Annotated in this window: 56 protein-coding genes and 3 other annotated features (1 of these 59 only partly in view); of the genes, 46 read left to right on the forward strand and 10 right to left on the reverse strand. The window is 41.5% G+C overall.

Features of this window, described 5'->3' with window-relative positions:
- The 5 genes from thiD to VEB00_11730 form a co-directional block, all read left to right on the forward strand.
- Positions 1 to 679 carry the 3' portion of a bifunctional hydroxymethylpyrimidine kinase/phosphomethylpyrimidine kinase gene (gene thiD / locus VEB00_11710; protein HYF83680.1) on the forward strand. The gene continues 128 nt to the left of window position 1, outside the view, so the window shows 679 of its 807 coding nt (coding positions 129-807); its start codon lies off the left edge, out of view; the stop codon is at positions 677 to 679.
- The gene (gene cytX / locus VEB00_11715) at positions 672 to 1898 is read left to right on the forward strand and encodes a putative hydroxymethylpyrimidine transporter CytX (GenBank protein ID HYF83681.1); all 1227 of its coding nucleotides are present in this window, start codon (positions 672 to 674) and stop codon (positions 1896 to 1898) included. Before thiD ends, cytX begins: the two co-directional genes overlap by 8 nt.
- Complete coding sequence (gene thiM / locus VEB00_11720; protein ID HYF83682.1) at positions 1865 to 2677, forward strand: hydroxyethylthiazole kinase; 813 nt, start codon at positions 1865 to 1867, stop codon at positions 2675 to 2677. The genes cytX and thiM overlap by 34 nt, the downstream gene beginning before the upstream one ends.
- A complete protein-coding gene (gene thiE / locus VEB00_11725; GenBank protein HYF83683.1) occupies positions 2667 to 3284 on the forward strand; it encodes a thiamine phosphate synthase in 618 nt (205 codons plus the stop codon). The genes thiM and thiE overlap by 11 nt, the downstream gene beginning before the upstream one ends.
- Positions 3285 to 3551: 267 nt before the next feature.
- Positions 3552 to 3794: an AbrB/MazE/SpoVT family DNA-binding domain-containing protein gene (locus VEB00_11730; protein ID HYF83684.1), complete on the forward strand. Its 243-nt coding sequence runs from the start codon at positions 3552 to 3554 to the stop codon at positions 3792 to 3794.
- Positions 3795 to 3941: 147 nt separating this feature from the next.
- Here the strand turns inward: VEB00_11730 and VEB00_11735 are convergent, their stop codons facing one another.
- The gene (locus VEB00_11735; GenBank protein HYF83685.1) at positions 3942 to 5354 is read right to left on the reverse strand and encodes a LysM peptidoglycan-binding domain-containing protein; all 1413 of its coding nucleotides are present in this window, start codon (positions 5352 to 5354) and stop codon (positions 3942 to 3944) included.
- Positions 5355 to 5515: 161 nt separating this feature from the next.
- Here VEB00_11735 and VEB00_11740 point away from each other — a divergent pair, with 161 nt between their 5' ends.
- The 15 genes from VEB00_11740 (at position 5516) to VEB00_11810 (ending at position 19128) form a co-directional block, all read left to right on the forward strand.
- The gene (locus tag VEB00_11740; GenBank protein HYF83686.1) at positions 5516 to 6787 is read left to right on the forward strand and encodes a M14 family metallopeptidase; all 1272 of its coding nucleotides are present in this window, start codon (positions 5516 to 5518) and stop codon (positions 6785 to 6787) included.
- 141 nt (positions 6788 to 6928) lie between these two features.
- Positions 6929 to 7219 carry a LysO family transporter gene (locus VEB00_11745; GenBank protein HYF83687.1) on the forward strand — a complete coding sequence of 97 codons (291 nt, stop codon included), beginning with the start codon at positions 6929 to 6931 and terminating at the stop codon, positions 7217 to 7219.
- A gap of 1 nt (position 7220) precedes the next feature.
- Positions 7221 to 7814, forward strand: coding sequence for a lysine exporter LysO family protein (locus VEB00_11750; protein ID HYF83688.1), 594 nt, complete (start codon positions 7221 to 7223; stop codon positions 7812 to 7814).
- A 16-nt stretch (positions 7815 to 7830) separates the two neighbouring features.
- The gene (locus VEB00_11755) at positions 7831 to 8574 is read left to right on the forward strand and encodes a DUF2161 family putative PD-(D/E)XK-type phosphodiesterase (protein HYF83689.1); all 744 of its coding nucleotides are present in this window, start codon (positions 7831 to 7833) and stop codon (positions 8572 to 8574) included.
- Between the two features lie 128 nt (positions 8575 to 8702).
- Positions 8703 to 9227, forward strand: a complete 525-nt coding sequence (locus tag VEB00_11760; protein HYF83690.1) for a dUTP diphosphatase — start codon at positions 8703 to 8705, stop codon at positions 9225 to 9227.
- A 171-nt stretch (positions 9228 to 9398) separates the two neighbouring features.
- Entirely contained in the window at positions 9399 to 10130 is a 732-nt protein-coding gene (locus VEB00_11765) for a GntR family transcriptional regulator (protein ID HYF83691.1), read from the forward strand.
- 50 nt (positions 10131 to 10180) lie between these two features.
- Entirely contained in the window at positions 10181 to 11563 is a 1383-nt protein-coding gene (gene nagE / locus VEB00_11770) for an N-acetylglucosamine-specific PTS transporter subunit IIBC (GenBank protein HYF83692.1), read from the forward strand.
- A gap of 59 nt (positions 11564 to 11622) precedes the next feature.
- Entirely contained in the window at positions 11623 to 12435 is an 813-nt protein-coding gene (gene murQ / locus VEB00_11775) for an N-acetylmuramic acid 6-phosphate etherase (GenBank protein HYF83693.1), read from the forward strand.
- Positions 12436 to 12491: 56 nt separating this feature from the next.
- Positions 12492 to 13637, forward strand: coding sequence for an N-acetylglucosamine-6-phosphate deacetylase (nagA, locus tag VEB00_11780; protein HYF83694.1), 1146 nt, complete (start codon positions 12492 to 12494; stop codon positions 13635 to 13637).
- Entirely contained in the window at positions 13634 to 14386 is a 753-nt protein-coding gene (gene nagB, locus VEB00_11785; protein ID HYF83695.1) for a glucosamine-6-phosphate deaminase, read from the forward strand. The genes nagA and nagB overlap by 4 nt, the downstream gene beginning before the upstream one ends.
- 55 nt (positions 14387 to 14441) lie before the next feature.
- Positions 14442 to 15293: a haloacid dehalogenase-like hydrolase gene (locus VEB00_11790; GenBank protein HYF83696.1), complete on the forward strand. Its 852-nt coding sequence runs from the start codon at positions 14442 to 14444 to the stop codon at positions 15291 to 15293.
- 11 nt (positions 15294 to 15304) lie between these two features.
- Complete coding sequence (locus VEB00_11795; protein HYF83697.1) at positions 15305 to 15559, forward strand: HPr family phosphocarrier protein; 255 nt, start codon at positions 15305 to 15307, stop codon at positions 15557 to 15559.
- 4 nt (positions 15560 to 15563) lie between these two features.
- Positions 15564 to 16046 carry a PTS glucose transporter subunit IIA gene (locus tag VEB00_11800; GenBank protein HYF83698.1) on the forward strand — a complete coding sequence of 161 codons (483 nt, stop codon included), beginning with the start codon at positions 15564 to 15566 and terminating at the stop codon, positions 16044 to 16046.
- Positions 16047 to 16065: 19 nt separating this feature from the next.
- Positions 16066 to 17808 carry a phosphoenolpyruvate--protein phosphotransferase gene (ptsP, locus tag VEB00_11805; protein HYF83699.1) on the forward strand — a complete coding sequence of 581 codons (1743 nt, stop codon included), beginning with the start codon at positions 16066 to 16068 and terminating at the stop codon, positions 17806 to 17808.
- Positions 17809 to 17904: 96 nt separating this feature from the next.
- On the forward strand, positions 17905 to 19128 hold the full coding sequence (locus VEB00_11810) for a GGDEF domain-containing protein (GenBank protein ID HYF83700.1): 1224 nt from the start codon (positions 17905 to 17907) through the stop codon (positions 19126 to 19128).
- A 28-nt stretch (positions 19129 to 19156) separates the two neighbouring features.
- On the opposite strand, the gene safA is transcribed toward VEB00_11810, so the two are convergent.
- Complete coding sequence (safA, locus tag VEB00_11815; protein ID HYF83701.1) at positions 19157 to 19774, reverse strand: SafA/ExsA family spore coat assembly protein; 618 nt, start codon at positions 19772 to 19774, stop codon at positions 19157 to 19159.
- A gap of 459 nt (positions 19775 to 20233) precedes the next feature.
- Between safA and VEB00_11820 the strand changes: the two genes are divergently transcribed.
- From VEB00_11820 to VEB00_11850, 7 genes are all read left to right on the forward strand, one after another.
- Entirely contained in the window at positions 20234 to 21610 is a 1377-nt protein-coding gene (locus VEB00_11820; GenBank protein HYF83702.1) for an alanine/glycine:cation symporter family protein, read from the forward strand.
- Between the two features lie 188 nt (positions 21611 to 21798).
- Positions 21799 to 22707: an N-acetylmuramic acid 6-phosphate etherase gene (murQ, locus tag VEB00_11825; GenBank protein HYF83703.1), complete on the forward strand. Its 909-nt coding sequence runs from the start codon at positions 21799 to 21801 to the stop codon at positions 22705 to 22707.
- A gap of 34 nt (positions 22708 to 22741) precedes the next feature.
- Positions 22742 to 24118 carry a PTS transporter subunit EIIC gene (locus VEB00_11830; GenBank protein HYF83704.1) on the forward strand — a complete coding sequence of 459 codons (1377 nt, stop codon included), beginning with the start codon at positions 22742 to 22744 and terminating at the stop codon, positions 24116 to 24118.
- A 15-nt stretch (positions 24119 to 24133) separates the two neighbouring features.
- On the forward strand, positions 24134 to 25171 hold the full coding sequence (locus VEB00_11835) for a MupG family TIM beta-alpha barrel fold protein (protein HYF83705.1): 1038 nt from the start codon (positions 24134 to 24136) through the stop codon (positions 25169 to 25171).
- A 37-nt stretch (positions 25172 to 25208) separates the two neighbouring features.
- The gene (locus VEB00_11840; protein ID HYF83706.1) at positions 25209 to 26057 is read left to right on the forward strand and encodes a MurR/RpiR family transcriptional regulator; all 849 of its coding nucleotides are present in this window, start codon (positions 25209 to 25211) and stop codon (positions 26055 to 26057) included.
- Between the two features lie 210 nt (positions 26058 to 26267).
- Positions 26268 to 27317 carry a hypothetical protein gene (locus VEB00_11845; protein HYF83707.1) on the forward strand — a complete coding sequence of 350 codons (1050 nt, stop codon included), beginning with the start codon at positions 26268 to 26270 and terminating at the stop codon, positions 27315 to 27317.
- 3 nt (positions 27318 to 27320) lie between these two features.
- Positions 27321 to 28223, forward strand: a complete 903-nt coding sequence (locus VEB00_11850) for an OmpA family protein (GenBank protein HYF83708.1) — start codon at positions 27321 to 27323, stop codon at positions 28221 to 28223.
- Between the two features lie 93 nt (positions 28224 to 28316).
- On the opposite strand, the gene aroB is transcribed toward VEB00_11850, so the two are convergent.
- The 4 genes from aroB to VEB00_11870 all read right to left on the reverse strand — a co-directional run bounded on the left by aroB (position 28317) and on the right by VEB00_11870 (position 31930).
- The gene (aroB, locus tag VEB00_11855) at positions 28317 to 29912 is read right to left on the reverse strand and encodes a 3-dehydroquinate synthase (protein ID HYF83709.1); all 1596 of its coding nucleotides are present in this window, start codon (positions 29910 to 29912) and stop codon (positions 28317 to 28319) included.
- A 107-nt stretch (positions 29913 to 30019) separates the two neighbouring features.
- Positions 30020 to 30550 carry a peptidylprolyl isomerase gene (locus tag VEB00_11860; protein ID HYF83710.1) on the reverse strand — a complete coding sequence of 177 codons (531 nt, stop codon included), beginning with the start codon at positions 30548 to 30550 and terminating at the stop codon, positions 30020 to 30022.
- 46 nt (positions 30551 to 30596) lie between these two features.
- Positions 30597 to 31193 (reverse strand): TlpA disulfide reductase family protein, encoded by a 597-nt coding sequence (locus tag VEB00_11865; GenBank protein HYF83711.1) that lies wholly within the window; start codon positions 31191 to 31193, stop codon positions 30597 to 30599.
- A gap of 32 nt (positions 31194 to 31225) precedes the next feature.
- A complete protein-coding gene (locus tag VEB00_11870) occupies positions 31226 to 31930 on the reverse strand; it encodes a cytochrome c biogenesis protein CcdA (GenBank protein ID HYF83712.1) in 705 nt (234 codons plus the stop codon).
- Positions 31931 to 32139: 209 nt separating this feature from the next.
- Positions 32140 to 32374, forward strand: a binding site (T-box leader).
- Between the two features lie 37 nt (positions 32375 to 32411).
- Positions 32412 to 32646 (forward strand) — a binding site (T-box leader).
- Positions 32647 to 32686: 40 nt separating this feature from the next.
- Between VEB00_11870 and thrC the strand changes: the two genes are divergently transcribed.
- The 12 genes from thrC (at position 32687) to VEB00_11930 (ending at position 46899) form a co-directional block, all read left to right on the forward strand.
- The gene (thrC, locus tag VEB00_11875; protein HYF83713.1) at positions 32687 to 34168 is read left to right on the forward strand and encodes a threonine synthase; all 1482 of its coding nucleotides are present in this window, start codon (positions 32687 to 32689) and stop codon (positions 34166 to 34168) included.
- 9 nt (positions 34169 to 34177) lie between these two features.
- On the forward strand, positions 34178 to 35068 hold the full coding sequence (thrB, locus tag VEB00_11880; GenBank protein ID HYF83714.1) for a homoserine kinase: 891 nt from the start codon (positions 34178 to 34180) through the stop codon (positions 35066 to 35068).
- A 46-nt stretch (positions 35069 to 35114) separates the two neighbouring features.
- The gene (locus VEB00_11885) at positions 35115 to 36404 is read left to right on the forward strand and encodes a homoserine dehydrogenase (GenBank protein HYF83715.1); all 1290 of its coding nucleotides are present in this window, start codon (positions 35115 to 35117) and stop codon (positions 36402 to 36404) included.
- Between the two features lie 55 nt (positions 36405 to 36459).
- Positions 36460 to 36696, forward strand: a binding site (T-box leader).
- Between the two features lie 95 nt (positions 36697 to 36791).
- Positions 36792 to 37811 carry a tryptophan--tRNA ligase gene (gene trpS, locus VEB00_11890; protein HYF83716.1) on the forward strand — a complete coding sequence of 340 codons (1020 nt, stop codon included), beginning with the start codon at positions 36792 to 36794 and terminating at the stop codon, positions 37809 to 37811.
- An 82-nt stretch (positions 37812 to 37893) separates the two neighbouring features.
- The gene (locus VEB00_11895; protein HYF83717.1) at positions 37894 to 39573 is read left to right on the forward strand and encodes an FAD-dependent oxidoreductase; all 1680 of its coding nucleotides are present in this window, start codon (positions 37894 to 37896) and stop codon (positions 39571 to 39573) included.
- A gap of 143 nt (positions 39574 to 39716) precedes the next feature.
- A complete protein-coding gene (locus VEB00_11900) occupies positions 39717 to 40310 on the forward strand; it encodes a hypothetical protein (GenBank protein ID HYF83718.1) in 594 nt (197 codons plus the stop codon).
- A 149-nt stretch (positions 40311 to 40459) separates the two neighbouring features.
- Positions 40460 to 40903, forward strand: coding sequence for a holo-ACP synthase (acpS, locus tag VEB00_11905; protein HYF83719.1), 444 nt, complete (start codon positions 40460 to 40462; stop codon positions 40901 to 40903).
- Between the two features lie 220 nt (positions 40904 to 41123).
- Positions 41124 to 41900 carry a germination lipoprotein GerS-related protein gene (locus VEB00_11910; GenBank protein HYF83720.1) on the forward strand — a complete coding sequence of 259 codons (777 nt, stop codon included), beginning with the start codon at positions 41124 to 41126 and terminating at the stop codon, positions 41898 to 41900.
- Positions 41845 to 42954, forward strand: a complete 1110-nt coding sequence (gene alr / locus VEB00_11915) for an alanine racemase (protein HYF83721.1) — start codon at positions 41845 to 41847, stop codon at positions 42952 to 42954. Before VEB00_11910 ends, alr begins: the two co-directional genes overlap by 56 nt.
- A 293-nt stretch (positions 42955 to 43247) precedes the next feature.
- Positions 43248 to 43523, forward strand: a complete 276-nt coding sequence (locus VEB00_11920; GenBank protein ID HYF83722.1) for a CopG family transcriptional regulator — start codon at positions 43248 to 43250, stop codon at positions 43521 to 43523.
- Between the two features lies 1 nt (position 43524).
- Positions 43525 to 43887 carry a type II toxin-antitoxin system PemK/MazF family toxin gene (locus VEB00_11925; GenBank protein HYF83723.1) on the forward strand — a complete coding sequence of 121 codons (363 nt, stop codon included), beginning with the start codon at positions 43525 to 43527 and terminating at the stop codon, positions 43885 to 43887.
- A 411-nt stretch (positions 43888 to 44298) separates the two neighbouring features.
- On the forward strand, positions 44299 to 46899 hold the full coding sequence (locus VEB00_11930) for a stalk domain-containing protein (GenBank protein ID HYF83724.1): 2601 nt from the start codon (positions 44299 to 44301) through the stop codon (positions 46897 to 46899).
- Between the two features lie 57 nt (positions 46900 to 46956).
- Here the strand turns inward: VEB00_11930 and VEB00_11935 are convergent, their stop codons facing one another.
- Positions 46957 to 47508 carry a cob(I)yrinic acid a,c-diamide adenosyltransferase gene (locus tag VEB00_11935; protein HYF83725.1) on the reverse strand — a complete coding sequence of 184 codons (552 nt, stop codon included), beginning with the start codon at positions 47506 to 47508 and terminating at the stop codon, positions 46957 to 46959.
- Positions 47509 to 47788: 280 nt separating this feature from the next.
- Here VEB00_11935 and VEB00_11940 point away from each other — a divergent pair, with 280 nt between their 5' ends.
- The 6 genes from VEB00_11940 (at position 47789) to VEB00_11965 (ending at position 52655) form a co-directional block, all read left to right on the forward strand.
- Positions 47789 to 48370: a hypothetical protein gene (locus VEB00_11940; GenBank protein ID HYF83726.1), complete on the forward strand. Its 582-nt coding sequence runs from the start codon at positions 47789 to 47791 to the stop codon at positions 48368 to 48370.
- Positions 48371 to 48628: 258 nt separating this feature from the next.
- Positions 48629 to 49213: a hypothetical protein gene (locus tag VEB00_11945; protein HYF83727.1), complete on the forward strand. Its 585-nt coding sequence runs from the start codon at positions 48629 to 48631 to the stop codon at positions 49211 to 49213.
- Positions 49191 to 50531, forward strand: coding sequence for an O-antigen ligase family protein (locus VEB00_11950; protein ID HYF83728.1), 1341 nt, complete (start codon positions 49191 to 49193; stop codon positions 50529 to 50531). The genes VEB00_11945 and VEB00_11950 overlap by 23 nt, the downstream gene beginning before the upstream one ends.
- On the forward strand, positions 50528 to 51637 hold the full coding sequence (locus tag VEB00_11955) for a glycosyltransferase (protein ID HYF83729.1): 1110 nt from the start codon (positions 50528 to 50530) through the stop codon (positions 51635 to 51637). The genes VEB00_11950 and VEB00_11955 overlap by 4 nt, the downstream gene beginning before the upstream one ends.
- A 10-nt stretch (positions 51638 to 51647) precedes the next feature.
- A complete protein-coding gene (locus VEB00_11960; protein HYF83730.1) occupies positions 51648 to 52145 on the forward strand; it encodes a DUF4330 domain-containing protein in 498 nt (165 codons plus the stop codon).
- A 12-nt stretch (positions 52146 to 52157) separates the two neighbouring features.
- Positions 52158 to 52655 (forward strand): DUF4330 domain-containing protein, encoded by a 498-nt coding sequence (locus tag VEB00_11965; protein ID HYF83731.1) that lies wholly within the window; start codon positions 52158 to 52160, stop codon positions 52653 to 52655.
- 319 nt (positions 52656 to 52974) lie between these two features.
- Here VEB00_11965 and csaB read toward each other — a convergent pair whose 3' ends face one another.
- The 3 genes from csaB to VEB00_11980 form a co-directional block, all read right to left on the reverse strand.
- Positions 52975 to 54066, reverse strand: a complete 1092-nt coding sequence (csaB, locus tag VEB00_11970) for a polysaccharide pyruvyl transferase CsaB (protein HYF83732.1) — start codon at positions 54064 to 54066, stop codon at positions 52975 to 52977.
- A gap of 28 nt (positions 54067 to 54094) precedes the next feature.
- Complete coding sequence (locus tag VEB00_11975; GenBank protein HYF83733.1) at positions 54095 to 55225, reverse strand: glycosyltransferase; 1131 nt, start codon at positions 55223 to 55225, stop codon at positions 54095 to 54097.
- Positions 55226 to 55336: 111 nt separating this feature from the next.
- Positions 55337 to 56596 carry a UDP-N-acetylglucosamine 1-carboxyvinyltransferase gene (locus VEB00_11980; protein HYF83734.1) on the reverse strand — a complete coding sequence of 420 codons (1260 nt, stop codon included), beginning with the start codon at positions 56594 to 56596 and terminating at the stop codon, positions 55337 to 55339.
- A gap of 298 nt (positions 56597 to 56894) precedes the next feature.
- Between VEB00_11980 and VEB00_11985 the strand changes: the two genes are divergently transcribed.
- Positions 56895 to 57626, forward strand: a complete 732-nt coding sequence (locus VEB00_11985) for a WecB/TagA/CpsF family glycosyltransferase (protein ID HYF83735.1) — start codon at positions 56895 to 56897, stop codon at positions 57624 to 57626.
- Positions 57627 to 57671 lie beyond the last annotated feature (45 nt).

A 57671-nucleotide genomic window follows, 5' to 3' on the forward strand; every position in this document is an offset into this window, starting at 1 on the left:
TACACAAGGTGTTCTTGCAGTGCAGGATATTTCAGTTGAATTGATTAGCAAACAGATAGAAGCAATATTTGAGGACATAAGGGTAGATGGTTTGAAAATAGGTATGGCATCCCAAATAAGTACCATAAATACAATCGGTGAAGGCCTTCGCTTCTATAAGCCTTCAAATATTGTTTTAGATCCGGTTATGGTATCCAAAAGCGGATATCATCTCTTACAGCCAGAAGCAATGAAAGCGTTAGTTGACATATTGCTGCCTTTAGCAACAGTAGTTACCCCAAACATTCCTGAGGCTGAAGTGATTACAGGCATAAAGATCAATAGCATTGCAGAAATGGAAAAAGCTGCAAGGGCGATTCACAAAATGGGGTCCAGGAATGTATTGGTTAAGGGCGGCCACCTGGAGAATGAAGCAACAGATATATTGTTCGATGGTATCAATTTCACTTATTTGAAAAACAGGAGAATCGATACAAAAAATACACATGGAACAGGGTGCACTCTGTCAGCTGCAATTGCCTCCAACCTGGCAATAGGTTATTCAATTGAAGAAGCTATAACGAAAGCAAAGGAATATATTACAGTTGCGATAGAAAATTCTTTGTCCATAGGCAAAGGGGTGGGGCCTACAAATCATTTCTACACATTGTATAAGAAGGCAGGTATTTCATATGAGTAAAGATAACAATAATATTTCAATGCTTAGTTTTTTTACACTATGGTTTGGGGCAGCAATTTCAATAGCTGAGATACTCACAGGGGGGCTGCTTGCACCCCTTGGCTTCAGGCTGGGCTTAACCGCAATAATAATCGGGCATCTTATCGGAACAACAATTTTAGTGCTCGGAGGGATAATAGGTACGGAAGAAAGACTTCCTTCAATAATGTCAACCGGAATATCCTTTGGAACATACGGAGCATACCTGTTTTCGGTACTGAATGTACTCCAACTGATTGGCTGGACTGCAGTTATGATAATATCCGGTGCAAGGTCAGTGAATGAAATATCGAAAGCACTATGGTCCTATGACGGTATAAATTTATGGAGCCTTATAATAGGGGGACTTATATGCTTATGGATTTTGTTCGGCAAAACAGGATGGAAGAAACTGAATCTGGCTGCTGTAACCCTTCTCTTCCTGCTTACAATCCTGCTGAGTGCTGTTGTTTTCAAGAACAGCGAGTTGTTTACTAAAGCTTCAGAGGGTGCGATATCTTTCGGTGCGGCTATAGAGCTTAATGTAATAATGCCTCTCTCATGGCTGCCGCTAATAGCTGACTATACGAGGTTTGCAAAAAGAAAAAGAGATGGCGTTATAGGCAGCTTCCTGGGATATTTTATAGGCAGCTCATGGATGTATATGATCGGACTAGGTACGGCAATTGTTGCAGGTAATGCTGATCCGGGTGCAATGATGCTGGCTGCTAATTTAGGGCTCACTGCTCTGGGAATAGTTATTCTATCTACTGTAACGACAACATTTCTTGATGCATACTCAGCAGGGGTGTCAGTTTTGAATCTATTTCCGAGGTTGAACGAGAGGAAAGCCGCAGTAGCAATGGGAATAATAGGAACGCTAATTGCGATAGCTGCACCAATAGAGCAATATCAAAACTTCTTATATGCAATCGGTTCGGTTTTTGCACCTCTTTTTGCAATACTGCTTACTGATTATTTCGTAATCAGAAAAAATAGAAAGCTCCAGGCAGGACTGCTTGTGAACTGGGGTGCTGTTCTTGTCTGGGTTTTTGGGGTTGTTATATATTATCAATTCATAAAGATTGACTTTGTACTAGGTGCAACGGTTCCTGTAATGGCAATAACAGGTACGATTTATACTCTTACTTGGAGGTTGACTGAAAAATGGAAGCTATTCAAAAAGCATCAGAACTCTTAAAGACAATAAAAGAAAGCAGACCTATAATACATCATATAACTAATTATGTTACTATGAATGATTGTGCAAATATTGTGCTGGCTATTGGAGGATCGCCGATAATGGCCAATGACGCCGCTGAGGTTTCCGAAGTTGTAGCAATATCAAAAGCATTAGTGCTCAATATAGGGACACCTAACCATAATAATTTCCGGTCAATGCTTCTGGCGGGAGAAAAAGCCAACGAGCTGGGTATTCCAATAGTATTTGATCCGGTTGGTGCAGGTGCTACGAACTTTCGAAAGGAAATATGCAGCAAACTGCTGGCAGATATCAAGCCGGCTGTTATTAAAGGAAACCTCTCTGAAATTGTGCACCTGGCTAGCTTTGATGGCTGTAATTATGGAATAGACTCTTATTTGGATGTTGATAATGGGAAAGAGATTGTTCAAGAGCTTGCCGGGAGATTGAATTGTATTGTTGCTGCCACAGGTCGGATGGATATAGTGTCTGATGGGAAAATCACCTATACCATAAATAATGGTCATGAAATGCTATCAAGAATCACAGGCACAGGGTGCATGATATCATCACTGGTTGGTGTGTTCTGCAGTGTGACACAGGATTATCTGATAGGTACTGCTGGTGGTATCATGGCAATGGGGATTTCAGGCCGGCTCGCATTTGACAGCTTGCTGCCAAATGAAGGGGTAGGAATGTTTAAAACAAGGCTTTTCGATAATATCTATAACCTGGATGAAAGCACATTTTTAAGGGAAGGTGAGATTAATGCTGTATAAAGAACTTGTGGATTATTCCTTATACCTGATAACTGATAGAAAAGCATTGGGTGGGAAGGAGCTGCTTGTTAGCATCGAGGCTGCGATACAGGGTGGAGTAACTTTAGTCCAACTGAGAGAAAAAGATATAACAGGGTATGATTATTATAATCTGGCTATAAGAGTAAAGGAGTTAGTAGGGAAATATAATATACCTCTTATTATTAATGATAGAGTTGATATCGCTTTGGCTGTCAATGCTGATGGGGTGCATCTCGGACCGGAGGATTTACCCGTACCAATTGCAAGAAAATTAATGGGTCCTGATAAAATTATAGGTGCTTCTGCTAATTGTGTTGAAGAGGCCCTTGCTTACCAAAAGCAAGGAGCTGACTATCTGGGAATAGGGGCCCTTTTTCCGACGATTACAAAAGGAAACACCGAGCATGTAAACCTTGAACAATTGAAGATTATTAAAGAAGCTGTTTGCATACCAGTGGTAGGAATTGGCGGGGTAAATGTCAAAAATGCTTCTGCGGTCAGAGCTGCAGGAGTTGACGGTATAGCAGCTGCTTCGGCTATTCTGGGAAGTGAGAATGTCTCAAAAGCTGCAAATAGTTTAAGGTAAAACTTACTATAATCATGCTGAATATTGATCGAAGCATATCAGTTATAAGTTAATTATCCAGCACAATATTCTAAAGGGTGCTATATTAAGTGGAATTGTAAAAATTCCACTTTTTTTGCTATATATATGCAAAATAATGCTCTTTATATGCTGAAAATTGACAAGCACTTTTCGTAATAATAGTATATTTACATAGGTAAAATAATTAGCTGCTTATAGAAAAGAATATGTTTATTTCTTAAATTTACCTGTGGGGGGGACGCTATCATGAAATCCTTCGGAATAATAAGCGAATTGGATAATGCTGGTGGAGTAAAACTACCCGATATGTTGTTAGGACTATATGATTTGGGAGCAGGGGATGCCATGGAGATGCACTTGGAGGGAAATAAAATAATAATGAGGAAATACCCACCTGCTTGTGTATTCTGTGGATCTACGAAGGACTTAAGGGAGTACAGGGACAAGAGTTTCTGCTGTTGCTGTGCCGACGAGTTGAAGAATTATTAAAAAAGATAAGAATAAAGGCAGCTTTTCAAGCTGCCTTTATTTTTATAACGAATAGGAAAGTATAAATTTCCTTAGTGTACCACTTTCCGTAAATGAGTTTCATAAAAGGCTTCCTTAATTATTAAAGTGCTTTATTAGAAGCCTTTTTTACCTTTTTTTGATAGTAAAATTATCCTCGAGCAGAGCCCAGTTTTGTGGGAATGGATAGCCCAGAGCCCAATAGCTCACACCTCTCAGCTTATAACTTTTTACTACATTGAATTTTGCCTGTGCGCTTCGTGCATCTTCAAACCACACTTCATGCATCCTTCCCTGCTCATCTGTATAGCGGAAGTATGGAGATTCTGTTGTGGTATCATACTGGATGGTAGCGTAATACCGCCTTGCCCTTGCCATAGCTTCCTCCATGCTGAAGGTTTCAGCCTCCTGCCCCTTAACATGGGGAAGGAGCCAATCTCTTGCATATATTTGGAATCCGAAGAATATCTTATCTCTTGGCATAACAGAAACTGCATAGTCAAGGACACGCTTTATCTGATTTAGTGGCGAGATAGCTTGAGGCGGTCCGAAGCGCCAGCCCCATTCATAGGTCATCAATACAACAAAATCAGCAATTCTGCCATGAGCAGGATAATCATGAGCAGTATACAGCAAGCCATGCTGTTCTGCACTCAGCTTGGGTGCCAGAGCACTTGAAATTAAATATCCGGCAGTATGCATACTGTCAGATGCGCGCTGCATGAATTGGTTATAAAGCTCGCGGTCTTCAGGAAGTACGTTTTCGAAATCAACGTTTAGGGCTTTATAACCCTTATTCCTCATTATATTAATTACGTTTTGTAACAGTAGATTTTGTATATCAACGCTTGACAGAATAATATGTGCAAGGTTCTCACCCAATTCAGTACTGGTGAAATTTGTAATACACATTATTGGAGTGACATTTTCTGCAATTGCTGTATTCACTGCTTCTGTATCCTTTATCGCCTGAAGATTGCCATCTTCTCGGATTCTGTAAGCGAAAGGACTTAAATAGGTGAGGTGCTCCGCATCCTCTGCTACAATAGGAATTGCGGCTTCAGACAGTATATAAATGTATCCATTTACTTCAATCACCGGCCTCCGTTTCCTTGGTATAACCAGTACGGCACCTGGATATACGAGGTTGGGATTATCTATGTTGTTCACTTTCAATATGTCTTGTACGGTAGTGCCATATATTTGGGCAATCCTCCACAATGCCTCTCCTCGCTTAACAATATGGCGAAGTGCCGGTATATAAATTGTAAGACCAGGATAAATACTTGCCGGGTTGGCTATCTGGTTGGCCTGTACAATCGCCTGTATTGACGTACCGTAGGTTTGTGCGATTTTCCATAGGGTTTCACCTGATTTCACAGTGTGGAATGTATCTTCTGTTGGAATGACCAATGCCTCACCAATTAACAAGAGATTCGCATTTGGCAGCTCATTAATATCTATTATCTTAGAGGCAGGGACTCGGTAGAAGGAAGAAATCTGCCAAAGTGCTTCCCCTGGTTTAACCACATGAATAAGCATGAAATGACCTCCCTATTTCTTTATTAATATAATCTATGCAAAACATGGTTTCCTCAGAATAACAAGCGACGCTCCAATAAGTTGTATATATATGCTGCTGTAACAATTGCCTCTTCCTATGAATAATATGATATATGCGATTAAATTTACGGGGTGGTAGTTTGGAAACATTGACGTTAGGCTCCCGAGGTCCGAATGTGAAGCTCATTCAAAGCCTTTTAGCAAGGATTGGTTATAATCCCGGAGTTGTAGACGGGGTTTTTGGACAGCAAACAAGGGAAGCCGTAAGGGAATTCCAGCTGGATAATGGACTTTTGACTGATGGGATTGTTGGGCCATCGACTTGGAGCAGGCTTGAGAAGTTTCTGTTAGGGTATGCCACATATACCGTCAAACCGGGCGATACTTTTTACAATATATCCAGAAAGTTTTACACCACACTTAATGCTGTATTAACAGCAAATCCGGGAATCGACCCGAAAATGCTTAGGGTGGGGCAGATAATCACCGTACCCTATGGCATTGATGTGGTTTTTACCGATATTGACTATACTTATGAAATGATGGAGAGGAATATAAGAGGGCTTAAGGCAAGGTATCCCTTTATAGAGGTGGGCATTGCAGGGAAAAGCGTGCTAGGGAAAAACCTATATTATATAAAACTGGGTAATGGGCCTGTCGAGGTATTTTACAACGGTTCACACCACGCTCTTGAGTGGATAACGACTCCGCTTCTTATGAAGTTCATAGAAAATTTCGCCCGAGGATATTCAAATAACTCTCCAATTAGGGGCTACAATACTCGAGATATTTGGAGCAGAAGCAGTATATACATCATGCCTATGGTTAATCCTGATGGAGTTGACCTGGTACTGGAGGGACTAAAAAGGAACAATCCATATTATAATCAGCTGCTTGTCTGGAATGATACAGGATTGCCCTTCTCTCAAGTATGGAAGGCCAATATAAGAGGCGTCGATTTGAATCGTAATTATCCGGCATCATGGGAAGAGGCTAAAGCACAAGAACCAGCCCTTGGAATAGATGGACCGGGGCCTACCAGATACGGTGGACCAAGACCACTTTCAGAGCCTGAGACCCAGGCGGTTGTTAATTTCACACGGCAGCATAATTTCAAGCTGGTTATTGCCTACCACACTCAAGGAAGGGTGATATACTGGCTATATAGAGATATAAGACCGCCCCGGGCTTTGGAGATAGCAAGACTTTTTTCCAGTATAAGCGGATATGCTATATCTGATGTACCTTATGCGGCAGCTTATGCCGGTTACAAGGATTGGTTTGTGGAGCAGTATAGGAGACCTGGATATACCTTTGAGGTAGGAATTGGACGGAATCCGGTGCCTATTACTCAATTCAACGATATATATCGGGAGAATGAGGGAGTAATGCTGCTGGCACCAATAGTATAGTTTATAATGAATAATGAGACAAAACGCCTGTCAAACCTTTGACAGGCGTTTTTACAGCCGTTGCTTCATTGACTAACCTTACTGAATTCCTGTATAATGTTAACGTAATATTATTAAGGAACACCTAATGGGAGGACTTAAGTGAGGATATTTCTATATATAGCTATAATTTTTATTGGCGCATGGCTGGGTGCGGGAGGGAAGCTTTCGGAAAGCTTTACGGTCAATCTGTCCAAGCTTCAGTTTATCAGCTTGCTGCTTTTGCTTTTCATAATGGGAGTCAATATCGGTGTCAATGATGATGTGATAAATGGGTTCTACAAGCTAGGTTTCCAGGCAGTTGTACTTGCTGTTTTCGCAATAGCCTTCAGTGTGTTTTTTGTTAAGCTGGTATCGGGTTTTGTACAGCGAGGACGAAAGGATAGTGAATGATATGAATGCAGGGATAATTGCAGCTGTTGCATCGGGTATCATTGCCGGACTATTTTTGTTTCCTCCTCAGCTTGTTCAATACATAGGCATAACAATTGACTTTGGACTCTGTGCGTTACTGTTTTTTGTCGGAATAGACATTGGCCGGAATAAGGATATTATAAATCAAATCAAAGCGTGCGGTCTCAGAATACTGCTTATTCCCATAATGATAGCTCTGGGCAGCATAATAGGGAGTGCTGCAGGAGGCTTCATCATAGGACTTCCTTTCAATGAGGCGGGGGCAATAGGAGCAGGTTTTGGTTGGTATAGTCTCTCAGCAATAATACTGTCTGACTACAGCCCGGAAATAGGAGCATTGGCGTTTGTGACTAATGTCTGCAGAGAGATTTTTGCATTGATGGCAATACCTTTTATAGCCAAGTACATAGGAAAGCTTGAGAGCATTGCACCTGCCGGAGCTACAGCAATGGATACCTCTCTTGCCGTTGTATCCAGGGCTACTGATAGCAGAACTGCGGTGGTTTCCTTTATCGCGGGGGTTGTTCTGTCACTGTTGGTGCCTATACTGGTACCGCTTTTGATATCTTTGTAGGGTGTGTGATGAGTGCATGAACAGTAAAAAGAAAAAGGACTTCCGTGAGGAGGATCTATACAAACCAATATATGAATACCTAAGCGGCTTGGGGTATAAAGTCCGCAGCGAGGTCAGCCACTGCGACATAGCTGCAGTAAAAGGTGAAGAGCTTCTTGTAGTTGAGATGAAAAAAAGCCTGAATCTCGATGTGATCCTGCAGGCTACTTTAAGGCAAAAGCTCGCGGACATGGTGTATGTGGCTGTGCCAAAACCGGGCAGGGAGCTTTTCTCTAAAAGATGGAATAACCTCAGCTATTTGCTTAAGAGGCTGCAGCTTGGTCTCATGGTTGTGTCCCTCAAAGAAGATTATTCCTGTGTCGAGGTTGTGTTTGAGCCTGCGGTATTTGATGTGATCAAGAACAAGAAGCAGAGCAAGAAGAAAAGGCAGAATCTCATAAAGGAATTTGATGCCAGGTATGGGGATTTCAACACCGGAGGCAGTACGGGAAAAAAGCTTATGACCGCTTATAAGGAAATGGCTATACATACAGCCTGCTGTCTGATGAAATACGGCCCCTTAAGTCCAAAGACCTTGAGGAAGCTTGGCACTGATGAAAAGAAGACCACAGCTATTCTTAGAGATAATCATTATGGATGGTTTGAACATAAAGCCAGAGGTCTGTATGACATTAATGAAAACGGATGTCTGACAGTCGAGGGATATACAGAATTATATAAATATTATATGGGTTTGATAGAAGAGAAAAAGCCGGAGTGAGGAGTTGAGAACATAGATCTCATAACCTCTTCCGGTTTTCGTTTTATTACTATTTACTTGAGTGAAAAAGTAATGTATACTATATATTAGTACCAGGTAATAATACCAGAATATAAGGAGGAGATTTTATGGATTTACAACAACTCTTTAAAATACAGGAGATAATGGAAAACAATATAAGGGAGAATTCAAAGATAGATGAGGACGTGCTCGGAAAAGAGAATATTTTTGATCTGAGGTTCCTCGCATTACAGGTAAAGTTGGGAGAAATCGCAAACCTGACAAAATGCTATAAATATACAAAAGCTAAAGAGGATATCCCTAAGGAAAGGCTCATGTTCAGGTTTATAGAAGCATTGAAATATCTGCTCTCTATAGGCAATATGCATGACTTCAATATTATAAATCTTGAAACAGTGAACTCCACATCCCATGAAGAGAGCCTGATAAAATTATTCAGCTTCATTTATGACGAGATAGCTGATCTTAAGGACGCAGTGCGCAGGGACAACTATGTGGATTCTGTAAACAGCTACATAAGATTGTTTGCAAGATTCATGAATCTGGGCAGGCTGCTTGGACTCACCTTTGAAGAGGTGTATGACTTTTATATGAAGCTGGGACCGGTGAATTTGCTTACTAAAGTCGAATAGCAAAACCTTTAAAAACATCAATAAGAAATTATTGGTGTTTTTTTTGCCATCATGGTAAATTATGGCTTGAAGTGTACTGGAGTTAATGTTATTATAAATATAAAAATTGGTATATACAACATGACAACATATTGATATAGTACATGGGCAAAAAAATGTTCAGGAGGAATTATGAAAAAAGTAAATAAGAATTCACCGCTGCCGCTTTATTACCAGCTAAAGGACATAATTTGTGATCTGATTGAAAATGAAGAACTCAAGCCTAATGATCCCATACCCCCGGAGAGAGAGCTTTGTGAGTATCATGGGGTAAGCAGGATGACTGTTAATAAGGCTATTACCAACCTTGTCAATGAGGGCTTGCTGTACAGAGAGCAGGGAAAGGGAACCTTTGTAGCAAAACCAAAAGAGGGTTACCAGCTCTCAAAATTATTGAGCTTTACTGAAGATATGAAAGCAAAGGGTCTTCAGGTTGATACACGGATAATCTCCTTTCATAAAAAATCAGCTACAAAGAAAATACAAAAGGTACTGAATCTACTGGAAAAAGAAGAAGTATTTGAGATAAAAAGACTGAGACTGATCGCCGGTGAACCCTACGCAATTGAAACTGCGTACCTACCTGTCAGCCTTTGTGAAGATTTAACTATGGAAAAGCTAGACAAAAAATCCCTTTATGATATTTTACTCAGCGAATACGGGCTCAAGATGGATTATGCGCATCAAACCATAGAAGCGGTAATCCTCGATGAATATGAAAGTGAGATTCTGCAGGTACAGGAAAAATCTATTGCACTGATGTTTTCGAGGAAGACTTATCTGGAGGGCGATAGACCGATGGAGCTTACAAAAGCAGTATATAGAGGAGACAAGTATAAGTTCGAGGTTGTACTAAGGCGCTAACAGTTGTGTATAAAACACAATTGTTAAGATAAAAAGGGGGTTAGCTTTATATGAAAATCAAGTTCAGTCAATTACAAAAGCTGGGAAAAGCCATGATGCTTCCTGTAGCAGTGTTGCCAGCAGCAGCGCTATTGCTGAGGTTTGGACAGCCGGATCTATTAAACATTCCATTCATGGCGAAGGCTGGCGGGGCTATCTTTGACAACCTGGCACTGATCTTTGCAATAGGTATTGCAGTTGGTTTCTCCCATGATAACGCCGGAGCAGCGGGCTTGTCAGGTGCAGTGGGATATCTTGTGCTTACCAATGGATTAAAGGCTATTAATCCGGATTTGAACATGAGTGTTCTGGCAGGTATTATCTCAGGTCTGGTTGCAGGTGGACTTTATAATAAATACTATAATATCAAGCTGCCGGAGTTTCTCGGTTTCTTTGGAGGAAGAAGGTTTGTGCCCATAGTTACTTCCGCTGCTATGATGGTTTTAGCAGGCATTTTCGGACTAATATGGGCACCGATACAGAATGGTATTAATTCTATGGGTCAGTGGATAATCGGAGCAGGAGCAGTCGGAGTATTTGTATTTGGATTTCTCAATAGATTGCTTATACCTCTGGGGCTGCACCATGTATTAAACACCTTCATCTGGTTTGTATTCGGTAACTATACAGATGCAGCAGGCCAGGTCTGGACAGGGGATTTGAACAGGTTCTTCCACGGAGATCCAACAGCTGGCAGCTTCATGGCAGGCTTTTATCTAATATTCATGTTTGCTCTGCCTGCAGTTGCATTGGCAATATATAGAACATCAAAGCCGGAAAATAGGAAAGCCATCGGAGGCGCATTGTTCTCAGTCGCTTTTACTGCTTTCTTGACAGGGATTACTGAACCATTGGAGTTCATGTTCATGTTCCTGGCACCGGTTCTGTATGTGCTTCATGCAATACTTACAGGTCTGGCCCTTGCTGTAGCATATTCCTTGGGAATATTACATGGGTTTGGCTTCTCAGCCGGTGCGATTGACTATCTACTCAACTGGCGTTTGGCAACAAAAGCGATAATGATTATACCGGTAGGTTTGATATTCGGTGTAATTTACTACTTCTTATTCGTCTGGATTATAAAAGCACTAGATATTCCTACTCCGGGAAGAATTGACGAAGATATGGACGAAAGTACATCAGTCGATTTGAACATCAGTGACTTCTCCGTTAAACTGGTGGAAAGACTTGGAGGTAAATCCAATATTGATACATTGGATGCCTGCATAACAAGACTGAGAATGACTGTAAAGGATGTCAATGCAATTGATGAGAGTGCACTTAAGTCTATGGGCATAAAGGGAATACTTAAAAAGGCAAACAGCATCCAGGTAGTAGTAGGAACAAGAGCAGAATTGATTGCCGACGAAATGAAGAAATCCATAAAAATGTAATGGACTTGCGAACAGGGCGGCTTATGCCGCCTTGTTTTTAAAAAAGAGGAGGTGCTGCAGTGCGGATCAATGCTGATACTGAGAATATAGATAAGCTGTCAACAAAGGAAATGGTTAAGATTTTCAACAATGAAGATAAAAAAGTTGCAAATGTAGTCGAAGGCTGTCTCGAATCGGTTGCAGCTGCAGTAGACTTAATGGTGAGCACAGTGCAAAAGGGCGGAAGGGTATTATATATTGGAAGCGGTACAAGCGGTAAACTTGCTGTTATTGATGCTTCTGAATGCCCGCCTACCTTCGGTGTGGATGATAATATGATCATTGGTGTAATATCGGGTGGGGTAGAAGCGGTTGCCGGATGGAAAGAAGAAACAGAAGATGATTGCGAACTGGCAGCTAAAGATTTAAAGTCCAGAAATCTCAGCAGTTGTGATGTAATAGTCGGTGTAAGTGCCAGCGGTAACACGCCATATGTGCTATCAGGGTTAGAATACGCTTCACATATTGGCTGCAGTACGATCGGCATAAGCTGTTCAAGTACAGGAATGCTTAATAGGACGGCAGATATATGTATTGTTTCGGATGTAGGTTCGGAAGTTATTGAAGGTTCTACAAGGCTAAAGGCAGGAACGGCACAAAAAATGATACTGAATATGCTTTCTTCATGCACTATGGTCAAACTGGGCAAGACCTACGGAAATTTGATGGCAAATGTAAAACCTATAAACTTGAAGCTGAAAAGGCGTGCCATTGATATAATAATGTATGCAGCCGGATGTAAGGAAGAAGCAGCTCTGGAGGCTTTTGAAAGGGCAGAAGGCAATGCAAAGGCTGCAATCCTGATGTTGATTAATGATATTGGTGCCAAGTAAGCTTAAAAAACAATCAAAAATGAATGCTCATACAATGGGCAGTAAAGGGTGATTAAATGAAGGCAATAGTCAATGCTAATATAATTATGAAAAATAAAATTCTGAAAAACCATACATTATTATTTGACGAGAGAATTGTGGAAATAGCAGAAGACTATAAAATAAACGAATCCGAATTGGAAGAAGTTATTGATGCTAGCAATAGATACTTGTCACCGGGTTTTATAGACATTCATATCCATGGATGTATGGGAAACGACACTATGGATGATAATGGGAGCAGTATTTCCAATATTAGCAAAAGCATTGTATCTACAGGGGTGACCGCTTTCTTACCTACTACAATGACAATGAAATTCTCAATAATTGAGGAAACTATAGAAAGAATTAGGAAACTTATGAATAATGAACCTGGAGCTTCCATCCTTGGATGCCATCTGGAGGGTCCATTTATAAGTGATGAGTACAAGGGCGCACAGAATGGAAAATATATAATAAAACCTGATTTTAGCGGTATTGAAGGGTTTTCGGATGTGATGAAGATAATAACTATTGCACCGGAGGAAGAAGGTTCAGATGAGTTTATTGAAAGCTGCGTAAGACACGGTATAGTAGTCGCCATAGGGCATACAAAAGCAAATTATGAGCAGGCCATGAGGGCTATACAGAAGGGTGCAAGCCACATTACCCATACTTTTAATGCCATGACACCGCTTCACCATAGAAATCCAGGTGTCGTAGGTGCTGCTATGGACAGTTCTGCAAGCTGTGAGCTTATTGCGGACAACATACATGTAAATCCCGCTGTTCAGAGAATCCTTCTAAAGGTTAAAAAAATAGAGGGGATAATACTTGTAACTGACGCAATGAAGGCATGTCTCCTGGATGAAGGGGAGTATGACCTGGGTGGGCAGAGGGTATTGGTAAAGGGTGATGAGGCAAGGCTTCTTTCAGGTAGTCTGGCAGGCAGTGTTCTTACCTTGAATAAGGCTTTGAAGAACTTCATCAAAAATACCGGAGTGAGTCTGAATGAGGCTGTTAGGACTGTTACTGAGAATCCTGCAAGAATATTAAAAATAAGTGACACAAAAGGAAGTATCAGTATAGGTAAAGACGCTGATTTGACTTTGTTTGATGAGAATTTTAACATATACGCAACATATGTGAAGGGTAAAAAAGTTTATGAGAGGTTTGAGAGATGAGAATAGTAGTTGCTAAGGATTATGAAGAAATGAGCGGAAGAGCAGCCAAAATAGTGGCAGGGCAGATATTTGTAAAGCCTAATAGCGTAATTGGTCTGGCAACAGGCAGTACGCCTCTTCTGATGTATAAGGAGCTTATTCGCATACACTTGGAGGATGGATTGGACTTTTCAGAAATAACAACCTTCAATTTGGATGAATACATAGGCTTATCAGCTGATAACATTAACAGCTATCATTACTACATGTTCGACAACCTTTTTAGGCATATCAATATCAAAAAGGAAAACATATTCATACCTAATGGTATGGCTTCAGATATTGAAAGGGAATGCAAGAGCTTTGAAGAAAACATCAGAGCAAAGGGTGGAATAGACCTGCAGGTGCTTGGAATAGGAAATAACGGGCACATAGGCTTTAATGAGCCTGATATCAAATTCGAGGCTACAACTCATGAGGTGAAGCTTGATGAGGAGACTATTCTCGCAAATGCCCGCTTTTTTGAAACTATTGATGAAGTACCGAAGCTCGCGATAAGTATGGGGATAAAGACAATAATGCATGCTCGGAAGGTGGTGCTGCTTGCAAATGGGTACGGCAAAGCTGAATCATTAAGTAAAGCATTGTATGGAGGAATAACACCGGAAATACCTGCATCCATACTTCAGCTGCACCAGGATGTTACCGTAGTAGTTGACGGGGAGTGCGCCAGTTTCTTAAAGAGATTGGGGGATGAGAGGATTGAGTGACAGGATACTTGATTTAAGACCAGCACAGTTGATAAAGCTTAATGGAAAAGAACTCATGGATAGCATCAGGGCTTCTGAGGGCAGGACTGTGGCTTGTGAGATTGTCTGCCCGGTGATGCCCTTGTTTTATGATGTGACAAATGCAGAGCTTGCAGCTGCCTTTGGCGCCGATTTGATAATCTTGAACTTATATGATGTGCTTGAGCCTTATATATTTGGGATAAAGCCTGAAGCCGGGGAAACAGCAGTTCAGAGGCTGAAAAGACTGGCAGGGCGCCCTGTTGGTGTGAATCTTGAACCTGTTGATGAAGGAAGGAACGTTGTAGGGGAAAGGGTATCTATCGGAGCGGGCAGGACAGCCACCCGGGAAAACGCAAGGCTTGCATATGAGCAGGGGGCTGCCTTGATAGTCCTAACAGGGAACCCCAAAACAGGGGTAACTAACGAAAGCATCTTAAAAGCTATAAGGATTATTAGAGAAGAATTATCTGACGGTATTGCGCTGGCAGCTGGAAAGATGCATGGAGCTGGTATCGGCTCGGAGATGGGAGAAAAAATCGTGTCCGAGAAGGACGTTGAGAGCTTCATAGATGCGGGCGCGGACATAATATTGGTGCCTGCGCCGGGTACAGTTCCCGGAGTAACCGTTGAATTTGTGAAGAGTATAGCAGACATTGCGCATAAAAGAGGTGCTATGCTTATGACCACAATCGGAACTTCGCAAGAAGGCGCAGATATCAATACAATAAGGAGCATTGCGTTGAACTGCAAAATGGCAGGAGCTGATATACACCACATTGGCGATGCCGGTTATACAGGGGTAGCAGTACCTGAAAATATTACGGCTTATTCAATTGCCGTAAGAGGTATAAGGCATACATATAGAAGAATGGCCATGAAAGAATAGGAGGAATTGAATTGCAGAAAGAAACGATAAGGGTAAACGGGAAGGACGGCCTTCATGCAAGGCCTGCTGCTGAGTTTGTCCAGCTGTGCAAGAATATAAAAAGCAATGTAAAACTTGAAAAAAATGGGGTCAGTGTATCGGGAAAGAGTATTATAGGCATTATGTCCCTAGGAATTTCCGGGGGAGATGAAGTAACGGTCGTTGCTGAAGGCGATGATGAAGTGGATGCAATTATACTAATAAAAGAGCTGCTAGATAAGGAGTAATTAGATGTTTGATTATTTTAAGAAGAAAGATGACACACTTATCCTATACAGGCCGGTGGAAGGAAAAGTAATCGATATCAGCGAGGCAGAGGATAATATGTTCGCTGATAAGATGATGGGAGATGGGGTTGCAATTGAGCCGGAGAGCAATGACATCTTTTCGCCTTGCGACGGTAAAATACTGCTTGTGCCAAAAACCCTCCATGCTGTTGCGTTATTATCCTCCAACGGAGTTGAAATACTGATACATATTGGTATTGATACAGTCGAACTGAAGGGGCAGGGCTTTACAAGCCATGTGAGTGCAGGGGATATGGTTAAAAGGGGAGACAAGCTTATAAGCTTTGACAGGGAATATATAATGAGGGAAGGCAAACCTCTCACAACTCCTATTGTCATAACCAATGGGGATGATAAAAACATAGAGATTAAGAAAATCTTTGGAGACAACACGGATATAATCATGGAGCTTAAGATAAAAGGTTGATTATTAGGGAGAGAGAATTATGAAAAAGGGTTTGGCTGTATCTCCGGGTATTGGAATTGGCAGAGCGTATATCATCAGAGAACCTGAAATTACAATAGATAAGGGTATCATAAGCCAAGAACAGGTTCAAGGAGAGCTTGACAGGCTGTCAAGGGCATTGGATTGCTCCAGGAATCAAGTGGATGCAATATATCAAAGTGCTGTAAACCGAGGTGAAAAGGCGAAGGCAGAAGTCCTCGAAGCACATGTGCTTATGCTGGATGATCCGATGCTTGTTGAGCAGGCAATAGAGAAGATCAGAACTTTCAAGTTAAAGTCAGAATATGCCTTTTCACTTGTTATTGACGAGCAGATAGAGATATTCAAGAGCATAGAAGACCCATATATAAGAGAAAGAATAAATGATGTAAGGGATATCGGTTCAAGGGTTGTGAAAAACCTGACCGGAGTCATTATAAAGGATATTGCATCCATAAATGAAGAAGTAATACTGGTAGGTAAAGAGATTACTCCTTCTCAGATGGCAGCTGCAGATTCAAGGTTTGTCAAGGGAATAGCCAGTGAAGTAGGGGGAGCGACCTCGCATACTGCGATACTGGCACGAAGCGGAGGTATTCCAGCAGTCATGGGGGTGCAGGATATAGCAGAGCTTGTAGAAGATGGACAGCAGATAGCAGTGGATGGTACATTGGGTGCAGTTGAGCTGGAATTGAATGAGGAAAAGCTTTTACTGCTGCGTGAAAAAATGCTCAGGGCTCAAAAAATTGAAGAAGAACTAAGCAGGATAAAGGACTTGCCGGCAGTAACCAAAGATGGACATGCTGTAAGACTGGAATGCAATATTGAAGGGACTGCGGGTATAAAGAAGGCTTTGGAGGCAGGGGCAGAAGGAATAGGCCTCTTCCGCACAGAGTTTTTATTTATGGACAGAAGTAAAATGCCTAATGAGGAAGAACAATTCAGGGTATATAGGGAAGTCGCTTCGGATATGGGAGGAAGGCCTGTAATTATTAGAACTCTCGATATTGGTGGAGATAAAGAGATAGAATATCTGAAGCTGCCAGCGGAAGCAAATCCTTTTCTTGGCTTCAGAGCTATAAGGTTATGCTTTGAAAGGATTGAGATGTTTAGGGCGCAGCTTCGGGCAATACTCAGGGCAAGCGTATACGGTAAGGTTAAGATAATGTATCCCATGATAGCCACAGTGGACGAATTGAGAAGAGCCAATAATATATTGAACGAGTTAAAACGGGAACTGGAGTCAGAAAATAAAGACTTTGACAAGGGTATTGAAGTGGGAGTAATGATAGAAATCCCGGCTGCAGCAGTTATTGCTGATGTGCTGGCAAAAGAGACGGATTTTTTCAGCATAGGCACTAATGACTTGACACAGTATACGTTGGCAGTAGATAGGACAAATGAGAAGGTAAGCTATTTATATAATAATTTTGATCCCTCAGTGATACGTTTGATCAGCACAGTGATAAAGGCAGGACATGAAAAGGGAAGGCCTGTGGGTATGTGCGGCGAGCTTGCCGGCAATCCGACAGCTGCATTGCTGCTATTGGGACTTGGTCTGGATGAATTCAGCATGAGTCCGACCATGGTGCTTAAGATTAAGAAGATAATAAATACAGTTGACATGAATAGTGCAAGGGAGGCTTCAAAAGCAGTGCTGGCTATGGAAAGTGCACTTCAAATAGAAGAATACCTGGCTGAGAAAAACAAAGAGCTGGGCTTGGAGTATCTAATAGGCATATAAGAGCAGCAGATATAGATAATTTATGGTATTATAGAGATAATGGAGTACACCGTTATCTCTATAATACATTTTGCAGGATAGGAAGGATAAAGGAAGTTGAATAGTACAACAAAAGCTATAATATCCTTGGCAGTGAATTGCTTGCTTCTTATAATTGCATTATTTTCATTTAAATGGTTAGAAGCCCCACCCACAATAAAGGTGATTTTGCAATATATAGCCTATGTTTTTTTTACTATGGGCATTTTTTTTGGATGGTGGTTCAACCGAAGCAGAGTTTTCTTCTGCTCCCTGACGCTTATGCTGAGCCAGATGATTCTGATGCATTATTTACCATATGGAATGGATGCAAAGGATTATTATCCCACGGTATTAACTATAGTATCTGTGTATATACCCCTTAATATTTTGGTTTTCTCAGTACAAAGGGAAAGAGGAATAGTATCAGCTTGGGGAAGAATGAGATTCTTGTTTATAACCATAGAATTACTTGTAGGAGCATGGATAGTATGGTATAACGATACAGATTTGCTTCAGCTTTTCAATTTAAAGCTGTTTCCAATGGATATCAAGCTTCTGCCTGGTTTTTCACATGTGTCACTTTTATTGTTCTTTGCTGCATTGGCCTATCTTTTTATCAGACAGGCTGTGACTGGAAAGGCTTTTGATGCGCCCTTTATGGGTATAACGATATTTTCTTTCGCTGCTTTGGCATCAAGCAAGGATGTACAATCAGCAGCTGTAATGTTTGCATTATCAGGACTATTGCTGGTAGCAGTGGTTATTCAGGCGTCCTACAGCATGGCTTACCTGGACGAGCTTACTGGATTGCCTTCCAGACGAGCACTGAAAGAAGAAATGCTGAAGCTTGGGGGCAAATACGCTATAGCAATGCTGGATATAGACCATTTCAAGAAGTTCAATGACACCCATGGACATGATGTGGGAGATGATGTGCTGAAGCTCGTTGCAGCCTGCATCAAAGGCATAGGAGGCGGGGGCAGGGCTTTCAGGTATGGGGGGGAAGAGTTCACAATGCTTTTCCCGGGCAAGACCACTGAGGAAGCAATACCCTATCTTGAAGAGCTTAGAGAGCATATTGCCAAGAGAGGCTTTACAAAAAGAAGTAAAAGCCGGCCTAAGAAAAAGCCTTTGGAAATAAAGTCAAATGCGGGAGGACATAGGAAGCTGTATTTGACAGTGAGTATTGGAGCTGCGGAAAGAAATGAGAAATACAGAACTGCTGAGGAGGTTATCACCGCAGCGGACAGCGCATTGTACCGAGCAAAAGCAAAGGGAAGAAATTGTGTATGTAAGTAACCGAAGTCTATTGACTTCGGTTATTATTTTATCTTCCTGGCCTTATAAACATCTGAGTCCAGTAATAACTTCCGTTGCTGCTCTTTGCACATCCTACTCCGATTTCGGTATAGGCTGTACTGAGGATATTGCTTCTGTGACCGGGAGAATTCATCCATGCAGTCACAACCTCCTGAGGTGTCCTCTGTCCCATTGCTATGTTTTCACCGCCTGCTGCCATACTAATTCCAAAGGACTCAATCATGTCAAACGGCGAGCCGTAGGTCGGAGATTGGTGAGCAAAATAATTCTTGTTTATCATATCTTGTGATTTGTACCTTGCACACCTGGAAAGCTGCCAATTGGCCTTAAGGGCTCCGAGACCTTTCTTGGAGCGTTCAATATTTGTTAAGCGAATAACCTCATTTTCCATAGAGTTTATAGCAGTCGTGGTTGGTATCGTGAGCTTCTGCCCTGGGTAAATCATTGATGGATTTTTTACCTGAGGGTTTTTTGAAATTATCTCGCTTATTCCTACCTGATACTTCTGTGCTATTTTCCACATGGTGTCGCCAGAACGTATTGTGTAGGTTGTATCAGCAAAAATTTGCATTGTTGACATCGTAAAGCATAGCACCACTAAAAATGCTATTAATTTCTTTTTCATTTTATCACCTCGTATATATTTTTGATAAATGCTGTATTTTTATGACTGATAGTTTATGTAACATTTGAGCAAACAGCTTATTCTAAGAAAAACATTACCAGGTACATGTTAAGCTTTTGTTGAAATTAATAGGAATATGGAGATTAAAACAAGTTGAGAAAAATAATTCAGGTTGTTATAATATAGACAAGCCTTACGACTGTTGTAGAGTGCATCTCTTATTTGTTGATTTTTGTGCCTTACATCTACTTTTCTGAAATTTTTTATATACTTATTAAAAAATTTTGAATATTCGTATAGTGCAAAAACTAGAAGTATATGTTAAAATAGTTTTAGGGCTTGTGAGGGAATCGGTGGCTTATTGTGAAGTTTGCTAACTGAAAGTAAGTACTGTTTTCTCAAATCATTAGTTTTACGCAATTTTATTCAATCCAATCTTAAATTTAAAGGAGGTCTTTTATGCAAGCGTTTCATGATTTTATTATTTTCCTAAACGGTTACCTTTGGGGGCCGCCAATGTTGATTCTTCTTTTCGGAACTCACGTGTTCCTCACTTTCAGGTTGGGATTTATTCAAAAGTATACTGGTTTGGCAATAAAACTTTCAGTTAGCAAAGATACAGCAGGTGAAGGAGACGTAAGCCAGTTTGGTGCACTTACTACAGCCCTCGCAGCTACAATAGGTACTGGTAATATCGTAGGGGTTGCTACAGCTGTTGCTCTTGGTGGTCCTGGTGCTGTTCTCTGGTGCTGGCTCACAGGCGTATTCGGCATAGCAACAAAGTACGGTGAAGCATTACTCTCAGTTAAATACAGAGTTAAGACTTCGGATGGCACTATGCTGGGTGGACCTATGTATGCTCTTGAAAACGGCCTCAAAATGAAATGGTTGGCAGTTCTCTTCTGCATATTCACAGGTATTGCTGCATTCGGTATAGGCAACATGGTTCAGGCAAACTCCATAGCCTCAATGGTTGTGGAAAACTTCGGAATTTCTCCTTATATATCAGGTGCAATAATGGCAATACTTACAGGAATTGTTATAATCGGCGGTGTTAAGTCCATAGCAAGCGTTTGCGAAAAGCTCGTTCCGTTTATGGCAATATTCTATGTATTAGGCTGTCTTGTAATACTTATAATAAATTCTGCTTATGTTGGTCAGGCATTTGCACTTATATTCTCAAATGCATTTTCACCTAGAGCTGCAGGCGGCGGTTTCATTGGTGCAAGTGTAATGATAGCTGCAAGATACGGTATCGCAAGAGGCTTGTTCTCAAATGAATCCGGTCTTGGTTCAGCTCCATTGGTAGCTGCAGCTGCAAAGACTGCAAACCCTGTAAGACAGGCACTTGTATCCTCAACAGGTACTTTCTGGGATACAGTAGTTGTTTGTGCTATGACAGGTCTTGTTCTAGTTAGCAGCATAGTTAGAAATCCTGCAGGATTAGAAGGTCTCAAGGGTTCAGCGCTTACAAGTGCTGCATTCGATCAGATTCCTGTTATTGGACCTATAGTTCTTACAGTTGGTCTTCTTACTTTCGTTTTCTCAACTATACTCGGTTGGTCATACTATGGTGAGAGAGCAGTTGAGTATCTCTTCGGCAAGAAGATAATAATGCCATACAGATTACTTTGGGTAATAGGCGTATTTGTTGGATCAGTAATGTCTCTTCCTCTCGTATGGGACCTTGCAGATGCTATGAACGCTATGATGGCAATACCTAACTTGGTTTCATTGCTTCTCTTGAGTGGAGTAATAGCTTCTGAAACTAGGAAATACCTTGTTGATGGAAGCATTGACGATGTAGACAATACTCCAATACCAACTATAAAGTAAATACTAGATTAATATAGTTAACAGTAACCTGGCGGTTGTTTAAAAGCAGCTGCCAGGTTATTTTTATGTGTGCTATTGAAATATTATTTCAAAATATACATTATTATATTGAAATATAATTTCATTAATAGTATAATAGCAATATACATATATAGGGTATAAATCATAAATTTTGCAATGGAGTGATGTTGATGAAAGTAGATTTGGATAAGCTGATAACAGAAAGCAGGAATAATAATACTGTTGATATTGACAGTGTGTCAACCGTAGAAATGCTAAGAATGATAAATAATGAAGACAAGATTGTAGCATATGCGGTAGAAAAGGAATTGGAGAGAATTGCAGAAGCGGTAGACATAATTCATGAGAGACTGTCAAAAGGCGGCAGATTAATATATATAGGTGCCGGTACCAGCGGAAGGTTGGGTATTGTTGACGCATCCGAGTGCCCTCCCACATTCGGCACTGATCCTGAATTGGTACAAGGGATAATTGCTGGTGGAAGAAACGCGGTATTTAAGTCCGTCGAAGGGGCGGAGGATAATAATAATGAGGGAATAGCAGACGTAAAATCTGTCGGGCTGTGTGAGAAGGATGTACTGGTGGGACTTGCTGCAAGTGGGAGAACACCGTATGTAATAGGAGCTCTGGAATATGCTAATGAAATAAGTGCAGCAACTGTTGCTGTAACCTGTAATCCTAACTCGGAAATGGCTCAGGTAGCACAAATATCCATAGCGCCTGTTGTGGGTCCTGAGGCAATAACAGGATCAACAAGAATGAAGGCAGGAACGGCACAAAAGCTTGTACTTAATATGCTTACTACGGGGGTTATGGTTAAGCTGGGTAAGGTTTATGAAAACCTTATGGTGGATGTTAAAGCGAGCAATATAAAATTGACTGAAAGAGCTAAGAAAATAGTAAGCCAGTGCGCGGGAGTTGAAGAAGCCGCCGCAAAGAAGGCTTTGGAAGAGACTGACTATGATGTAAAACTTGCCATTTTCATGATAAAGTCCGGTCTATCGAAGGAGGATGCCAGAAAAGAACTGGATGAGAATAAGGGATTTATAAAAAAGGCTCTTCAAAATTATTTATAAGGGGGAATTATACGTGGGCGACAAAATAAGAACCATGGCTGAAGGAATCATTGAAAACTGTGGAGGAAAAGAAAACATACAATCAGCTGTGAACTGTATGACCAGAGTTAGAATGACATTCAGGGATTCAGACAAAGTCAACGAAGCTGCCCTTAAAAATGTACAGGGTGTTATGGGGATTGTAAAGGCGGATGAGCAATTACAGATTATCGTAGGACCCAGTGTAGCTACTAAGGTGGCTGAAGAAATGAGAAAGATTTTGGGTCTCAGTGATGACAAGACGTCTTTTGGAGAGGCTGATAAGGTTAAGAAGGAAATGAAGAGCAAGTATGGCACACCGGCGAACGATATTCTAAAGAAAGTATCGAATATATTTATTCCGTTGATTCCTGCTTTTATTGGTTGTGGTTTGATACAAGGCATTAATAATTTGATAAAGACATTCAAATGGATTGAGCCAGGCACATTAACTTCACTTCTGACAGTTTTTGGCGGTGCTGTTTTTGCATACATGCTGATTATGGTTGGTATGAATGCTGCTAAAGAGTTTGGAGGCTCACCAGCTTTGGGTGGAGTTATGGCAGGTATTCTGATGACTCCGGGACTTGCGGATATAAAATTGTTCGGCAAAGCATTGGTTCCTGGACGAGGCGGAGTAATTGCAGTACTTCTTGTAGTTCTGTTTACAGCATTTGTAGAAAAAAGAGTTAGGAAAGTAGTGCATGAATCAGTAGAACTGATTGTGACCCCACTGTTAACAGTACTTATTTCCGGCTTCGTAGCAATAATAGTTTTACAGCCACTTGGCGGCGCTATATCCGACGGCATAGGAGCTGTAGTTACAAATGCTATACAAACTGGAGGAGCGCTCGTAGGTGCAATTCTTGCAGGAACATTCCTGCCATTGGTTATGACAGGTCTGCATCAGGGACTTACTCCTATTCATGCTGATCTGCTCACAAAATTTGGTGAGAATGCGCTGCTTCCTATCCTGGCAATGGCAGGCGCAGGGCAAGTAGGTGCAGCTATTGCTGTATATGTAAAAACAAAGAACAAGAAGCTTAAGAAGACGATTGCAAGTGCACTTCCAGTAGGAATACTTGGAATTGGAGAGCCTCTGATTTATGGTGTCACACTGCCTCTAGGCAAGCCTTTCCTGGGTGCATGTCTGGGTGCCGCCTTTGGTGGTGCTTCAAATGCAGTATTTCATGTAGCTTCAATCAGCATGGGCTTGTCGGGATTACCACTGGCAGCATTGATAAAATCGGATAAAATTGCCTTTTATTTAATGGGAGTAATCATATCCTATATTGCAGGGTTTGTTGTTACATACTTGCTCGGCTTTAATGACCCTGTAGACGAAGAACAGGATTACAAGAGCACAGCAGGAGCACGCAGCACTACAATGTAACGAAAGGAGATAGACATGGTTGGCATATCACTGTATACGGGTATGGGTTACAGCCTTGCTGATAATCTGGAATACCTTGAAAAAGCATCTGAGTTGGGGATAAAGGAAGTCTTTACGTCTTTGCATATTCCGGAAGCTGACAGCAATGTGTACAACGAAGCAGAGGAAATACTGCTGAAGGCCAAACAGCTGGGGATGATGGTAACGGCGGATATTTCCAAACACTATATAGATAAGACCGATATAAAGAAATACAATCTATATGCCCTTAGGCTTGACTTCGGATTTAGTGTTAAAGAAATAGCTGGACTATCCAGGGAGCTGCCCTTCAGGATACAGTTGAATGCAAGTACCGTATCAGATAAGTATCTGGACGAGTTAATACAAAATGGTGCTTCTATTGCTAATATGGAGGTATGTCATAACTATTACCCGAGAAATAATACAGGTATGGCTTACGGACTCTTTATGGAGAGAAACCGGTGCTTTATGAAACATGGAATGAAGATAGCCGCATTCATACCTCTGCAACATCAAAGAAGAGGCCCTCTGCATGAGGGCCTTCCGACGTTGGAATGCCACAGGGCTATAAGACCCGTTATTTCGGCACAGCACTTACTGCATTCCGGAATAGATACTGTATATACGGGAGATGCATTTGCTTCAGAGGAAGAGCTTAAGAGTATATCGGGAATAAAGAAAGATGTCTATTCGATACCTATAAGGTTATTCGGACCAAGTGAAGGGGAAATGCAGGTACTGTCTGGGGTGCATACAAATCGTATGGATCCGGGAGAATATGTAATACGTTCCCAGGAGGCAAGGCTGAAGAAGCATGAGAAGATATTGCAGCATAATACAGCACAAAGAAAAAGATACAGTGTTACTATAGATAATGAAGGATATTTAAGATACGAGGGAGAATTACAGATATTAAAAAGAGAGCTGCAATCTGATGACAGGGTTAATGTGGCAGGAGATGCCTCTGAGGCAGAACTGCTTATAGAAATGATAAAGCCGGGAGAGGCCTTTGAGTTCATTTTGTCTGATTAATCAAATTGTTTGCCATCAGTATCGGGAGGTATCGTGATTGAGCTGTATTCTAAGGATAAGAGAAATCTTTGAAGAATTGACACCGGCGGAAAAGAAGCTGGCAAGCTATGTCCTGGAGCATGGAGACCAGGTGGTGAGTCTTGCTGCTTCTGATTTTGCAGAGCTTTGTGAGACTAGCCCTGCCAGTGTTATTCGCTTTGTTAAAAAGCTGGGCTTTGAAGGGCTTCAGGATTTCAAGATGGACATAGTGAAAGGGCTGGCATTAAAGCTGAATAATCAGGAAAACGTATATGAAGCTGTTACTATTCATGACTCTACGATGGAGATAGTTAATAAGATTGCAAGGGGAAATATTAAAGCTATTGAGGATACTATAGGAGTACTGGATGAAGAATCTGTATCTGAGGCTATAAAGGCACTTATAGAAGCAAATCATATCAATATATACGGGGTAGGAGCCTCGGGACTGGTAGCACAGGATTTGCAATATAAGCTAATGAGAATAAGCAAATCAGTAAGTATGTACATGGACAGCCATACTCAGCTTTCCTCTTCAATACATATGAAAAAAGGGGATGTTGCAATAGGCATATCCCACAGCGGCAGGACGCTGGAGGTTTATAAGTCCTTGGAAAGGTCAAAGCAGAGGGGCGCGACGACAATTTCCATTACCAAATATGGAAGCTCTCCTATTAGCGAAATTGCCGATATCAAGCTGTACACTGCAAGTGTTGAAAAACATCTTAGGACGGGGGCTATTGCTTCAAGAATTGCACAGCTTACAGTGGTTGATATCATATTCATAGGTGTAGCAAGAAACAATTACAGCGATATTGCAAAGTTTATTCAAGATACCAGGGATATGGTAGAGGATTTGAAAATATAATCATCAATAAATGACATAATAGTATTTCATATGTACTATTATGTCATTTTTTTTAATTTATAGGCAAAATACTCCAAATAACCTCAATATATTAAACTAGGTCTTTGTAGCTTTGAGTATTGATTATTTGCGACCTTTTGTATAAAATATAATAGACAAGCTGGTAAAAATATGTAGACATGGAATTATATTTGAAGATGGGGTGATGTTTTGGAGATTTTGTTAAAAGCCGTGAACAATCTGGGTTATACTGCATATTCCATAATATGTGCAATAGCAATCATATTTATGGTTTCCTTCTTTACCATGCTTCGGATAAGAGGAAAATACCGCAGGCTGCAGAAGGATCTCAAGGCGGCTGCTGTCAAAAAGGACGGCAAGTTCAAAAGTCAAGTGCTGAGTGCTATCGTAGAGGACTATCGGACGATTTCGATGGCCGCCAAAGGCCAAGTAAATACGCAGGCGATAGTGGAGAAAAACTTTAGCATCAGGCTAAAGGGGCTGGGGCTTGGAGAAAGGTTCGTGAAGAATTCAGTTTCACTAATGGTGGTGCTGGGTTTGTTAGGGACCTTCTACGGGTTGACACTGTCTGTGGGGAAGCTGGTTGAGCTTCTAAGCGCCAGTGGAAACAGCGAACTGCTTGTCGGTATGGACTCGATTATCACAGGACTTATTTCCTCTGTAAAGGGGATGGCGGTAGCCTTTTCAACAAGCCTGGCAGGGGTTGGAGGCTCTATTGTAATAACTGTTGTGGGAATTATATTCAATATAGAGGAAGCAAGACAGGGCCTTATGGTCCAGCTTGAGGATTATCTTGATAATGTAGTAGAGCAGGAGCTTCTCCAATACAAGGAATCTGAGCTGAGCAGGATAAGTATGGCAATAATAACCTCTTTTGATGGCTTCAGCGGAAGGGTGGAGGATGTGCTTCGAGGTACGGTGGTGGATTTTTCGGACAAGCTTGCAAAGGCAAGCGAAAACATAGAGAGATCCTCCAAATGTCTGGAAGGAACAATTATGAAATTTGAAGATGCTCTTGCTGTATTCAATAACAACACAAGAGATTTTGGCGAGTTTAACTATAATCTGAGAGGAAATATTGAGAGAATGGACGTAGGCTTCTTGAACCTTAGGGAGTGCCTTGTAGAGACTGCCAGGATAATAAGCTCCAATCAAAGGGTCATGAGCAGTTTTTCGGATACAGTGCAGCAAGCGGCAGCAGCTTATAGCAATGAAAAGGGTATTGGAGCTGGGAGGTAGCCTATGAAAGGGAGAAGGAGATATTTTGGGGAAGGAGCAGAAGCTCAGGACTTCTGGCCTTCTTTTACAGATGTAATGTCTACATTGGCTTTGATACTGTTCTTCCTGATGCTTCTGGCATACGTTCAAAATATAATATATGGCAATAACCTGGAGCATGCAAAGCAGCAGCTGGAGATAGCAAGAGCAGATATAAGCAGTTCGGAAAGAGAGCTTAAGCTTATCAGGATGGAGATAGATAAGACCGCGGCAGCACTGACATTATCCGAGCAGGAGGTTCTGAACCAGAAGACAATTATTGCAATGAGCAATGAAGAGCTTGAAAGCCTTAGGGTCAGGCTTCAAAGCATTGCTTTTCTCAGGCTGGACATATTGGAGAAGGTAAAAGATTCTGTAGAAGAAGAACTGGGGAAGTACAATGAAAAAGGGCAGCAGCTTGTATCTATTGGAGATAATGCAAATATAATAATCAATGAGAGCATGGTTTTTGCTTATAATTCGTATGAGCTGAAGCCGGAAGCTAAGGAGCTGCTGATGCAGCTGTCCAAAGCCTTTGAAAGGGTGCTGGAAAACACTGAAGTAAGGGAAAGCATAGATGCCATAAGCATTGATGGACACGCGGACAGCTTGGGGAATGCGGATTATAACAGGGAATTATCTACAAGAAGGGCTACAGAAGTAGTGAACTTCATGTTCAGTGTAAATCCCAACCTGGAGAACAAGTATGGGGAATACTTCGCAGCCAATGGATTTTCTGAATTCCGCCCCATAAGCACAGGCAGCGATGAGAAAAGCAGAGCGCTTAATAGGCGCATAGAGATTTCAATCATTGTTAAGGACTCGAATATACAAAAGGTAATTGAGAAGTATCTCAATGAAACCAAGGGAATGCTCGAAAGCAGATAAAATAGAAAACGGCTTAAGCCGTTTTCTATTTTTATGAGTATTACATTTTTTCTGCACTAAACCATTTTACTGTACCTGTCTTCATTAATACCCTCATATACTGCTGCTGAGATGCTTCAGCGCATTTCTTACGTAATCGGCGGGAATATTATCATATATTTCTGCCGAGCCTAAAGCTTTCGGGAGCACAAATCTAATGCGTCCTTTTTCTACCTTTTTATCGTTATTCATCAAATAGAGGACTTTATCAATATCCATGCCGGGGAAGCAAGTCGGAAGTCCGGCTTTTGCAAGAAGCTCACTCTGCCTGGTCCGGTGATCTTCCTTCATTAAGCCCATGCTGACAGCAATATATGCAGCACCTTCCATTCCCAGAGAGACTGCCTCGCCATGACGGAATTCAGTATATTCCGTTGCAGCTTCGATGGCATGACCTATGGTATGGCCATAGTTCAAGAGCATTCTGATCCCAGTATCCTTTTCGTCCAACTGTACGACTGAAGCTTTTGTTTTGCAGCAGTTTTGGATTATATGAGACAAGAACTTCGAATCCAACTTCAGAATATCAGCAATATTGTTCTCAAGGTATTCAAAAAACTCATAGTCACCAATGACTCCGTATTTTATCACCTCTGCCAGACCGCTCCTAAGCTCTCTGGGGGAGAGGGTGACGAGGGTGGAGGTATCTGCGATAACCATCCTGGGCTGATAAAAGCTGCCAATTAGGTTTTTGCTTTCCCTGTGGTTTATAGCAGTCTTGCCGCCTATGCTGCTGTCTGTCTGAGAGAGCAAGGTGGTAGGGATTTGGATGTATGGTATGCCCCTCATATAGGTAGCAGCTGCAAAGCCCGTCATATCTCCGATTACTCCGCCTCCAAACCCAATCATAAGACTGTCTCTGGTAAGCTTCATCTCAACAGCTTTGTCATATATCTTTGCAAGGCTGTCTATATTCTTGTATTCTTCTCCGTCAGGGATAAGGCACCAGTCCAAAGTGTAATAGGCTTCAAGGGCTGCCTGAAGCTTGCTGCCCCAAAGCTCATATATAGTCGGGTTTGAGACTATCAATACCTTTCCCGCGGGATAAAAAGTACCTATGTATTTATGAAGGTCTTCGATCAAGTGGCTGCCGGAAACAACCTCACATGAAGCATTGTCAAATTCCATTGAGAAGCTTGAACCTTGCTTTTCTGAGCTTACGAAGGCTTTTATCCTTACAGCAGCATCTTCAGGGCTCATATAAGACGTATCAATGGATAAATCCCCATTATATAAACCCTTCCGATTATCCAAAATTCTATTGATTGCCTGGCAAGGATCCTCTACATCCAATAGAGGACGTTTGCCGGTCTTCCCGACTCTCTCAAGTATTACTTCAGGCTTTGCTTTAAGGCAGATGATTTTGCCGTTTCTTCTGAGCGCCTCCATATTCAGAGGAGAAAGCACCACGCCTCCGCCTGTTGATATGACACACTTGCAGCGATTTGACACATCTGATATGACTTGGCTCTCCAACTCTCTGAAGTAGCTCTCTCCATGCTGGCTGAATATTTCCTTTATTTGCTGCCCTTCTTTTTTCTCGATTTCAGTATCAACGTCAATAAACTCATAGCCCAAAAGTTGGGCCAGAACTCGTCCGATTGTACTCTTCCCGGTGCCCATGAAGCCTATTAAAACAATATTACTCATATCATCACCTCGGTAATTCGTGTTTTTTGTATTATATCACATAATATGGCAGAAAGGTGTGTTTCTCTAAGAGATAATGAAAAAAGCTGCTTACGCAGCCTTTTTCATTATCTCTCGCCGAGCTTTTCAGGTTCACCATAATCTACTCCATCAGTATCAACAGTAACCTTTTTCATCCTCTGATCCTCAAGGGGTTTGTCGGAGTGGTTCCTTTTCACTGCTACTATTTTATCAGCAGTCTCGATACCTTCTGTGACCTTGCCAAAAGCAGCATACTGGCCATCCAGATGTGGTGAATTGGCTACCATTATAAAAAACTGCGAGCCCGCTGAATCGGGTGATGACGACCTAGCCATTGATATTACGCCCTTCTCATGCTTGAGATTATTTGCAAAACCATTAGACTTAAACTCGCCTTTTATGCCGTAGCCAGGACCGCCCGTACCTTGACCCTGAGGATCTCCTCCCTGTATCATAAAACCGGGAATAACCCTGTGGAATATTACTCCATCATAAAAACCTTTGTTTGCAAGAGATATAAAGTTCTTTACGGTATTGGGAGCGATATCCGGGTAAAGCTCCATCTTCATTACATCTCCATTTTCCATTTCTATAGTTGCCAAGGGGTTGCTGCTCATGTCAAATCATCCTTTCTGTATGTACTCAATAGTTATTATAACAGATTTACTTAAGTTTATTAACATATTCCTTCATTGATTCAAGAGGCAGCGGCCCCACTATACTATCATCAAGGAAGCCATTAGTGTCTATGAAATATGTTGTGGGTATATTTGATACTTGATATAATTGAGAAACCTCTCCCTTGACATCCAACAATATTGGGAAATTGTATTTATTCTTTGCTATGAAGTCCTGTACGGTTTTTTTATCTTCCGCAATATTGACTGCCAGTATTACAAGGTCGCTGTCCTTGGTTTCCTGATAAAGCTTTTCAATATCAGGCATTTCTGCTTTGCAGGGAGGGCACCAGGTAGCCCAGAAATTAAGGTAGACCTTTTTGCCTTTGAGTTGACTCAGTGTTATCTTATTGCCATTTAAGTCCTCCAGTGTAAAATCGTAGTCTGCCATCAGATTGATTTCTTCCTTGGACTGCGGACCTTCTGATTGGCTGCTGTCAGCAGGGGTGGGGCTTGGAGCCGGAACTGCCTGCTGGGGAGGGGCTTTTCCAATGCTGGATTTGGCATTGTAGTTATTGGTGGTATAAACAGCTACAATCACAAGGATGATAGCTGCTGTCCATATGATAATGCTTTTTTTCATAGCTTGCGCTCCTATCTATTCGAAATTTTAATCTATAAGTTAATGAAACTAAAATATCGGCTTAATACTGAAACCTTATTGGTAAATATGATAATGCCCATAATAATAAGCAGAATTCCACTAGCTATGGAAATGGTATTCAGGTGCCTGGATATTTTTTTGAAGTATCCGCTGAAGCTCCCAATTGCATAGGCAGTAAGTACAAACGGTATCGCCAGACCTAAAGAATATGCGGTTAACAGTATTATTCCCATGCTTATTGTCTCCATGCTGCCTGCATATATGAGTATTGATGCCAGGATTGGGCCTACGCAGGGAGTCCAGCCTGCCGCAAATGCTACGCCTACGAATACAGAGCTTATGTTTTTACTCAGCTTTTCGAAGGGAACGAGTCTCTTTTCGTAGTATAAGGTCTTTATCTTGAAAATCCCGGTAATGTGTATGCCAAATAGTACTATGAGAGCACCGCCGATTTTTCTGAATACATCCATGTTGCCTTTTAAAAGCTTCCCTATAGAGGTTATTGAGGCACCCATTGCTATGAACACCAGGGAAAAACCCAGAACAAACCCCAAGGACTTATATAGTGTATGCAGCCTAGCCTTGCCTGAACTTAGCTCAGCCACGGTAGAGCCTGTCAAATAGGTTATATATGCAGGTACCAGAGGCAGCACACAGGGGGAAAGAAAAGAAAGCAGACCTGCTGAAAATGCCAGCAACAACGACGTGTTATTCAAGTATCTCACCTGCCTTAATTAAATTCTGTTAGGTTAATATGTACCCCCCACCGGTATACACTCATAATATTATATCACGAATGTGAAGGTTTTATGAAGAGTTGGAAAAATATTGTTTTGTTGTAAAAAAGCTTGACATTAAAAAGTATATGCAGTACTATGAATAAAACATATAAACAGATTTTAAGTAATGGGTAACAAATTAAAAGATATAAACGATGATCAGGACGAGTAAATCCGATTCGGTCAGTAGAGATGGGGGGTCACCGGCTGAAAGCTTCCCTTGGCATGAAGGATTGAAAACCACCTGGGAGTTTGCTTCTGAAAGCTGATCTTATATAGAGCAGGCTAGTAGGAATCGACGTTCGCCGCGTTAAGGCTTTGAGTGGGTTTTATATGCCAGTTTGGGTGGAACCGCGGGAGAAATATGCTCTCGTCCCTTTTAGGGACGGGAGCTTTTTGTATTTAAAAGAATATTTAGTATAAAATGATGATCAGGACGAGTAAATCCGATTCGGTCAACAGAGATGGGAAGTCACCGGCTGAAAGCTTCCCTTGGCATGAAGGATTGAAAACCACCTGGGAGTTTGCTTCTGAAAGCTGATCTTATATAGAGCAGGCTAGTAGGAATCAACGTTCGCCGCGTTAAGGCTTTGAGTGGGTTTTATAAGCCAGCTTGGGTGGAACCGCGGGAGAAATATGCTCTCGTCCCTTTTAGGGACGGGAGTTTTTTGCATTTAAAAAGGAGGTATTATTATGATTTACAGAAGCACCAGAGGGAGTGAAGAGACAGTTTCAGCAAGTGAAGCGATATTGAAGGGGATAGCTGTTGACGGGGGGCTGTATGTACCGGAGCAGCTTCCGAGTATAGATGATCCGCTACATGTTTTGGCAGAAATGAGCTATAAGCAGCTGGCTTGCCTGATTATGGGGAAATACCTTACGGATTTTGAACCTGAAGAGCTTCAAGTATGTGCTGACAGAGCATATGGATGCAAGTTTGACACTCCGCATGTGGCACCATTGGTAGAAAAAGCCGGGGTGCATTTTCTGGAGCTGCACCATGGACCTACACTTGCTTTCAAGGATCTGGCACTTACCATCCTTCCGCATTTGATGAAGGCAGCATTGGAAAAGCATAACCCGGGAAAGGAGGTAGTAATTCTTACAGCTACCTCAGGGGATACAGGCAAGGCTGCACTTGAGGGCTTTGCAAATGTGGAGGGTACAAAGGTAATAGTATTTTTCCCGGAAGATGGTGTAAGTGATATTCAAAAACTACAGATGCTGACCCAAGAGGGTAGTAATACTTTCGTTGCAGGCATTGACGGGAATTTTGACGATGCGCAAAGCGGGGTAAAGGAAATATTAAACGACCGTATGTTTAAAGAAAGACTCGGCAGCAGTAATTATATGCTTTCCTCAGCAAACTCCATTAATATGGGTAGGTTGATTCCTCAGATAGTATATTATTTCTATGCTTATCTGACCCTTGTCAGGGAAAGAAAAATCAAGGCGGGTGAAGCAGTTAATACAGTTGTTCCTACAGGTAACTTTGGGAATATCCTTGCGGCCTATTATGCCAGGAAAATGGGTCTGCCGTTAAATAAGCTTATATGTGCTTCTAATGAAAACAATGTACTCTACCACTTTCTGCAAAGCGGTATTTATGATAGCAGGCGGGAGCTTAAGCTAACCAGCTCTCCATCTATGGACATACTTATATCCAGTAATCTGGAAAGGTTATTGTACGAGATAAGTGGAAGGGACAGTAGTATGATCAATATGCTTATGTCTAAGTTGGTTTCGGAAAGAAAATATGAGATTACAGAAGATATGAAGAAGGGGCTGGCGGAGTTTTATGGAGGTTATGCATCAGAATTAGAAACCTCAGACAGCATAAGAAGAGTTTTCGAGACTTCGGGCTATGTTATGGATACTCATACTGCTGTTGCCTATGCAGTGTATGAAGGGTATAAAAGGCAGACAAACGATAAGTCACAGGCTATTATAGTATCCACTGCAAGTCCCTTTAAGTTCGGCAGGACTGTGGGCAAAGCATTGGGCATCAATACTGACAAGCTTGATGATTTCAGTGTGATAAAGCGGCTTTCTGCATCGGCGCAAATAACTATACCAAAAGCAATTAAAGAACTGGAAACTAAAAGAATAATACATGGCACCCTTTGCAGAAAGCATGAGATGAAGCTTGCCATACAAAATTTTTTAAAGGTGTAGGTGATATATATGTTGGAAATCAGAGTTCCAGCTACAAGTGCAAACATAGGGCCGGGCTTTGACTGTCTCGGTATAGCATTAAATATGTATAACTACTTTTATATAGAAGAAGCTGATGCCGGCCTGGAAATATTGGGCTGTGAAGAAGCCTACAGGAACAAGGAAAATCTCGTATATAGGTCTATGTTAAAATGCTTCGAGAAGCTTGGCTGCAGTTATAAGCAAAGAGGGCTGAGGATTAGGCTTCAAAACGAAATACCGATATCAAGAGGGCTTGGAAGCAGCGCAGCATGCATATTAGGGGGGGTACTGGCAGCAAATGAACTTTCCCATGGAAAGCTTGACAAAAATGAAATTCTTGAAATTGCCACGGAAATAGAAGGGCACCCCGACAATCTTGCACCGGCCATGTTCGGCGGAATGACTGCAGCCATAAAGGATGGCAGCAGAATATACCATGAGAGTATAAAGCTGCCTGAAGGCATAAAGTTTTGCGCTATTATACCAGCTTTTGAACTGTCAACGGCAGAATCCAGGGCAGTCCTTCCCGATATAATTTCCTATAAGGATGGGGTCTTTAATGTGGGGAGGGCTTCACTTCTGATAGCTGCTTTAACAAATGGAAGCCTAGGGCTTCTTGAATTTGCATGCAAGGACAGACTTCATGAAACGTATAGGGGTAAACTGATTAATAACTATAATGAAATAATAGAGGAAAGCCACAGACTGGGCAGCCTTTGCACATACCTGAGCGGCGCCGGACCGACAATCATGGCTATTCTCCGAAAGGAAAAGGATTTTTGCAGTTCTATGAAAGCTTTTTTATCTCAATTGGAAAATAAATGGCAGTTAATAGAATTGGAGCCTGATTTGACAGGAACTGTATTGAGAAGTATTTAGAAATTGCGAAGTAAGCTAAATAAATATATTTTAGGGGGATTCTAATATGAAAAAGGTAAAGGTAGCCCTGCTGGGGCTTGGAAATGTGGGACAGGGCGTATGGGAAATACTATCAAATAATAGAAAAGAAATCTTGATGAACTGCGGCTGCGAAATTGAAGTCAGCAAAATACTTGTGCAGGATAAAAACAAACCAAGGAAGGTAACGGTTCCAGAAGAACTCTTAACAACGGATGCAGAAGAAATTTTTATGGATGACGAAATAAAGATTGTTATCGAGCTAATGGGTGGAGGGGAGCCAGCTAAAGAATATATGCTGAGGGCTATGAAATGTAAAAAGCATGTGGTGACTGCAAACAAGCTGGTTTTAGCAACACAGGGCGAGGAATTGTTTGCAACAGCGAAGGCAGAGAAAGTACTGTTCTATTACGAAGCCAGTGTAGCTGGGGGTATTCCCATTATCCGAGAAATAAACGAAAGCCTTGCAGCGAATAAAATAGAAAAAGTAGTCGGCATAATTAATGGAACTACTAATTATATACTTACAAAAATGACACGGGAAGGCTTGAGCTTCAGTGAAGCTCTGGAGGAAGCCCAGGCAAAAGGCTATGCCGAAGCTGACCCCACATCGGATATTGAGGCCTATGATGCTGTTTATAAGCTTGCTATTTTGGGGTCATTAGCTTTTGCTACAAAGCTTGATATAAAGTCAATATGTAGGGAAGGCATTACTGGAATAACCCCTGTTGATATTAAATATGCAGCAAAATTTGGATATGTTATTAAGCTGCTGGCAATAGGAAAGGATACTCAAGGAGAACTTGAGCTAAGGGTACATCCTGCCATGGTTCCGCAGAATCACCCCCTGGCAAACGTAAATGATTCCTATAATGCAATATTAATAAAAGGCAATGCAGTAGGAGATCTGATGCTATATGGAAGGGGTGCAGGGGACTTGCCTACAGGAAGTGCTGTAGTAGGGGATATAATCTCCATACTGAGAAACAATACTGATCTCTCTGCCCTAACTATGGCAAAAAGCAGCTTTGCTTCAAAGCCGGTTCAGCCCGCCTGTGAGAATATGTCCGAGTACTACATCAGACTGAATGTAAAGGACCGCCCCGGGGTTCTGGGAGAGATAGCTGCTATATTCGGTAAGCACGAGGTAAGCATTTTATCTGTCACACAGGATGTTGAAAATGATGATAACGTATATCTTATATTCATTACTCATGAAGCCATGGAAGGTAATGTCTCAAAGGCAATAGCAGGTATTAAGGCTTTAGATAAGGTGAACGGTGTGGAGAATATTATCAGAATAGAAAGCTTCAAATAAAAGGCGAAAAATAATAATTGATTTGTTATCAGAAATTGCATATAATATGGGAAACAGCAAATCGATGACTGGGGATAGTACATGGAGCTTTAGCCTTCAGAGAGCCTGCGGTTGGTGGGAGCAGGCAGGCAAGCTTTGTGGAATGGGCCCGGGAGAGCAGCCCGAATACGAGTAGGAGCTGACGGGATTTTCCGCCGTTATAGGAAAACGGATATGTTGGTATCCGTATGTAAGTGGCTTGCTTTGCAGCAAGCAATTTGGGTGGCACCGCAGGTAAACTCCTGTCCCTTTAGAGGGATAGGAGTTTTTGTTTTTGAAAGGAGTTGGTTTGTATGGAAGATGGATGGTGGCTGTTAGGACACATTTCATATAAAGAAGGAGTGCATAATGAATATGGAAAAGAAGAAAAGAATACTTACAGGAGACCGCCCCACAGGCAATCTGCACCTGGGACATTATATCGGAAGCCTTCAGAATAGGGTGCGGCTCCAGGATGAATACGATACCTTCATTATTGTCGCAGATGTACAAGCGCTGACTACCAATTTTGATAGACCTGAGAAGCTGTCCCAAGATGTGATGAATGTTGCCTTGGATAACTTATCTGTCGGCATAGATCCTGAAAAGGCAACTATTTTTATACAATCATATATTCCGGAAATCGCTGAACTCACTGTTTATTACGGAATGCTGGTTACGGTCAATACGTTGAGACATAACCCGACAGTAAAGACGGAGATGCAGCAGTATGGATACAGGGATGTCACATATGGATTTCTGGGTTACCCGGTAAGCCAGGCAGCGGATATAACCTTCTGCAAAGCCGACTTGGTGCCTGTAGGTGAGGACCAGCTGCCACACCTTGAATTGACAAGGAAGATCGTAAGAAGGTTTAATGACCTGTACAGTCCTGTACTTGTTGAGCCACAAGCTCTTCTGAGCAATGTGCCCAGACTTGTAGGTATAGACGGAAATTCGAAAATGGGAAAGAGTCTGGGGAATGGAATATATCTTAATGATGAAGCAAAGGTTGTGAAGGAGAAGATATTTTCCGCTGTCACCGATCCTAATCGCATAAAAATCACAGACAAAGGGAATCCCCAGGTGTGTACAGTGTTTGCTTATCATAATTCCTTCAACTCGGAGGAGGCATCAAACATACAGGAGATGTGCAGGGCTGGCTCTATCGGGTGTGTGGCTTGCAAGAAAAGCCTGACTTCTGCGTTGGAGAAAATGCTGGAACCTATAAGAGAGAGGCGTAAATATTTTGAAGAAAAACCCGAAATGGTAAATGAAATAATAAGAATTGGAACAGAAAGAGCTAGAAGTGTTGCGGTCGAGACAATGGCGGAAATAAGGGCTGCAATGAGAATAGATTACACATGTATTGACAGTGGCAGAAAATAAAAATATAATAAAGATATACCCCCCGGTGGTACTGATGAAGACGAAAAGTTAAAATTCAAATATATGTGGAGGTGTCAAGAATATGGGGAAAAAGGTACTGATAGTAGGCGGAGTTGCAGGCGGAGCATCTGCAGCGGCAAGACTCAGAAGAGTGGATGAGAAGGCTGAAATAATAATTTTTGAAAAAGGCCAGTATATTTCCTTCGCAAACTGCGGGCTGCCTTATTATATTGGAGGAGCTATAAGGGAGAGAAAGAATCTCCTGGTGCAGACTGCGCAGGCTATGAAAGCACGCTTCAACATAGATGTGAGGGAGCTTTCCGAGGTAATAAAGGTTGACAGGCAGAGAAAGATTGTGGAGGTAAAGACCCTAAGGGATGGAAGTACTTACGAGGAAAGCTACGATGTGCTTGTACTTTCACCGGGTGCTGCTCCGGTCAAGCCACCTATCCCAGGTATAGACAGTCCTAACATATATACCTTGAGAGATATTCCTGACACCGACTCAATAAAGGGATTCCTTGATGAGAAAAAACCTCAGAGCGCAGTTGTTGTAGGGGGAGGCTTCATAGGCCTTGAAATGGCTGAGAACCTTTATGCGGCAGGACTAAGGATTGATATAGTTGAGGCTCTTGACCAGGTCATGGCGCCATTGGATTATGAAATGGCTGCAATAGTTCACAATCATATAAGAAGTAAGGGCTGCGGACTGCATCTTAAGGATGGTGTCAAAGCCTTTGAGCCAGAGGCCGATAAGACTGCAGTAGTACTTCAAAGCGGCAAGAGAATATCTGCAGATATGATAATACTCTCCATAGGCGTAAAACCCAACAATATGCTGGCTAAAGCGGCAGGACTTGAAATGGGCATTACCGGTGGCATAAGGGTAAATGAGTATCTACAGACCTCAGATCCTGACATATATGCTTTGGGGGATGCTATAGAAGTAACAGACTACGTAAGCGGTAATCCTGTGTTGATACCTCTTGCAGGACCTGCAAACAAGCAAGGAAGAATTGCAGCCAATAATATTGCAGGACGTAAGGAAGCTTACAAAGGGACACAAGGGACGGCAATCGCGAAAGTATTTGATATAGCTGCAGCGTCAACGGGAATTAATGAAAAGACACTAAAGAAGCTTGGCAAGGAGATCGAAAAAGATTATATTACGACAACCACTCACTCGGCTTCCCATGCAGGCTATTATCCTGGAGGAAGCACAATGGCTATAAAGACCATCTATACTCCTGAAGGCAGGGTGCTGGGTGCCCAAATAGTCGGCTTTGACGGTGTGGATAAGAGGATAGACTATATCGCGATAGCAGTAAGGCATAGGATGACAGTGCATGATCTGCAGGAATTTGAGCTAGCTTATGCACCGCCCTTCTCTTCAGCAAAGGACCCGGTAAATATGGCCGGATATGTGGGAAGCAACATTTTGAACGGAGATGTCAAGGCAGCTTATTGGGATGAAGCAATGAATGCAGATATGAGCAATACCTTCCTGTTAGATGCCAGAGAACCTTCTGAATATGAGCAGGGGCATATACCGAATGCCGTGAACATTCCATTAGGTCAGATAAGAAGCAGGCTTAGTGAGATACCCAGGGATAAAGAGATAATAGTCAACTGCCAGGTGGGGTTGCGTTCTTATATAGGAGTCAGAATGCTGATGCAAAATGGCTTTGAGAAGGTAAAGAACCTCAGCGGAGGCTATAAGTCCTACAGAGCGGTAGAAGATGACATGAAGCATAATATGTAATTAATAGGGAGTGCCGGGTAAACGGTACTCCCTATTACGCGAAAAAGGTTTAATTATATTTGGTTTTGTAGTAAAATTAATGTAGAAGATTGTCAGATATTATTATTGATGTGTAAAGCTGTACTGAATGGAGATGGCGTCAAATGAATAACATTGATTTCAAAGACAATATAGTAAAGAGGAATAAAATTCCGATACTGATTTATGTACCAGAGTGGATACAGCTTTTTTCCAGTTATAAATCAAGGGGTATGCAGAAAACAATATCAAAATTAGAGGAGCTTATTGCCAAGGAAAAGGAATGTGACTCGGAGCTCGGAAGCTTGGAAAAAAGAAAAAAGCTATTGATGAATAAAATACTATACCTTTCAAAGGATATTAATGATAATAACAATGAAGCAGCCTTACCCAAAATGGAAGAGACTGAAAAGGAGCTCATTGAAATCAATCAGAAAATGCCCAAGCTGATAGAAGAAATGGAAATACTTCCGGGCCTTATAAACACACAGAACACACTGCTGTTAAAGGAAACCATAAAAAGATCCTATGAGCTGATAAAGGAGCATAAGTCCGAGTCGGAGAATTGCCAGGAGCAGGTGAATGAAATCAGGCAGAAGCTTGCAACACTCATACAGAAGAAGGTTGACATGGAGGAGCGGGTGAACAAGCTGTATTCTTTTGTTCATGGAATGATTGGGGCAGATGAAATGGAAAGTCTTGATGAGAACTTTCTATAATAGAATTAAGAGGGGTGATTCTGCTTAAAGGGAATCAGCCTTTATTTTTGGGAATACTTCAGAGAAAAAATGAAAGGATATAGGGATTTTGTGTAGAATAGTAGAATTAAGACTAATTGAATTGCACATTTGGATTCGGAGGTGATTGCATGATATTCGGTATAGGAACTGATATTATTGAGATAAAAAGGGTTGAGAAGGCAATGCTAAGAAGCCCTAAGTTTATAGAAAAATTATTTACCGAGCAGGAGCTTGAATATTATAAGAAAAAGGACATGAAAGCACAGCATATCGCAGGAGGTTTTTCTGCAAAGGAAGCAGTACTTAAATCCTTAGGAACAGGACTCAGAGGTTTTAGATGGAAGGATATCGAAATACTCAGAGGTACCGTAGGAAAGCCCATGGTCAGGTTTGGGGGCAATGTAAAACAGTTTATAGAGGATAACGGAATTGGTATAATTCACGTCACCATCTCCCACTCCAAGGACTTTGCTACAGCCACAGCAGTGGCGGAAGTCTCGATAGAAAGGGAGGGCATAGTCATTGAAGACATGCTTTTCCAATCTAATGAAGAAAGGCGAAATATCCATTAAGAATTTGAAGCCAAGTTATATTGAACGCACAAAAGAAATTATATTGGGTAGAGTGCGAATTCAATAACAATCAATGAAACGTTTACGCGAAATTTGAATGTACATTTTGAAATGTTTTTCGCGAAACATATGAGTAACATAATAGAAAAAATTACACATACAATAAAAACATATAATTAGATGTAGGGGCGAACATTGTTCGCCTGTAGGAGGGTGCATTGTGAATCGTAGAGTTATATGTATTCTTATCATTGTATGTGTGGTTTTTACTGGCTGCTCAGTTTTAAACCCCAAGAAGAACTTTGAGGAAGTGAGCAAGAGGCTTTTAAAGCTGGAGACTTACACCTGTGATGTGACGATGAGGGTTGCAAACAACAAAAGTATAATGGAATACAAGCTGAAGCATTATTATAAGAGTCCTGACAAGTACAGGGTGGAAGTTCTGGCACCAAAGGAGCTTGAAGGGCAGGTGTCCATATATAATGGAAGCAGCTCTTACATATACCACCCTGGAATAAATCAATATCTTGTAACCGAGAACTTTTCAGGCTCAGTGGAGTACAATGCCTTCATAGGCTCATTTATGAACCATATTAAGAAAACTGATAATATAAAAATAAGCAGCGAAAAAACAGGGGAAAAGGAATTTATTGTTTTGGAATTTGAGGTACCGGAGCCAAACAGTTATATGAGACTTGAAAAGCTTTGGCTTGATGCGGAGAATGATGTACCTGTAAAGGCAGAAATATACGGTAATGATGGCAAAACAAGCGTTGAAATATATTATAATAACTTTGTCTACAATCCCGGTTTAAAAGACGGGAATTTCGAGATTACACAAAAAAATTCAATGAAATTACAGGAGATGAAAGAAAATGTACGATCTGAAGAAAATCAGGGCTGCATGGGCGGAGGTGGACCTGGATGCTCTTGCCCACAACATGAGGGAAGTAAGACGACTTGCACAGAAGGGTGCACTTGTAACCGCGGTAATTAAGGCTGACGGTTATGGACATGGAGCAAAAAAAATAGCACAAACCCTTTTGGACAATGGTGCAGACAGGTTTGCAATTGCTGTGCTTGATGAGGGCATAGAGCTTCGCAGGGCAGGCTTTAAAGTGCCTATACTTATATTAGGCTATACTAATGGGGAAAGGGCAGAGGAAGTAATATACAACGACTTGGAGCAGGCTGTTTATTCCTGGGAGCTTGCAGAAGCACTGTCCAAGGAGGCTGGGAAACAGGGCAAGACAGCAAAGATTCATATTAAAGTTGATACAGGAATGGGAAGAATAGGCTTGCAGCCTGACAAGGATTCGGTGCAGCTTATAAAGAAAATCAGTCAATTGCCTAATGTTGTTGTAGAAGGGATATTTACGCATTTTGCAGTAGCTGATGCTGTAGACAAAGCATATACAGAGGAGCAGTATAAAAAATTCAACTGGATATGTGACCAGCTTGAGAAGGAGAATGTTAAAATAAATGTCAGACACTGCGGAAACAGTGCCACAATAATAGATTTGCCGGACATGCATTTGAATATGGTCAGGGCAGGTATTGTGCTCTACGGTTTGAAACCTTCAGATGAGGTCATGCTTGATAAGCTGGAGCTTAGGCAGGTCATGTCCTTGAAGGTCAGAATTAGTCATGTTAAGGAAATAGAAGCGGGACAGAGCGTAAGCTATGGAAGAAAGTTCATCGCCGGAAAAAAGAGCAGAATTGCATCACTGCCAATCGGTTACGCGGATGGCTATACAAGAATGCTTTCAGGAAAAGCAGAAGCTTTGGTAAAAGGCAGAAAAGTGCCTGTAGTCGGAAGAATATGCATGGATCAATGCATGATTGATGTTACTGGCATGGATGATGTAAAAGTAGGCGATGAAGTAGTGCTTTTTGGAAAACAAGATGGAAACTTCATCCATATAGATGAATTGGCTGAAAAGCTTGGCACTATAAACTATGAAATAGTGTGCATGATAAACAAGAGAGTTCCAAGGATTTACATCAAGGACGGAAAAATAGTTGATGTGCAGAACTATATCATAGGTTAGATGCACGCATAGTTGGATAAGCTGTTGCCATATATTACACGTAGGCACAATATAAGAATTGGTATATAATATTGTATATGCGGTTAGTATAATCATATATGGTACAAATGTGCATTTCCGACACATAATTTGACATACTCTGCTCATACATATTATTGATTATACAGAATGTGAAAAAGAGAACTTTTTCACACGTCTGTTACCTTAATATACATTGCGGAAATCTGAATTAGTCCTTGTAAGTTTTTTCCGCAATTATTATAAGGTCTTGAAAGAACTTAGGAGGTGCTAGTGTGGCTGACTTGAAGAAGATTGCTGTTTGCATTCCGGATACACTTTTAAAAGAAATAGATGACATGGTATGTCATGAGTGCATAAATAGAAGTGAATTCATCAGAAACGCTATGCGTTTTTATATAACTGAGATAAAAAGGACTACAATAATAGAAAAAATGAAAAGTGGATATCTGGAGATGTCTGAGATAAACATTACACTAGCAGAAATAGGTCTTACAGCAGATAACGAGACAATAATGGGATATGAAACAAGGCTTGCGGAGTGTGAATAATGTGGTTGTAAAAAGAGGGGACATTTTCTATGGCGATTTAAGTCCGGTTATAGGATCGGAGCAAGGCGGCGTAAGACCCGTGCTGGTCATACAAAATGATATAGGAAACAAATATAGTCCCACTGTTATTGTTGCTGCAATAACCTCGCAGATAAATAAGGCGAAGCTGCCTACGCATGTTGAGCTGGCTGCTGAGAGCTACGGCATAAAGAAGGACTCTGTCATATTATTGGAACAAATAAGGACAATAGATAAGAAAAGGCTGAAGGAAAAAATCGGTCACTTATCTGATGAGCTTATGAAGCAGGTAGATGTTGCACTGCAGATAAGCTTCGGGCTGATCGAATATACCGCGGGTACATAGTACGTAAAGTACATAATATATATATTATACATATAAGCTGGGATGCGCTGCATCCCAGCTTTTTTAACGCTACTTTTTAATATTTCAGCTTCATGACTTTCCCTAATAGGTTATTTTATTAATTCTCTAGTTGAGTGTTTTCTCTTAGTTTCTTTAACCTTATTATCAATAAATGAACTTCAATGTAATAACCATCAAGCTTATGAGATAAGTGCCAGGGAAAGCTCCGAAGAACTCCATATCAAAAAAATAAAACTAACGATTCGAAAATACAAGGCTCAAAAATTCGTTCTATGGGACTTGTTTATATCAGGTAAATATTTACATTACGGACACCTTCTGGTAGAATTTATACAGAAGGTGTATTTTTTCGACAAATACCACTGTACCAAACTCTTAGGAGGGTTTTTTATGCATAGAAAAATAGTGTTTTTAATACTACTGATATTATCTCTGAATATGTTAAACGTATATGCCATTGATAACAGTACTGATGGCAAGATCGGATACAAGGACGATATTGTATGGGACAGGAAACTTAATCTTGCTGCCGATACGCTATATTCCATTACCTATGGCAATGGTACTTATATTGCAGTTGGGGAAGCAGGGCTGATAAAGTTCTCCAAGGATGGTTCGGATTGGACGACCCTTGTATCCGGAACGGATAGCAATCTTTACAGCGTGGCATGGGGTGGAGAAAGGTTTGTTGCTGTTGGGGACAACGGTACGATTGTTACCTCCAAGGATGGGCTAAAGTGGGAGAAAAGGTACTCGAAAAAATATATAAGATTGAGATGTGTAACTTGGGGAAACGAAGAATTCATTGTCGGGGGCGACAATGGCACTGTCATGGTTTCAAAAGATGCTGGTATTTGGAAAGAATACTCTTTGAAAACAGATAGTCGTATAAATGGGATAGCCTGGAATAGCAAAGCTTATATTGCTGTGGGCAGCTTCGGAGCAGTTTTTTCATCTGCCGATGGAGCAAAATGGAATGAAGAGCTTTCTAATGTAACGAGAGAACTCTATGATGTTGCATGGAATGGGCAAGTGTTTGTAGCTGTTGGTGCAAATAAGAAGGAGTCAATTGCAATTTCTGCTGATGGAAAGAAATGGACAAGTATTAATACAGGGTCAAGCCACATTTTCAGGTCGATTGTCTGGGATGGGAAAAGGTTCCTCTCTGTTGGAGAGAGCAACATATTTGAATCAGCTGGCGGCCTGAAGTGGACAGAGATAAACCCGGATACGAAACCGCAGGGGTTATATGATATAGTGTACAACGGTATTGATTATATTACAGTTGGAGAAGACGGAACACTCGGTATTTCAAAGGACGGCACAGCATGGACAATGAATAGTGTTCAGCAGGAAAAGGATTATACTGCTGTGGTGTGGAATGGCAGGCAGTATATTGCATTCCCGTTCATAGGGGATGGATTCTTGAAATCTCCTGACGGAAATATGTGGATTGATGTAAACACTGGAAGTGTGCATGTTTTTTTCGATATATTATGGGATGGAAAGAAGTATATCGCTGTTGGACAGAGTGGAGGCGTATACACCTCGGAGGACGGCGGCAGTTGGACCAGACAGGGAACCGATGCAAAATGGGATTTAAGAGGTATTTCATATAACGGTAAGGTTTATGTGACTGTCGGGGATGATGGAATGATACTAATATCAACGGATGGGATAAAATGGAGTACTGTTCATAAAGAGCCGGGGACAGAGTACAGGAGTATAACTTGGGGAAACGGCATGTTTGTGATTGGGGGCAGCAATGGAACTATGCTTACGTCAACAGACGGACGGGTATGGACTCAAAGGCACACTGAAGAGAACTATTATCCGAATACTGTTGTATGGAACGGCAAGCAATTCATAACCGGCGGAAACTACGGGAAAATGCTGATTTCAAGTGATGGTCTGAAATGGGAATCGATTATAGCGGGAGGCGTTAATATAGTAACCTCCATAGCATGGAACGGGAATAAGTATGTGGCGGTCGGAGAAATGGGACTGGTCATGGTTTCCTTTGACGGGAGGAACTGGTTTAAGGGAGAGCGGCCTACCGGGAATCATTTGAGCAGTATTCTCTGGGATGGAAAACGTTATATCGTTGTAGGCAGTGACGGAACGATAATGATAGGTAGAGATAGGAACAGCGATACCAGGCCAAGTTCAGAAAAGTACTTGATTGATTATGAAAAAAAGGATATATGGGGAATCCCTGCTGGTACATCTATCAACGAACTGATGTCCGGTATCAGGCTTCCTGAGGGTGCAAGGTATGAACTCGATTTGAGGGATATATGGCCAATAATCTTTGATGATAAATTGCTTGAAGGTATGATACTGCGTATTGTCGCAGAGGAAGATTCTACTGCTGAATACAGGCTGCATGTTGAAAAGAATTCTGATGCGGCATTAAAATCAACGGTGTATACTGTGAATGAAAAAGACATGACTATCAGCGGAGTAGCTGAAAATACTCATGTAAAGAACTTTATGAAAAATACTCGCGTTCCTGTGAATTCTACAGTAAAAATACTACAAGGGGCTGCCTCGATTTCTGAAAGTAATGGTTATATCTCCAAAGACACAAAGATTAGTATTATCGCAGAAGATGGACTGATTTCAAAGGTTTATACTATAAAAACACAGCCTGTAATTATTAAAGCTAATGGCAAGGCAATTAAGCTGATTGATGCCCCTGCAGTTATCAACAACAAAATATTCGTGTCAGCAGAGTCCTTTGCCAAGGCCGTTGGAGCAAGCTGCATATATGACAAGGCCAGAAAGCAGGCAACAATAACAAAAGGGAATATTAACATCGTGTTTAACAATGGCTCTCCCAATGCCGTTATGAATAGACGAAATATGAGTATAGGCGAGGTACCTGTGACTATTAATAATAAGATATTCATACCGGCAGGTTTTGCTCTTGAAATATTCGGGTATCAATACAAATACGAATGCATTTCAAGCACTGAGAAATTTGAATAAATAAGTGTCAGGCATCGAACAAAATAGGTCCGTTGCCTGACACTTGAAATTTTATGGCTAATCTTTCAGTTTCATGGCTTCATCAGGAACCTTAGATAGGAAATTAATATATCTTGCCATGGAGAATAGGTAATCAGACAACCGATTTATGTACTGGTAGTCAAGGTTGTATTCTTTATTTTCCATAAACCTTACAAATACTCTTTCTGTCCTTCTTGCAACACTTCTTACTACGTGGCAGTAAGTTGCTGCTTCACTGCCGCTGTAATAGATAAAGCTCTCCAAAGGGCCAACGGATTTTTCCATAATATCTATGCTGTTCTCCAGGTATTCTATGTCTGCATTTTTTATATGATGCTGGCTAAAGTTGGAGGACACATCGCCTCCGATTCTGAATAATGCATACTGGATGTCCCTTAGGCCGTCATCTAAATCTATCGCAGATCTGTTATAGGTGGTATTCTTCAATAATGACCTTAAATAGCCCACCCCTGCATTTATTTCATCAATAGAGCCTTGCAGCTCGATTTTTATATCTCCCTTTGATACTCTCTGCCCGAGCACATCTGATGTAGTACCCTTGTCTCCTGTTTTCGTATAGATTTTCAATAAATTGCACCTCCTTTAAAGTGATAATACTATTATAATACTTTATGGTTGAATGCTTCAATAAAAGCCTTTTTTATAACGAATAGGAAAGTATGATTTCATTAGTGTACCACTTTCCGTAAATGAGTTTCATAAAAGGCTTCCTTAAGTGTGAAATATTCCAATAAAAGCCTTTTTTACAAATTTGTAATATTTACAGGAGTTTTGCGATATTTGGCGAAATATATACATATCAGAAAATGTTGTCCATTAATGTATGATATTGAAGAGGAGAATTGGGATGGTAAACAGTAAAAGTCGCAAAACAGGTATCGCAGTATTAATTGCAGTTATCCTGGTGCTTTCTGCGGTAATTTTCAGCGCTGCAGATGGAGTAACCCCAGGCTCAGACCAGGATCCCATAGTCACACAGAGCTACGTGGAACAGAAATCAGAGCAGATTAAATATTACATAGACAGTTTGATCGCTAAGACAAATGAGGATAATGCAGCGCAAAGTCAGGAGATAGCGAAGCTCAAGACTGAGCTGGAGCTTAAGAATCAGGAGATAGCAAAGCTGAGGGAAGATATGCAGAACGCTCCTGCAGGTGGAGCCGCCAGGTTCGAAGTAGTGGAGATGCAAAAGAATCAAATCCTTATAGCAGGGGAAGGTGCAGAAATAATACCCAGAACAGGTAAGTTTTCTGGGGTATACGGAGCTAACGGAGGGCTTTCTGATATCACATCCGCAAAGGACCTGAAGAATGGCGAGGCAATAGTAAACAATCATATGCTTATAGCTTCAAGGGGAGACGGCAGAGGGGTGAAAGCCATAGCTGACAAGTCCTTCCTTATAATCAAAGGTACATATACGTTAAAGTAGGCGATAGGTGCGAGGCAATGGGCAATAGGTTAGGGTATTCCTTTAGGGTATGGTTACGCGTTTCGCGTTTCGAGTTACGCGTGTTAAGAAAAGTCTTTGAAGCTTTACATGGGTTGTTGCTTATGTAAAGCTTTTATTTGTGCAGAAGGCAGATTATATATTTTGAATAATATGGAAATGATACTATAATGGGATATTGTTGTGCTATAATTAACTGGAGAATTTTATTACTGCTATACGAGATTGGGAAGTGAAAATATGAAAAATAGTTTTATACTCAGGACACTGTTAAATATATATGAGAAGTTTTTGATTTACTATAAAAACAGTGGGTTCTACCGGGTATCGCTCATGATGGGGCAAAGCTTCGGAAAGCTTGCAGCCGGTAGTGGCATATTGAGGTTTTTTGATAGGGAGTGGAATATAGAGGCCGCGTGGAAGAGAAGTCGTATATTTAGAATTCTCATATTGCCTTTAAGATTGCTAAAATATTCTTCGGATAGGCTCTCAACTGGGACAAACAGTACCTTGAAGGAAAGCAGGGCATTAAGAGGAATGCGGGCTTTATTAGAGGACTTGTACAATATTAATTCAAGGGTTTACGGACTGCTTTTTCTGACCTTCGCCGTTACCCAAGGACTTTTGAGCCTGGTATTTAATCATGGTGAACTGCTGCTTGATATGAAAGGCATTGTAAGATTAGTGTTATTCATACTTGGTACAATCATGATTCTCATAAACAGGCCTGTTAAGTCCCTGGTAGAGGGAAGTATGGCAGGTCGTATAGCATATGACTTTTTTACAGTTAGGGGATTAAAAAATGGAACAGACGATAAGATATAAAAGCTTTGAAATAACTGCTGTAGCAGCAGGAGTCATATTGGGCATACTGGGATATCTGCTGCCTCCAATGGCCTTCGTTGAAGTAGTCGGAGCAATTGGTGGCCTTGTGCTGGTGCTTTGGAGGTATGAGATAGGTGTATTTGCTGTTGTGGGATTTATCCCCCTTGCCCCGACCATGGCGCTTCTGGGGTTGATTCTGATAACTGCCGTATCCTATGGGATAAGGCTTTTCCGGGATAAGAGCATGAAGTTCAATGTTAATAAACTGGATTATTTTGTAGTGCTGTTCGGTATTGTGCTTTTTTATAGCAGCATTACCTCCTATACGCCTAATAATAGTATGTTTGCGCTGCTGATACATATAGCCTTCATATTGTTTTATTTCATATTGGTGAACACCATCAAGACCAGGCAGCAGCTTTATACTATAGTGGCATTGCTGGTGCTTTCCACCACTGTCACATCTTTGTATGGACTATATCAATTGAAGACAGTGGGTGCTACATCTGAAGCCTGGGTTGATACAACACTTTTTGAGGATATAAAGGCTCGTGTAGGCTCCACCTTCGAGAACCCCAATGTGCTTGGAGAGTACTTGGTGATGATAATACCTGTTGCCATAGCCATGCTATGGGGGCAGAAGAGTTGGCTCTCAAGGCTTTTGACACTGTGTCTGACTGCTATAATGCTTGCTTGTCTTGTTTATACTTATTCGAGAGGCGCTTATATTGGACTGATGTTGGCCGTTGCCTTATTTGCCGTACTTAGGGACAGGAGATTTGTAATTCTTTGTATCATTGGACTGCTGCTGTTGCCTTTTGTGCTGCCTCCTTCTGTAATAAATAGGTTTACAAGTATCGGGAACCTTACAGATACATCTTCTTCATACAGGATTTCCGTGTGGCTTGGATCTTTGAAGTTAGCACAGGACTATTGGCCTTCCGGCATAGGGCTGGGCTTGGAGCCCTTCAAGCTCATTTATCCCAAATACTCTCTCAATGCTGCATATGCTCATCACTCCCATAATATTTATATACAGCTTCTTATCGAGACCGGTATTGCGGGCTTCTTGATGTTTTTTTCCATGATAGTGGTTTACTATAAGACACTGCTTGCGGGCTTCTACAGAACGAAGGACCGCTTTACTTCCACCTTCATGATAGCTATAGCCTCCGGTATGGCAGGGTATCTGGCTCAAGGGATGGTTGAAAATATATGGTATAACAACAGGGTGCTTCTGACCTTCTGGGTCATGCTTGCCTTTGGAATGATAGCTAAAGCCCTTATCACAAAGGATAACGAGGTGGTGGATATATGATAAAAGTAATTCATGTGTTGAGTGACATGAAGATAGGCGGAGCAGGAAGCTGGCTGCTGAACCTGCTTAGATCGATAAATAAGGAAAAGTATGATATAAAGATTGTGCTTCCCCAAGGAAGTCTTCTTATAGCTAAGGTGCAAGAGCTGGGGTTTGAAGCCATACCTGTTGATGGTATGAAGGACAAATCCTTTGATTTAGGTGCGGTGCGCCTTATGCTAGGTATTTTCAAAAAGGAAAAACCCCAAATAGTGCATACTCATGCTTCATTGTCTGCAAGGCTTGCTGCAAGACTGGCAGGAGTGAAAATTATAAATACGAAGCATTGCATCGATAGCAGGAAAACAGGCATAAAGAAGCTGGCTGGTGCTTGCGTGAACACTTTACTAAGCGACAGCATAATAGCAGTATCAACTGCTGTAAAGCAGAATGTGGCTGATAATGGAGTGGCTGAAAGCAGAATCTCAGTGATATATGGCGGGGTATGCCAGGTCAAAGAGCTTGGGGACGAAGAAAGAGACCGCGTCAGACAAAGCTGGGGAATAGCGGCAGAGGAGATAGTTGTGGGGGTTGTTGCCCGGCTTACCCAGGTCAAAGGGCACAAGCACTTTATAGATGCAGCTGAGATTATTTCCCGGGACAATGTTAATGTGAAGTTCGTGATAGCGGGCACAGGCCCCAAGGAGCAGGAGCTTAAGGACTTGGCGGCGCAGCGGGGACTCGCGGATCGAGTTGTGTTTACAGGCTTTATAGATAATATTTATGAGATATTTAATATAATAGACATCAATGTGATTTCTTCTTTATCTGAGGCGCTGTGCCTTTCGATTATCGAGGGCATGTGTGTTGGAAAACCTTCTGTGGGGACAAATATAGGGGGCATACCTGAGGTGATAAAGGATGGATATAATGGATTTCTCGTGCCAGCCGGGGATTCGATCATGCTGGCAGATGCGATACTCAAGCTGGTCCGCGACCCTGAGCTTAGAAAAGCTATGGGGGAAAAGGGCAGGGAGCTGGTAGCCCAAAACTTTACAGCTGATGCAATGGCAAGAGGCATTGAAGAGCTGTATGAAGCTGTCATTAAGAAAAAGGAAAGGGAATAAGGTGAGCATTATGGCTTTAATAGATGGAAAAGGCAGGTTGTTCGGTAAAATAAATATTGTTGATTTGCTGATTATACTGCTTATCGCAGCAATGGCGGGAGGGGTATACTTCATGTTCTTCGGCGGAGCTGACAAGCAGGTAGTAGAAACAAGCAAGGTAGTGTATGATTTTGAGATAACCAACGTCAATAAGGACTTTGTAGATGCGATAACCGCCGGTGACCCCATAAGAGACAACATTAGAGGAAGTGAGCTAGGCACAGTGGTAAGCAAGGTACCGAGAAAAGCAACAATGCTGAATGAAGACTTGATAAACGGCAGATATGTTATAGCTGAAGTGCCTGATGCGTATGATGTGGTCATAACAATAGAGGGCAAGGCTAACATTACCCCAGCGAACATAATAGTTGGAGGCGCTGAAGTTAAGGTAGGCAAGAAGTTTTCCATAGAAGGCAAGGGATATGCAAATCAGGGTTTTGTGACAAAAATGACCTTGGTAGGGCAGTAAGGAGGGATTGATATGCTATTGGATGAAAAAGGAAGATTATTCGGCAAGATAAGTATAATTGACATAGGCGTGCTGCTGCTTATCATTGCACTTCTAGGCGGAGCTTATTACAAGTTCTTCATGGTGGATAAAAATAATAATGCTGCTAAGTATGATACTTTGGAATACAAGATTCTGGTGGAGGAAGTCAGGCAGCAATCGGTTGATGCTATTGAAATAGGAGAAGATATATATGATGTAAAAACCGACACTCCAATGGGAAAAATTATGAGCAAGGAAGTTCTGCCGGCGACAGAGCAGCTTACGAAGGCTGACGGTACTATGGTGATAGCAGAAAAGCCTGAAAGGTTCAATGTGCTTGTGACAATACAGGTTCCCGGAGTTGAGAAAAAAAACGGCTTCTGGGCAAACGGAAGAATTGACCTTAACAGAGAATCCCAGCAGGTTATGGATACACAGATGATAGTATTAGAAACGAAAATAGTAGACGTGAAAAATTTGAGCAAGTAGGGAACGCATTGAATGCGTTCCTCAAAGCGATCCGACAAAATCACAAATCCCCAAAACGATACAAGCATATAAATCTTCAGTTACAAAAGAAATACGTGAAATCTCAAGAAAGGGAACGCATGAAATGCGTTCCCTACAGCAATAAATTTGGCAGAAATCTTACCATGATCATATTATCCGCAATGAAGCGGAATATCAGAAAGTATGGGAATATATTGATACAAACCCATTAAAATGGGAACTTGATAAATATTATGTATAAGTATACAATGCAGCGGAACGCATACAATGCAGCGGAACGCATACAATGCGTTCCCTACTATCTTTCTAGCAATGCAATTGCTATTTCTGCATTCTCAAAGGCCTTCTGCTTCAGTATCTGGTTGCCCTTCTCAAGCTGCAGTGCTATTGCGGCCTTATTGCTCCATACATCATCAATAAGCTTCTTCAGGCTTTCCAAATCCAGGTCTGCCACATTTCCTGCAGAAGGCTGCTTCACGTATTCCAGGAAGCCCTGCACTTTGGGGTCATAAATCAGACCGATGAGCGGCACTGAAAGGCTTACTGAATATATAAGGGCATGAAGCCTCATTCCCAGTACCATGTCGAGTTTTTTCATAATTCCCAGAGTTTTATCTATGCCATAGCTGTTCCTCAGTATAAAAGGGGAATGCTTCATTTTTGAAGCAATATCCTCTGCCACTGACAGGTCTGTGGGAAAATGCAGCGGTATGAATATAGGCTTCGCATTATATTTTTCTTCCAGATAATCAGCTGCCTGAGCGATTATATTGCTATATCTATCGTAGCCTGCCCACTTCCTGATAGAAAAGCCAATAAGCGGGCAATCGTCAGATATTCCTTCCTGGTCGAATATATTCTTTATTTCTTCTGAACATGCAGGTTCAAGGCCTAATGCCGGGTCGGCAGTGACTATGACTTCGGGATTTTTGATGCCCAATGCCGCCAATTCCAGACTTGAGGCTTCCTCCCTGAGGGTGATGACATCTACACGGTTTATTATCCTTGAGGTAAAATAACGATTGGAGCTCTTGCTTACAGGTCCGATTCCGTTAGCGTAAAGCATGACCTTAAGGCCGATAAGCTTAGCAAGATAAATGGTGGTAAGATAATACATAAGTGAGCGAGTGCTGGTAACATCCTGTATCAGATTTCCACCGCCGTTCAAAAAAAGCCTGGTTCTTTTCATTGTCTTAATTACTTCAAATAGATTGAAGCGGTCGATTGAATCCACTGCGTAGTTTTTGGCAGTATCCTTTGGATTTTTCGAAAGCACCACAATCTGTATATCTTTTTTTATACTTCTCAGGTTATCTATAATAGCCAATAGAATGGCATCATCACCACTGTTATTAAACCCGTAATAACCTGATATCATAACATCATACATAGGTATGTCCCCTTTAAGCTTGTTTGCATTATTTCTGCTCTAAAAGCTGCATGTATACTTCTATGTTATCCTGAACCATTTTTTTTACTGAGTAATTGTTCTCAATCACACTGCGGCCAAAAGCGCCCAGGGCTTTTCTTTCCTCGACCCCCATCTGCAGCAGCACCTTCATAATATCGTTTCTCAAGATCTCGCTCTCTGCCTTGTTATTTCCACGGCCGGAGAAGTTGGATTTTATGGCCGCGTCAAGGCTGTGCTCATCCAATATGCCTATATAGCCCACATTGCCGGCAAGTATAAGGGGTCTCCCGGAAGCTAATGCTTCGAGAGAGGAACGGCCAAAGCCGATAAATAGATCTGCCAGGGCGGTGAACTTATTTATGTCGGTACGGGAGCCGGCAACAATAACCGTATTATTGCCGGTGCTGTTATTTATCTCTTGTGCTTTCTCTCTTACTATATCTAAAATATTACCGCTGCCTACCATTATAACCTTCAGGCTTTTGATTTTTTTCGCAAGCTCCGGAATGATTTCCAGGAGCTTGTTTATTATGTAGCTTCTGTCACTGTCGAACCTGCTTATATATACGATTTTGGTGTCTTCTGCGGTGAGTTTCAGCTCAGCCATTACATCGGAGCAATCAACTGCAGGAGAAAACTTGTCAGTGTCTATACCGTTTATTGTGACTTTGATATCTTTATCTTCGATTTTATAGTTGTCCAGAAGGTATTTCCTGATATCCTCGCTTACAGCTACTGTCTTCTGGCCCCAATTGGTTATATAGCGCAGTCCATAGCCTGTTTTCCAAGTGCCATGAGCTGTGGTCACAAAGGGGAACCTCATTTTCTTATGAAGAAGACCGCAGATGAACCCTGGGATACGCGCATGAGCATGTACCAAGTCAATTTTCTCTTCTTCTATTATGCTTTTCAGCTGATTGTAGGCTTTTACCACATTGTGGGGCTTCTTGTTGTCCAAGGGCACGTGATACAGCTTGATATTGCTGCTTATAAGCTCTTTTTCATATACTCCGCCTGTAGAAGCCACAACTACATTGAAGCCGACCTGGGCAAGCCCCTTGGCCAGCTCGACTATATGAGTTTCGGCACCGCCTATATCAAGACGCATGGTGGTTATCAGAATATTGTACTTGTGCATAGCATGCCTCCGAATTAATTCCCTCAGTCCATTTGGACATTTATTGAGGAGCTCTATTATTTTATTGCCATTTATTATAATATTATTCAGACAGTAAGCCTTTAAGCGCTTCTAGTCTTCCTCTACGCGCCTTATCCTTGCTCCCAGATTTATAAGCTTTTCCTCGAGTCTCTCATAGCCTCTGTCAATATATCCTATATTGCTTATGGTTGTCTTGCCCTCTGCGGTCAAGCCTGCAACAACCATTGCAGCTCCTGCTCTAAGATCGGTAGCATAGACAGGGGCGCCTGATAGCTTTGATACTCCTTCAATTACTGCCACCCTGCCTTCCATTTTTATTTTTGCACCCATTCTTTTTAGCTCATCGAAGTACTTGAATCTGGATTCGAATATGCTCTCTGTTACGATAGCAGTGCCTTCAGAGATAGAAAGAAGAACGCTCATGGGCTGCTGCATATCTGTAGGGAAACCTGGATAGGGCATGGTTTTTATATTAACCGCCTTTGGCCTTGCTGCGGACCTGACTCTTATGGAATCTTCGTATTCAGTTACTGATACGCCCATCTCGCGGAGCTTTGCAGAAACCGCATCAAGATGTGTCGGTATGATATTCTTGATAAGCACATCACCTCTTGTCGCAGCTGCGGCAATCATATAGGTTCCTGCTTCCATCTGGTCGGGTATTACGCTGTGCTCACAGCCGCCGAGAGACTCAACCCCCTTGATTTTTATCACATCGGTGCCTGCACCCTTTATATTGGCGCCCAGGGCGTTGAGAAAGTTGGCGGTATCTACAATGTAAGGCTCTTTTGCGGCGTTTTCAATAGTAGTAGTGCCCTTTGCCAAACAGGCGGCAAGCATTATGTTGATGGTTGCTCCCACACTGACAACATCCATATATATCTTTGCTCCCACCAGTTCATCAGCCTTTGCTTTTATAAGGCCATGGGATATTTTGATTTTGGCGCCGAGAGCCTCCAAACCCTTCAAATGAAGGTCAATAGGTCTTACTCCTATCTCGCAGCCTCCCGGGAAAGGTACTTCAGCCCTTTTGAACCTGCCTAAGAGAGCTCCCAGGAAATAATATGAAGCCCTCATCCTTTTAGCCAGCTCCAGGTCTATCTTATAGGTATTGATTCCGGTCGCATCTATGAGTATTTTATCTTTATCTAGTATCTGGATTTTTCCCCCTATTTGTATGAGCATGTCTCTAAGGTATGTAACGTCCTTGACCATGGGAAGATTTTTTATGGTACAGGCTGAGCCTGCCAGAATTGTTGCAGGCAGTATTGCCACTGCTGCATTTTTAGCTCCACTGATATAGACCTCACCTGAAAGCTTCTGTGAGCCTTCTATTAATATTTTTTCCAATACATTCTACCCCTTACTGTATAGATTTATAGACTTATAGTTATATAACCAAACAGGCCATATGTAATTGCTGCGATCCCTGATTTCCCTAAAAAACGACAAATGTTACATGTTAATTACAATTCACATTATAGCATTGTTGTGCTGACTTTGTAAGATATTATGTCAAATTTATACTATTAAGACTATGTACTCTTCAGATTTTATGGTATAAACCGTGTTTATATATAATTGTGCTATGTTATAATATTATTTAAGGTTATGCAAAGATGCAATATGATTAAGGGATTGGTGTTGTATGAGAGAAAAGGCTGAAATATTAGGAGTGGAAATAGACAAGGTTAATATGAATGAAGCAGCGGCTATGCTGGCAGAATACCTTGAAATGGATATATGCAGTATGGTTTTCACTCCCAACAGTGAGATATTGCTGGATGCCGTCAAGGAGAGGGAATTCGAGGGCATACTGAACAGTGGGCAGCTTGTAGTTCCTGATGGAATAGGGGTTGTCATTGCTTCAAGATTTTATAGCACTCCGCTGGAAGAGAGGGTTGCAGGCTATGATTTGATGCTGCGGCTTATGGAGACAGCGGATTCCCAGGGCAGGAGCATATATCTTTTCGGAGGTAAGGAGGGTGTAGCTGAAGAAGCCGCTATTAAGCTTGCGGAGAGATACGGCGGTTTGAGAATAGCAGGTACTAGGAATGGCTATTTTGAAGATGATGAAGAGGGAAAAATCATAGAGGACATAAACAGCCGGAAAGTAGACATCCTGTTGGTGGCCTTGGGAGCCCCAAAACAGGAAAAGTTCATATATAAGTATAAGGAAGAGCTAAAGGTCAAAATTGCCATGGGTGTGGGCGGAAGTCTGGATGTACTTGCGGGCAGAGCAAAGAGGGCTCCTGTATTTTACCAGAAAGCCGGGCTGGAATGGTTTTACAGACTCATAAAAGAGCCCAGGAGAATCATGAGAATCATGAGACTTCCAAAATTCTTAGCCCTTGCATTTATTGATGCAAAATTTAGATAGACGCAGCTAAATGCTATGGCACTACTATTATGGAATTTAATATAA

The organism is Clostridia bacterium, assembly GCA_035628995.1.
Classification (GTDB): Bacteria; Bacillota; Clostridia; order Lutisporales; family Lutisporaceae; genus BRH-c25.

What these genes read in the sequence shown, in the direction of transcription:
- nagB (HYF83695.1), top strand. Translation starts at nt 13,634, where the DNA reads ATGAGAATAGTAGTTGCTAAGGATTATGAAGAAATGAGCGGAAGAGCA.
- VEB00_11950 (HYF83728.1), top strand. Translation starts at nt 49,191, where the DNA reads ATGGAACAGACGATAAGATATAAAAGCTTTGAAATAACTGCTGTAGCA.
- cytX (HYF83681.1), top strand. Translation starts at nt 672, where the DNA reads ATGAGTAAAGATAACAATAATATTTCAATGCTTAGTTTTTTTACACTA.
- VEB00_11790 (HYF83696.1), top strand. Translation starts at nt 14,442, where the DNA reads ATGGATAGCATCAGGGCTTCTGAGGGCAGGACTGTGGCTTGTGAGATT.
- aroB (HYF83709.1), bottom strand. Translation starts at nt 29,912, where the DNA reads ATGAGTAATATTGTTTTAATAGGCTTCATGGGCACCGGGAAGAGTACA.
- VEB00_11750 (HYF83688.1), top strand. Translation starts at nt 7,221, where the DNA reads ATGAATGCAGGGATAATTGCAGCTGTTGCATCGGGTATCATTGCCGGA.
- thiM (HYF83682.1), top strand. Translation starts at nt 1,865, where the DNA reads ATGGAAGCTATTCAAAAAGCATCAGAACTCTTAAAGACAATAAAAGAA.
- csaB (HYF83732.1), bottom strand. Translation starts at nt 54,066, where the DNA reads ATGTATGATGTTATGATATCAGGTTATTACGGGTTTAATAACAGTGGT.
- VEB00_11755 (HYF83689.1), top strand. Translation starts at nt 7,831, where the DNA reads ATGAACAGTAAAAAGAAAAAGGACTTCCGTGAGGAGGATCTATACAAA.
- VEB00_11760 (HYF83690.1), top strand. Translation starts at nt 8,703, where the DNA reads ATGGATTTACAACAACTCTTTAAAATACAGGAGATAATGGAAAACAAT.
- VEB00_11945 (HYF83727.1), top strand. Translation starts at nt 48,629, where the DNA reads ATGAAAAATAGTTTTATACTCAGGACACTGTTAAATATATATGAGAAG.
- VEB00_11730 (HYF83684.1), top strand. Translation starts at nt 3,552, where the DNA reads ATGAAATCCTTCGGAATAATAAGCGAATTGGATAATGCTGGTGGAGTA.
- VEB00_11955 (HYF83729.1), top strand. Translation starts at nt 50,528, where the DNA reads ATGATAAAAGTAATTCATGTGTTGAGTGACATGAAGATAGGCGGAGCA.
- VEB00_11885 (HYF83715.1), top strand. Translation starts at nt 35,115, where the DNA reads ATGAAAAAGGTAAAGGTAGCCCTGCTGGGGCTTGGAAATGTGGGACAG.
- VEB00_11985 (HYF83735.1), top strand. Translation starts at nt 56,895, where the DNA reads ATGAGAGAAAAGGCTGAAATATTAGGAGTGGAAATAGACAAGGTTAAT.
- VEB00_11940 (HYF83726.1), top strand. Translation starts at nt 47,789, where the DNA reads ATGGTAAACAGTAAAAGTCGCAAAACAGGTATCGCAGTATTAATTGCA.
- VEB00_11900 (HYF83718.1), top strand. Translation starts at nt 39,717, where the DNA reads ATGAATAACATTGATTTCAAAGACAATATAGTAAAGAGGAATAAAATT.
- VEB00_11895 (HYF83717.1), top strand. Translation starts at nt 37,894, where the DNA reads ATGGGGAAAAAGGTACTGATAGTAGGCGGAGTTGCAGGCGGAGCATCT.
- thrB (HYF83714.1), top strand. Translation starts at nt 34,178, where the DNA reads ATGTTGGAAATCAGAGTTCCAGCTACAAGTGCAAACATAGGGCCGGGC.
- VEB00_11820 (HYF83702.1), top strand. Translation starts at nt 20,234, where the DNA reads ATGCAAGCGTTTCATGATTTTATTATTTTCCTAAACGGTTACCTTTGG.
- trpS (HYF83716.1), top strand. Translation starts at nt 36,792, where the DNA reads ATGAATATGGAAAAGAAGAAAAGAATACTTACAGGAGACCGCCCCACA.
- safA (HYF83701.1), bottom strand. Translation starts at nt 19,774, where the DNA reads ATGAAAAAGAAATTAATAGCATTTTTAGTGGTGCTATGCTTTACGATG.
- acpS (HYF83719.1), top strand. Translation starts at nt 40,460, where the DNA reads ATGATATTCGGTATAGGAACTGATATTATTGAGATAAAAAGGGTTGAG.
- VEB00_11735 (HYF83685.1), bottom strand. Translation starts at nt 5,354, where the DNA reads ATGCTTATTCATGTGGTTAAACCAGGGGAAGCACTTTGGCAGATTTCT.
- VEB00_11865 (HYF83711.1), bottom strand. Translation starts at nt 31,193, where the DNA reads ATGAAAAAAAGCATTATCATATGGACAGCAGCTATCATCCTTGTGATT.
- VEB00_11850 (HYF83708.1), top strand. Translation starts at nt 27,321, where the DNA reads ATGAAAGGGAGAAGGAGATATTTTGGGGAAGGAGCAGAAGCTCAGGAC.
- VEB00_11835 (HYF83705.1), top strand. Translation starts at nt 24,134, where the DNA reads ATGGTTGGCATATCACTGTATACGGGTATGGGTTACAGCCTTGCTGAT.
- VEB00_11830 (HYF83704.1), top strand. Translation starts at nt 22,742, where the DNA reads ATGGCTGAAGGAATCATTGAAAACTGTGGAGGAAAAGAAAACATACAA.
- ptsP (HYF83699.1), top strand. Translation starts at nt 16,066, where the DNA reads ATGAAAAAGGGTTTGGCTGTATCTCCGGGTATTGGAATTGGCAGAGCG.
- thrC (HYF83713.1), top strand. Translation starts at nt 32,687, where the DNA reads ATGATTTACAGAAGCACCAGAGGGAGTGAAGAGACAGTTTCAGCAAGT.
- VEB00_11930 (HYF83724.1), top strand. Translation starts at nt 44,299, where the DNA reads ATGCATAGAAAAATAGTGTTTTTAATACTACTGATATTATCTCTGAAT.
- VEB00_11860 (HYF83710.1), bottom strand. Translation starts at nt 30,550, where the DNA reads ATGAGCAGCAACCCCTTGGCAACTATAGAAATGGAAAATGGAGATGTA.
- VEB00_11800 (HYF83698.1), top strand. Translation starts at nt 15,564, where the DNA reads ATGTTTGATTATTTTAAGAAGAAAGATGACACACTTATCCTATACAGG.
- VEB00_11975 (HYF83733.1), bottom strand. Translation starts at nt 55,225, where the DNA reads ATGCACAAGTACAATATTCTGATAACCACCATGCGTCTTGATATAGGC.
- thiE (HYF83683.1), top strand. Translation starts at nt 2,667, where the DNA reads ATGCTGTATAAAGAACTTGTGGATTATTCCTTATACCTGATAACTGAT.
- VEB00_11765 (HYF83691.1), top strand. Translation starts at nt 9,399, where the DNA reads ATGAAAAAAGTAAATAAGAATTCACCGCTGCCGCTTTATTACCAGCTA.
- VEB00_11960 (HYF83730.1), top strand. Translation starts at nt 51,648, where the DNA reads ATGGCTTTAATAGATGGAAAAGGCAGGTTGTTCGGTAAAATAAATATT.
- alr (HYF83721.1), top strand. Translation starts at nt 41,845, where the DNA reads ATGAGGGAAGTAAGACGACTTGCACAGAAGGGTGCACTTGTAACCGCG.
- VEB00_11965 (HYF83731.1), top strand. Translation starts at nt 52,158, where the DNA reads ATGCTATTGGATGAAAAAGGAAGATTATTCGGCAAGATAAGTATAATT.
- nagE (HYF83692.1), top strand. Translation starts at nt 10,181, where the DNA reads ATGAAAATCAAGTTCAGTCAATTACAAAAGCTGGGAAAAGCCATGATG.
- nagA (HYF83694.1), top strand. Translation starts at nt 12,492, where the DNA reads ATGAAGGCAATAGTCAATGCTAATATAATTATGAAAAATAAAATTCTG.